The organism is Gemella sp. zg-570 (assembly GCF_018866345.1).
GTDB lineage: Bacteria > Bacillota > Bacilli > Staphylococcales > Gemellaceae > Gemelliphila.
In genome coordinates this window covers 1,012,570-1,070,240 of record NZ_CP076443.1, presented here as the reverse complement: position 1 = coordinate 1,070,240, position 57,671 = coordinate 1,012,570, and the positions used below count along the sequence as shown (strand labels likewise).

The following is a 57,671-nucleotide window of genomic DNA, read 5'->3' as shown; positions in this document are numbered from 1 at the left end:
AAAATAAGCAAAAAACTAATGAAAAAATTATTTTCATTAGTTTTTATTGCTTAAAATATTATTTTGTCAATTTGCTTAATTTCTTTTTTTAAATTATATTATACTTGTAATAAAAAATAATATAATTTAAGGAGAAAATATTATGTTAAATCAAGTTATGTTAATAGGAAGATTAGTTAAAAAACCAGAATTAAGAGAAAGTGAATCAGGGCTTAGTTATCTTAAATCTACAATAGCAGTGCAATCTCAATACAAAAATAAAGATGGTGAATATGAAGTAGAATTTTTAGAATTTACAGCCTTTGGGAAAGTAGCTAAAAATACTGCAACTTATTGTGATAAGGGAAGTATGATAAATATCATAGGTTCTTTAACTAATAATGTGTATAAGGACAAAAAAGGAATGAATCACTATCAAATTTCAATTATTGCAAACAAGGTAAATTTTTTAAGTAAGGGTAATAAAAAAGAAGAAATAAAAGATACAGAAGATATTTTTACTTTGGGTCAATAAGTTAATCGACTTGGCTATCTTGGTCAAGTCGTTTTTAATATTTGTAAATAGAGAAAATATATTTTTTATGTTAAAATATACTAGTTATTCTGAAAAATAAATTATGAGGTAAAATTTTGAAAAATAGTATTTATGTAAAAGGAATAGAAGTGTATGCTTATCATGGAGTTTTTAAAGAAGAAAATACTTTGGGGCAAAAATTTATTTTTGATATTGTCTGTGATTTAGATTATAAAAAAGCTATGATAGATGATTTATTAGAATACAGTGTCAGTTATGCTGATATAGTGAACACTCTTACTAGTGTTGCAGTTTCTAATAGGTATAATTTATTAGAAAAATTATCCTATGAAATAATAAAAAAAATATTTTTAGATTATGCTTTAATAAATAATATAAAATTGACTGTAAATAAACCTAATGCACCCATAGACAAAAAATTTAATTCTTGTGGGGCATATATTGAAATGAGTAGAGAAGAATTTGAGGTCTTATAATGATTATCTTGGGAATAGGGAGTAGTATAGAACCTAAAGAATTTTATTTAAAAAAAGCACTTGAAGAATTAGGTAATCATAATAATATAAAAATCAAGGCAGTTAGTAAAATTTATAAAACATCAGCTTGGGGTGGTGTTGCTAAAAATACATTTTTAAATAATTGTGTAGAAATTGATTTTACTGCTAGCCCTGATGAATTACTTGAGATAATAAAAGAAATTGAAAGTAAATTAGGAAGAGTTAGAAAGGAATATTTGGGAGATAGAACAATAGATATAGATATATTATTATTTAATGATATTAAACTAAGTAATGATGTCTTGAAAATACCTCATCCTTTTATAAAAAAAAGAAATTTTGTTTTATTGCCAATGTTAGATATTTGTGGTGATATATTAATTGAAAATAAAAAAATATCTTATTGGTTAGAGCAAATAAAAGATAATATAGAAATATATAGATGAAAGAGGATATAAAATGTTTAAGATAAGAGATATAGTAATTCCTAATAAGGTTGTTTTGGCACCAATGGCTGGAGTTTGTAATTCTGCGTTTAGGTTGACGGCTAAGGAGTTTGGAGCAGGTTTAGTATGTGCAGAAATGGTTAGTGATAAGGCTATATTATTTAATAATCGGAAAACAATGAATATGCTATATATTGACCCGAGAGAAAAACCTCTGAGTTTGCAAATATTTGGTGGAGAAGCAGAAACTCTTGTAGATGCTGCAAAATATGTTGACAAAAATACTCAAGCAGATATTATAGACATAAATATGGGTTGTCCAGTACCAAAAATAACAAAAAGTGATTCGGGTAGCAAGTTATTACTAGACCCTAATAAAATTTATGATGTTGTGTCAAGAGTGGTAGAGGCAGTAGAAAAACCAGTTACCGTTAAAATGAGAATAGGTTGGGACGATGACCACATATATTTATTAGAAAATGCTTTGAAATGTCAAGATGCTGGAGCTTCAGCAATAGCTATTCACGGTAGAACAAAAGTACAAATGTATAGTGGTTTTGCAGATTGGGACTATGTAAAATTAGCTAAGAAAAAATTAAAAATTCCAGTTATAGGTAATGGAGATATTATCACACCTGAAATGGCTAAACAAAGACTAGAAGAAACAGGTTGTGATGCAGTTATGATAGGAAGGGCAGCACTAGGAAATCCTTGGATGTTATACCGTACTGTAAAATATTTAGAAACTGGAGAATTGACACCTGAACCATCAGCCGAAGAAAAAATAGATGTTTGCTTATTACATTTGAGAAGACTTATGGAAATTAAACCTGAAAAAGTTGCAGTTCATGAAATGAGAAAACACGCAGCCTATTATATGAAGGGAATAAAAGGAGGAGCTAAAATCAAATCCCGTCTTAATGAACTGAATACTTATGAAGAAATGGAAAATTTATTCAAAGAATATTTAGACCATGTTAATTCAGAAGTAAATAGAAAAAAGACTATAATAATTTAAAAAATATAATAATCGGTTACAATGCTTGTAAAATAATGATTTAATCTGAAAAATATAGCAAAAAATATTAGTTTATGGTAAAATAAATAATAGATAAAAAATATTATTTAAGAGGAAACTTAATATGATAAAAAGAAAAGTAAAAGTAATTGCAACTTTGGGTCAAAGTACAGACGAAAAATTAGAAAATATTTTAAAAAATAAATTAGCGGATGCAGTTTTAATAGATAATTATTATGGCTCAAGAGAAGAAAATTCTGCTAGAATAAAAAAAGTTAAGGAACTTAGTAAAGAAAATAATATAGCGATAATTTATGATTTAGACCACATATATGCTGAAAATAAATATAAATTAATTAAAATAGATTTGGATAATGTATATTATGCTATTAATGAAGATGTAGATTTTGTGGCTACTCCTTTTATCAGTGATATTGATGAAATAATAAATATCCGAAATATTTTTAAACAAAGAAATTCTAATATAGGTCTTATTGTAAAAATAGATTCAAAAAATGCTTATGAAAATATTGATGATATTTTAGAAAATTGCGATGCAATAATGATTAATCGTGATGAGTTGGGAATGGATTTACCACTACAAGACTTGCCAATAATTCAAAAAGAAATAATAAGAAAAGCAAATTTTGCAGGCAAGGAAGTTATTTTAACAACACAGATGTTACAGTCTATGGTATATAATCCTAGACCGACTAGGGCAGAAGTTTCCGATGTTGCTAATGCAACCATAGATGGAGTAGATGCAATATTATTAATTGAAGAAACTGCTACTGGCTATTATCCAGAAAAATCTTTAGAAACTTTAAATAGAATAGTGTGCCATATAGATAAAAGCTATGGAAATGAAAAAGAAAGTGAACTATACAAAATAGCAGATATGGAATTATCTCACGCTATGTGCCTTACTTCAAAATATTTAATCGAACAAACAAATACAAGAAATATAGTAACATATACAAAATCGGGTAAAACTGCAAGATTTATAGCTAAGTATAGACCTAAAGCTACAATATTAGCCATAGTTCCTGATAATAAATCTGCTAAAAAATTATCATTAACTTGGGGAGTTTATACTGATATTGAAGATAAAAAATTAACGATGGAAGAAATGATAGAAAAAGCACCTGTTTTCTCTAAAAATAATAATCTTTCTAGTGAGGGAGATTATGTATTAGTAACACTAGGAGGAGATTCAAAACAAGGTAATTTTTCTCCTACTGACTTTTTAACAATAAAAGAAGTAAAATAAATATGGTTCAATAAAAAAACACTAGCCATGAGCTGAACTGACACCTAGCATTTTAGTTTTTCGATAAAATAATGTCTATCTGAATGATTAGGATGCTCTTTGTGATAGTCGTTTTATGACTTACAATCATATTAATTAGTTTATTTACCATTTCAACGGTTAATTCTGAAACTTGTGCATATTTTGAAATTTTTGCCATAAACTTGGATATATTCAAACTATTTTCTCATTGTTTGGAGTTAAGTCAGAAATTAAGATTTGAGGTCTCCTGTAACCATGAGTTAAGCCGATAAATCTAGACAAGGTGTTCCATAGTATGTCGTGTGATAGGTGAATCTACAAAGTCTCATTTTACGGAATTAAAAGAATTTTCTTCGTCAACATGATTCAAAAACTGATTGGAATGATTTTTTACTCAAAAAGTAATTTGCGTATATGTCCTTTTGACGCTATTTCTATATGATATAATAAAAGAGAGGTATAAACTATGTTAGATTTAGAAATTAAAAAAATTGATATTAAAAATTTCGGTTGCTACAAAAACTATAAACAGCATGATCGATCAGGTATAGGAAATGATTTTAAAGCTGAAAGAGTAAATATTTTTTTTGGAAGAAACTATTCTGGAAAAACTACCTATTCGAAAATTTTTCAAAGCATTGAACTCAAGCAACTTCCAGAAAAGTACGAAGACATAGATTTTGAAATCAAATTAGCTAATCATACAGTTATCAAATCAAATGAAATAAAAACTCACACATTACCTATAACCTGCAAAGTTTTTAATCAGCGATTTATTGATGACAATATTTATCTTCATAATGATAATAAATTAAATAGTTTCCAAATTTCTATAGGTAGAGATACTAATAAAACATTAAAGGAAATTGAATATATAACATTAAATGAGATTAAACCTAGAGAAGATAAATTATCAGAGATTGTGTTGGATATAGAAAAAAAATCAAAGGAACTTAAGAGTGAGGAAGAAAGTTTAAATTCGAAATTAAGTAAGACTGCTTCAAAAATAAAAAATCAAAAAAATCCATCAGTTGTAATTGCTAAAAGATACGATATACGGAATATAAAGGAGGAGTTCGAAAAACATTCATCTCGTTTTCCTATTTTTCCATCGCCAGAAGATACAGCAGCTGTTATTGAGCTAGAGAAGAAAATTGAACAAGCAAAAACAAGAATTCTTGAAGAAAATATAAGTAAACCGAAAAAGATAGATTTAGTTAATTTTGATGCAACTTTTAATTTCACATTATTTTTAGAAAATACGAAGAAACTATTATCTAAAGTTGTCTCCGTAAGTAATATTTTAGATGAATATAAAAATAATCCAGATAAAATAAATTGGATTAAAGATGGTGTAGATATTCATGGGGAAAATCCAGAAAAATGTGTTTTTTGCGGTAATAGTATTGATAGTGGTTTTATTGAAAAACTAAAGTTGGCTTTTTCTGATGAGTTAAGCTCTTTAGAAAATGAATTATCACTGCAAAACGGTAGGGTAAACTCAGAAATCCTAAGGTTGGATTCCCTAAGGTTGGATTCTTTTCCATATATTAATAAGGATGATTATTTTAAGGATTCCACATCCAGTATTCAAAATATAAACAAAGATATTAGAAATATTATTAAAAATAGAAAAGAAATTCTGAAAACACTTGAATCAAAAATTTCGGAAAAACAACGGAATATTTTTTCAAAAATTGAAATTGATAATTTAAAATGGAATGAATTTTCTGAAATTCAAGTTGATATCGATTCGTTATACGATAGCACTATTAAACAGATAGAGACTTTTGAGAAGAGAAAAATAGAAAGCATAGATTTTCTTCGCAGATATTATATTGCAAAAGAATTTTCCATATCTGAATTTACCAGACTATCTCAAAAAATTATCCAACTTCAAGAAGATATAAAAACAAAAACTGATGAACAGGAAAGCTTAAAGAGAGAGAAAGAAGGATTCGAGAATGATATTTTAGAACGTGAAAGTAGTTTAAAATCAGAATCTGAAGCAGTAAGACGCATCAATATGATACTTCAAAATTCATTAGCACATTCAGAAATTTCTTTAAAATCTGTTGATGATGAGGAGGGTGTATACTTCGAAGTTTCTCGTAATGAAGAAAGAGCGTATAATTTAAGCGAAGGTGAAAAATCGTTAATTGCTTTTGCTTACTATATCGCAAGGCTAGAAAGTTTGTCGGATGAAGAAAAATCGAAAACTATATTATTTATAGATGATCCGATTTCTAGTCTGGATGAAAATAATATTTTCTATATATACAATCTTATCTTTAGACTTCTTGAGAAAAAAGAATTTTTACAGTATTTTCTCTCTACTCATAATTTGGATTTTTTGAAATATACTAATAGATTTTCTGCTAAAAAAGACTATTATCTAATAGAAAAAATAAAAGAAGCTGAGACCGCACCGTCAAGAAGTTTCATCAAAAAATTGCCTAAACATTTATCTAATAAAGTAACAGAATTCGTATTTCTCTTCGAACAGATTTATAAAGTTGCGATGGAGAATGAGGATGAAGGCAATTATGGAGTTTTTTATAATTTCCCTAATAACGCTAGGAAATTCATTGAAATTCTCTTATATTTTAAATTCCCTAATTATAAAATGGAAAATGATAAGAAAATTCTTAAATATTTCGGAAAAGAAAATTCTCCTTTTATACAGCGCATAAATAATGAATATTCTCATGGGGAAGATAGGTTTGATAGAACTCGTAATCCAATTAATACAAGTGAATTTAAACATGATGCTAGAATAATATTAGGTGTTTTATACCGAAAAGACAAAATACAATTCAAATCATTTCTCAAAAATAGTGATTTGACTGAACCGGGTTTTCTTGAAAAATATAAAAAAAAATTAAAATAAGGATACTCTATTTAAGAGAGATCCTTATTTTTATAATGCTGAGTCTAAGACTGTCATTAACTAGTGTTTTTATTTATAAAATTCATATTAAAAATATTAAATTTAATTTTTATTCATAAGGGAATAATTCTGGATGTGGTCCTACTCTTAAACCAGCATCTAAGGAATTTAATTTCATTAAATCATCTTCACCAATTTTAAAATTAGTACTTTCTATATTTTCTATGATATGTTTAGGATTTGATGATTTTGGTATTGGGTGATATCCTCGATCTAGGTGCCAATTCAAGATTACTTGAGTTGGAGTAACATTATGTTTTTTTGCTATATCAAGAATAATTTTGTTATCATAATACTGACCACGAGCAGTTGGAGACCAAGCCTGCAATTTAATATTTTCATTTTTTAGATATCTTGCCAATTCATTTTGAGCAAGCATGGGATGAGCTTCCACTTGATTTAGATAGGGTTTAATATTGCAGTGATTTTTTAAGGCTTCTAAGTGTCTAATTTCAAAATTAGCAACCCCAATTTCTTTTACCAACCTATCTTCTTTTAATTTTTCTAATGCCTTATAGCCAGTAATAAAATTATCTGGGTGAGGCCAATGTATTAAAAGCAAATCAATTTTTTCTCTTAAATTATTATAACTTTTTTCAAATGAACGCATTACTCCGTCATAAGTTAAATCGCTCGGCCATACTTTTGTAGTAATAAAAAAATCATTTTTATTAAAATTTTCAGTAGCCTTACCAATAATTTCTTCATTGCCGTAAAATGAAGCCGTATCAATTATTTTATAACCATTTTTTAAGGCGAATTGAATAACTTCAATTCCTTTTTCTTCATCTGTAATTTTATATGTTCCAAAGCCTATTTGTCCTAAATTCATGTATTTCTCCTAGTAAATAATTTTTCTTGGTTTTTTTAATTTATTAAATTTATCTTCAGCTATAGTTTTGTATATTTCTTCTCCACGTTTTTCATAGAGCAACCATGCCCAAGTATACCAAAGTAAATCTTCAAATTTTAAGAAAATATCTAATTTTTCAAAATCACAAATTTCATCTCCAAAGTAAGATTGTAAAAATGTTACAGTTTCTTGATAGTTTAAATCATTTTCAGATATGAAACTAGCAATATCAAAATAATAATCATTTTGTCCAGCATATTCAAAGTCAATCAAATATATTTTGCTTTTAGTAAAAAGAAAATTGCCTTCTACCAAGTCGTTATGACACAACCTATCTGGTGTATATAATTCTTTAAATTCTTCTACTAGGGGCAGGTATTTTTCTATATCAATTTCAAAATTTTCTACCTGATACAAATATTTTTCAAATGTTTCTACTGGATTGAATTTATTATTTGCCTGAAATTTATTTTTGTGTAAACTTTTTAAAATTTTTGAAATTTCTACTATGCTAGACAAATTTTTATTAGATATAAATGTTTTAGCATTTTTTTGAAATTGTGTTATTAACAAATTACTATCATAGTATACAGGTTCTAAAAAGTAGTCTTCATTTTTTAAAATATCAAGAGCTTCTTTTTCATTTTCCTTATTATTTATAAAAAGAGTATCCTTTGGAATACGACAAAAATAAGAATTTTCATTTGTTTCTACAATATAATTTTTATTTGTTATTCCATAGCTGGTTTCTATGGTGTTGATAATTTTATCGTTTAAAATATTTTCAATCTTTTTTTCGATTTTCATATAAATCACCTACCTTAAATTAATTATATAATACAATTTTAATATTGTAAATGTAAAAGGTTACAGAAAATGTAATTATTATAATTTTAAATAATAGAACAATTTTTAAATAATAGAACAATATATTAATAACAAGGATATAAGCAGGCAATAAATTGAAAAAATATGTGAAATATGATACAATTTATGAGTAAAATTTGTATATATTTATACATTCTTATTATGTATTTAGTTTTATATTCAAAATTAATTGCATATCTATTATTTATATTTTAAATATCTTTTAAGGAGAATATATGAAAAAAGTTTTTATAGATGGCGAGTATATAACATTGACACAATTTCTTAAGATAGAAGATTTTATAAATTCCGGAGGGGAAGCAAAGTTCTTTCTAGCAAACGAGCAAGTTTTCCTAAATAATGAATTAGAAAATCGCAGAGGAAAGAAATTATATAGTGGTGATGTTGTTAAAATTAATGATAAAGAGTTTTTAATAGAATAAAAATATGAAAATTAAAAATTTAAGTTTATTATATTTTAGAAATTATTCTAGTTTATATTTGGATTTTCATCCTTCGCTTAATATTTTAGTTGGAGATAATTCAAATGGAAAAACAAATATAATAGAATCTATTTTTTTTATGTCCTTAGGTAAAAGTTTTAGAACTAAAAGAGATTTTGAATGCATAAAATTTGGAGAAGAAGCCGCCTGCATTTCTTGTGTCATAGAAAAAGAAGGTCAAGAAAAAGATATGATGCTTGCCATGAATAATAAGGGCAAGAATGCCAAAATTTCTGGTATAAGAAAAAATAAACTCACAGATTTTGTAGGAGAACTCAATACAGTTTTATTTTATCCAGATGATTTACAACTTGTAAAAGGAGCTCCTTCTATAAGAAGAGATTTTATTGATAGGGAATTTTACCAATTTTCAAAAATTTATTATAAGTATTCTATTATGTACAAACATCTGCTAAAACAGAGAAATACCTTTTTAAAAGACATGAGAAAAAATAGAAATGATGAAATGTCTAAAATTTATTTAGAATCATTGACCTTACAACTATCTAAATTAGCCTTGTATATTACTACTGAAAGGTATAAATTTGTAGAAAATATAGCTATACTAGCAAGAAATAACATGAATATAATAACAGACGGATTAGAAAATCTTAATATAATTTACAAGTCATCTATATTAGAAAATTTAGGTTTAGAATACAAGGATATTTTTAATATAGATGAAAAAATATTATGTGAAAGTATTATGAAAAAGGTAGATGAAGATATAAATAATGGCAATACAAAAGTAGGTATTCATCACGATGATTTGCTATTTACAATAAATGACCTTGATGCTAAACAATATGCTTCTCAAGGGCAACAAAGAAGTATTGTATTATCTTTAAAACTTGCTGAAATAAATTTCTTAAAAAATCAAACAGGAAATTACCCTATATTACTATTAGATGATGTTTTAAGTGAACTTGATAAAAAAAGGCAAAAAAAATTATTAGAAAGTATAGACAGCAAAATACAAACATTTATAACAACTCCATCAATAAATGATATAAAAGAAGATTTGTTAGATAATGCAAAAATATTTTATATAAAAGATGGTAAAATAGAGAATAATTAGTATTTAGAGAGGAATAATAATGACAGAAAATATAAAAAATCAAGAATACAATGCAGACCAAATTCAAGTTTTAGAAGGCTTAGAAGCCGTTAGGGTAAGACCGGGTATGTATGTAGGTTCTACTTCCTCAAGAGGTTTACATCATCTTGTATGGGAAATAGTTGATAACTCTATTGACGAGGCCTTAGCTGGATATTGCGACCATATTACTGTTGCTATCGAAAAAGATAATTGGATAAGAGTAGAAGATAATGGACGGGGGATACCGGTTGACATTCAAGAACAAACAGGCAAACCAGCCCTAGAAGTAATTTTAACAGTCTTGCACGCTGGAGGTAAATTTGGTGGAGGAGGATACAAGGTATCTGGTGGTCTTCACGGAGTAGGGGCTAGTGTGGTTAATGCTTTGTCAACTCACTTAGAAGCCTATGTTCATAAAAACGGTAAGATTCATGCCATGAAATTTGAAAGAGGAGATGTTGTTCAAGATATAAGCGTAATAGGTGATACTGATAAAACAGGAACAACTATAAGATTTAAGGCTGACGCTGAAATTTTTCAAGAAACAACAGTGTATGAATATGATATATTAAGAGGTCGTATTCGTGAATTAGCATTTTTAAATAAGGGTATAACTATAAATTTAATAGACGAAAGATTAGAAGAAGAAAGAAAAGAAACTTTTTACTATGAGGGAGGTATTCTTGAATATGTAGAAATGCTTAATGAAAATAAAGATGCCTTACATGAAGCTATCTATGTACATTCTTCATTAGAAGGAAAAGAATTAGAAATATCTATGCAATACAATTCAGGCTACTCAAGCACAGTATTAAGCTATGCAAATAATATAAATACTCATGAGGGAGGAACTCATGAATCTGGATTTAAAACTGCCTTGACAAGAATAATTAATTCTTACGGTAAAAAAAATAATTTAATAAAAGACAAGGAAGCACTAACTGGAGATGACGTACGTGAAGGTTTAGTTGCCATAATATCAGTTAAACATCCTAATCCTCAATTTGAAGGACAAACTAAAACAAAACTTGGTAACTCAGAAATGAGTACAATAACTAATAGATTATTTTCAGAAGAATTTGACAGATTTTTATTAGAAAATCCTAAAATTGCAAAAATAATAATTGAAAAAGGATTACAGGCTTCACATGCTAGAATAGCAGCTAAAAAAGCTCGAGAATCTACCAGACGTAAAAATGCTTTAGAATTTACTAATTTACCTGGTAAACTTGCTGATTGTTCTAGCAAAGACGCTAGTGAATGTGAATTATTCTTAGTAGAAGGGGATTCGGCAGGAGGTAGTGCAAAATTAGGAAGAGATAGTAAATTCCAAGCTATTCTACCATTGCGAGGAAAAATTCTAAATGTAGAAAAAGTAAGAATTGATAAGGTTCTAGCTTCTGATGAAATCAGGTCATTAATAACAGCTGCTGGGATGGGTATAGGCGAAGGCATGAATGTAGATAAATTACGTTATCACAAAATTGTAATAATGACCGACGCTGATGTAGACGGAAGTCATATCAGAACACTTTTACTAACTTTCTTCTTTAGATACATGAAAGATTTAATTGACGCAGGACATATATACATAGCAAGACCACCATTATTCGGATTAAAAGTTGGTAAAAAAGTTTATTATTCATTCAATGATGAAGAATTGCAACGTGATATAGCAGAATATGCTGGAGATAAAAAATATTCTGTTCAACGTTATAAAGGACTTGGAGAGATGAATGCTTCAGAACTTTGGGGAACAACAATGGATCCAGAAAGTAGACGTATGTACAAAGTAAGTATTGATGATGCTATGCTAGCTGATGCTGCATTTGATACTCTTATGGGTGAAAAAGTTGAACCTAGACGTAAATTTATTGAAGATAACGCCCTAAATGTTGTTAATTTAGATATTTAGTAGGTATGAAAGGATAAAAATGGAAGATAAAAATATTACTTTAAGAAATATAACTACTGAAATTGAAAATTCATTTTTAGATTATTCAATGAGTGTTATAGTATCACGAGCCTTGCCTGATGTAAGAGATGGTTTAAAACCAGTTCATAGACGTGTACTTTACGCATTTAACGAACTAGGATTAACACACGATAAACCATTTAGAAAATCAGCCACAGTTGTCGGGGAAGTTATGGGAAAATATCACCCTCACGGAGATTCTGCAACATACGGAACAATAGTTCGTTTAGCACAAGATTTTAATAGTAGATATCCAATGGTTGCAGGTCAAGGGAACTTTGGGTCTATTGACGGAGATAGTGCAGCAGCAATGCGTTATACCGAAGCAAAATTAAGTAAAATTGCAGCTGAAATGGTTCGAGATATAAATAAAGAAACTGTTGACTACCAAGATAACTATGACGGTTCAACAAAAGAACCAAAAGTTTTACCAGCTAGAATACCAAATTTACTTGTAAATGGTGGTTCTGGTATTGCTGTGGGTATGGCAACTAATATACCTCCTCATCATTTAGGGGAAGTTATTGACGGTGTTATTGCCTTGGCAGATAATTCAGAAATATCAATACCAGAATTAATGACTAAAATTAAGGGACCAGATTTTCCAACAAGAGCTTTAATTTTAGGGGAATCAGGGATTTCTAAGGCTTATCACACTGGACGTGGTTCAATAATAATGCGTGGTAAAACTAAAATTGAACAAATGAAAAATGGTAAAGAAAGAATTATAATTTCTGAGATACCTTATCAAGTAAATAAGGCAAAACTTGTAGAAAAAATTGCAGAGTTAGCACGTGATAAAAAAATAGAAGGAATTACAGATTTACGAGATGAAAGTAATTTAAAAGAGGGAATTAGAATAGTAATTGAACTTAGAAGAGATTCTAATAGTAATGTTATCTTGAATAATTTATTCAAACTAACTCCTTTGCAGTCATCTTTTGGTGTTAATATGGTTGCGCTTGTCAATGGAAAACCTAAAACTTTAAATTTAAAAGAAGTTTTATATCATTATTTAGAACACCAAAAAGAAGTTATTGTTCGTAGAACTAGATACGACTTAAAAAAAGCACAAGACAGAGCCCATATATTAGAAGGTTTGAGAATAGCATTAGATAATATTGATAGAATAATCGAATTAATTAGAGCATCTAAAACAACTGAAGAAGCTAGAAATGAACTTATGGTAAACTTTAATTTATCTGAATTGCAAGCACAAGCAATACTAGATATGAGATTGCAACGTTTAACAGGCTTGGAACGTTACAAAATAGAAGATGAGTACAATAAACTTATTGAATTAATTAAAGATTTAATAGATGTATTAAATAATGATGATAGAGTTCTTCAAATAATAAAAGATGAACTTTTAGAAATTAAAGAAAAATATAAAGACGCACGTCGTAGTATCATAGTAGAAGGTCAAATAGATGAAATAGAAAATGAAGATTTAATAGAGAGAGAACAAATAGTAATAACTCTATCATATAATCAATACATTAAACGTTTAGCAGCAAGTACATATAAATCTCAAGGTAGAGGTGGACGTGGCATAAATGGAATGACTACAAATGATGAAGATAATGTTGAATATATGCTAACTTGTTCAACTCATGACCATATACTATTCTTTACAGACAGAGGAAAAGTCTACACACTGAAAGGTTATGAAATTAATCAGATGAGTAGACAAGCAAAAGGAATACCTATAATAAATCTATTAGAAATAGATAAAGATGAAAAAGTAAATTCAATAATAGCTATTTCTGATTTACAGGAGTCAGATACTAATTTAGTATTTGTTACTAAATACGGAATTATAAAAAAATCAAATCTTGCAGATTACGCAAGTATAATGAAAAAAGGCAAAATAGCCTTAAAATTAGATGAAAATGATACCTTAATAGAAGTTCAGAAAGTTACTAAAAATGATGATATTATGATAGTAACGGCTGGAGGTCAAGCTATAAGAATTAATGAAGATAAGGTTCGACAAATGGGTAGAGTTAGTCGAGGTGTTAAAGGGATAACATTAGCTCTTGATGATTATGTAGTAGGTATGCAAATAATAAATAAGGCTAAAAAAATATTAACTGTAACAGAAAATGGTATAGGTAAAATCTCTAAAGAAAATGAATTTAGAGTTACTAACCGTGGAGGAAAAGGAATAAAGGTAGCAAAAATTTCTAAAAAAACAGGAAAAATAGTTTCTGTTAAATCAATTTCAGGAACAGAAGATTTAATGATAATGACAGACCAAGGAATTATTATAAGAATTGACATTTCTGTATTGAATACACTAGGAAGAACTGCAACAGGAGTAAAATTAATAAATCTTGTTGACGGTCAAAAAGTTGCTACGGTTACTTTAGCAGAAAAAGAAGAAATACTGGAAGAAAATTAATAAAAAGGAGTTAGTCTTTTGATTAACTCCTCTAGTATTAAATATTTATATATGAGGTGAGTGTGTTGGCTATTAAAAAATTAGAAAGTAGTAATAACAAAGATATTATTAATGAAGAAATAGAAATACTAACAGAATTATTAGATTCTGCTACTAAGAAAATTGCCACAGAAGAAACTCTAAATAAAATAAAAGAAATAAAAATATTAGCAGACATATCATATTATAAAGATTTAAAGAAAAAAGTTGAGTTGCTAAATAATGAAGAAATAGAAATAGTTGCTAGATATTTTTCTTTATTACCACTACTAATAAATATTTCTGAAGATGTTGATTTGGCTTATGAAATAAATTATAAAAATAATACTGACGAATTATATTTAGGGAAATTATCAAAAACGATAGAAGATGTTTCTAAACTAGATAATTGTAAAGAAATATTAGAAAAAGTTAATATAGTACCAGTTTTAACCGCTCATCCTACACAAGTTCAGCGTAAGAGTATGCTCGATTTGAATAATAAAATTCATAATTTATTAAGAAAACACAGAGATGTAAAATTAGGTTTAATAAATAAAGAAAAATGGTACAAAGAATTAAAAAGATATATAGAAATAATTGTACAAACAGATATTATTCGTGAAAAAAAATTAAAAGTACCCAATGAAATAAGTAATGTAATGCAATATTACAATACTTCATTATTGCAAGCTATTACGAGTTTATCAATAAAATACAAAAAATTAGCAGAAGAAAAGAATATAAATTTAGAAAATGTATCTCCTATTACAATGGGCATGTGGATAGGAGGAGATAGAGATGGAAATCCTTATGTAACAGCAGAAACTCTTGAAACTGCTGCTAGATTACAATTTGAAGTTGTAATTAGTTACTACAAAGAAAAAATATTTGATTTATACAGAGCCTACTCTATGTCAACTAATTTAATGGCTACAACAGAAGAACTAGAATTATTAGCAAAAAATTCATCTGACAATTCGGAATTTAGGGAAAAAGAACCTTACAGAAAAGCCCTGTATCAAATAAGTATTAAATTAGAAAATACACAAGCAATTCTATTTGAAGATGATGAACTAAGTAATAAAAATACTAAAGATTATTACAAAAATTCATCAGAATTGAAAAATGAATTACTTGTTGTAAAAAATTCTTTGATAATTAATGGCGGAAAAACTTTAGTAGAAGGTGATTTAGAAGAATTATTACAAGCAATAGATGTCTTTGGTTTTCACTTAGCTAGTATAGATATGCGTCAAGATTCAAGTGTACATGAAGAGTGTATTGCCGAGTTATTAAAATCAGCTAATATTGAATTAGATTATTCTTCACTTTCAGAAGAAGAAAAATGTAAAATATTGCTAAGACAAATAAAAGAAGACCCTAGATTATTATCAGCTACAAATATTGCAAAATCAGAAATACTAAAAAAAGAGTTGGAAATTTTTAAAAAAGCTAGAATTTTAAAAGATAAACTTGGAGATGATATAATTAAACAAAGTATAATATCTCATACAACAAGTGTGTCAGACTTGTTAGAGTTGTCAGTTTTACTTAAAGAAGTAGGGCTTGTAGAAAAAGAATTTTCTAGGATTCAAATAGTTCCTCTTTTTGAAACAATAGAAGACTTGAGAAATTCTGTTCAAGTTATGACCGATTATCTTAGTATAGATGTTGTTAAAGTTTGGGTAGAAGATAATAATACCTATCAAGAAATTATGCTAGGTTATTCTGATAGTAATAAAGATGGAGGATATTTATCTTCTGGTTGGACCTTGTATAAGGCTCAAAAGCAACTTTCTTCACTAGGTAAAAAATTTAATATTAATATAACATTTTTCCATGGTAGAGGAGGAACAGTAGGTCGTGGTGGTGGCCCTAGCTATGAATCTATATTATCCCAACCACTTGGAAGTTTAAATAATAAAATTAGAATAACAGAACAAGGAGAAGTTATAGGTACTAAGTACGGCAACAAAGATTCTGCTTATTACAATTTAGAAACTCTTATCTCTGCAACTATTGATAGAATTACAGGTAGTTTAGAAATATATAATACAAAAAAAATATATGAAGATGTAATGAATGAAGTAGTGTCAGATAGTTATAAATTATATAGAGATTTAGTTTTTGATAATAAGAATTTTTATGATTATTTTTTTGATGCAACACCGATTAAAGAAATTTCTAGTTTAAATATAGGATCAAGACCTGCCGCTAGAAAAATAATTACAGAAATAAGTGGTTTAAGAGCAATACCTTGGGTATTTTCTTGGTCGCAAAATAGGGTAATGCTCCCAGGTTGGTACGGAGTAGGTTCTTCTTTTGCAAATTATATAAAAAAAGATAAAAACAATTTATCAATTTTACAAAAAATGTATTTGGAATGGCCGTTTTTTAAATCATTACTATCAAATGTTGATATGGTACTTGCAAAAACAGATATGACCATAGCCAAAGAATATGCAAAATTATCTGGTAAAGATGATACGATAAAAGTATTTGAGATTATTCATAATGAATGGAAGATTACAAAAGATGTGATTTTAGCTATTCAAAATCATAAGGAATTATTAGAAGATAATGATTATTTACGTTACAGTTTAAAAAATAGATTGCCTTACTTTAATACCTTAAATTATATACAAATAGAATTAATTAAAAGAAATAGATTTAATAATATAAATTCTTATAAAAAATCTATACATACAACTATAAATGGAATAGCAACAGGATTAAGAAATTCTGGATAAAATAAAACTTGTACAATATAATCGTTGATATATTGTAGATACACAAAAATAATTTAATATAAAAAAATAGAAAGTATATCAACAAAAAATAACAAAAAAATTATTTACAGTTGGATACTTACAAAAAAGTAAAAAAGGAAAGATATTTTTATCTTTCCTTTTTGTTTTATTATCTATCACCATTAAAAATAGAATTTTTAACAATAACATAATCTACTTTTTGAAGAGAAGCTAAATTTTTTCCACCAGCATAAGAAATTGAAGATTGTAAATCTTGTTGCATTTCTATTAAGGTAGCAAATAAATCTCCCTTGTGTGAAGTTAGAATTTTTTTACCTTCAACATTTTTTCTTTCGCCTTTTTGGAATTCAGAAGCACTTCCGAAATATTCTTTAAATTTTTCACCATTAATTTCTATTGTTTCACCTGGACTTTGTTCATGACCAGCAAATAGAGAACCTATCATAACGAATGCTGCACCAAATCTAATAGATTTTGCAATATCTCCATGATTTCTTATTCCACCATCTGCAATTATAGGTTTACTTGTAGCTTTTTGACACCAACGAAGTGCAGCTAGTTGCCAACCTCCAGTACCAAATCCTGTTTTTAATTTTGTTATACAAACTTTTCCTGGTCCTATACCAACTTTTGTCGCATCTGCCCCAGCATTTTCTAATTCACGAACAGCTTCTGGTGTTCCAACATTTCCTGCTATTACAAATGAAGTTGGTAAATGTTCTTTTATAAATTTAATCATTTCAATTACTTTATTTGAGTGCCCATGTGCTATATCTATTGTAATGTATTCAGGAATTAAATTGTTTTCTTTAAGTTCTAATACAAAATCAAATTCTACTGGTTTGATACCAATACTTATAGATGAATATAATCCTAGTTCATTCATTCTTTTTACAAAATTTAATCTTCTTTCTGGATTAAATCTGTGCATTATGTAAAAATAACCCTTGCTTGCTAATTCTTCAGCAAGTTTTTCATCTATAATAGTCTGCATATTTGCAGGGACTACTGGTAATTTAAAAGTTCTATTTCCTAATTTAATTTCTGTATTACATTCAGACCTACTTTCAACTATACATTTGTTCGGAATTAATTGTACATCCTCATAGTCAAAAATTCTCATATCATTAATCATGGTCGTCCTCCAAAGTTTTGAATTTTGGTTATTTAAACCATAAATATATTACATTAATTTTAAAATTTTGTAAAGGAATTTTATAAAAAATAAAAATATTCGTCTTTAAAATAAATTTTTATGTTTTTTGAATTTTAAATAAAACAAAAATCGAATTTTTAGTTTATATTAATATTCGTTTTTAATATTCCTTGCCAGCTTCTAATAATAAATCTGATTTATTGTGGTATTCTAAGGAAGTAGAAATTATTATTTTTATGGCTTGAACAAGTTTTTCAATTTCTATATATGGTGTTTGGTCATCGTGTACTTGTTCTTTGATATATGGAATATGAATAAATCCTGTTTTGAAATTATATTTTGTGTTAGATAAATATAGGGATTGATACATTATATGATTACAAACAAATGTTCCAGCACTGTTAGAAATTTCAGTAGGAATATTATTTTTTATTAATTCAGAGTATATAGCCTTTATAGGTAAGGTAGAAAAGTAGGCAGTTGAACCATTTTCTTGAATGATTTTATCAAGTGGTCGATTACCCTCATTATCTGCTATTCTTGCGTCATCAATATTTATTGCAACACGTTCTACAGCTATTTTTTTTCTGTCTTTACCACCAGCTTGACCAACACAAATTACTATATCTGGTTTGTGTGAATCTATTTCTTTTTTTAGCATTTCTGCACTCTTGTTAAATACTGTTGGAATTATTTTTTTAATTAGCAAAATATCATTTAATTTATCAGGCAATCTATACACTATTTCTGCAGATGAATTAAGTTTATCATTGCCAAATGCTTCAAAACCAGTTATTAGAACTTTCATTATTATATTCTCCTAAAAATATATTTTATTTGATTATAAATTAATATAATCTGCACGTCAACTGGGTTAATTTTAAAATTATAAAACTAAATTTTGTTTGAAAATTAAAATTTTAAGTGTTAATATAAAATGAGTAGGTGAGAATATATCAAGAGAAGAAAAATTTAAAAGTATTATTACTAATATTGATAATTCAGAATATCATACAATAGTTTCAATATTTGGAAATGTTGGTAAAGCTATTTGTATAATACTACTTGTATTACAAATGGGGAGGTCAGGTTCTACATTTCTATTTAAATGACTTCACAATTTTTCCAAACCCTGTATCCTAAAATTCCATTTACTTATGCTGTGTCGCTTATGAGAGAAGCGGTAGGCGGAGTATATTATCCTTCGGCTACAGGGGATATACTATATTTATTATTTTATTTTGTAATATTTTTACTTGCAGGATTGGGTGTAAATATATTCAAAGATTTAGTTAATAAACCGAGCAAAAATAAAGAAAAATATCCACTATTTTTATAAATAAAATATTTTACAAAACATTTTACATTGCAATTTCTTTTTCAATTTGTTATAATGTTATTTGCTAGGTGGGGAGTTAGCGGTGCCCTGTACTTGCAATCCGCTTTAGCAAGGCTGAATACCAAGATTCGGGTAGTTTGCGTGATGACGAGTTTAGCACGTGGTGTTGAGATTGAGGCATCTTATGACGTAATAATTATGAACCATGTCAGGTCAGGAATGAAGCAGCATTAAGTAATTTTTTACGGGTGTGAGTATTTGTCAAGGTTGAGCTGGCGACTAAACTAACGGTTGTGTTAGCTATTCAACTCTTGGTTGCATATTTGTTTTTATTTTAACCGACTAAGTCATTAGTCGGTTTATTTTTATAAAGGAGTTTAAAGATGTACGAGGGTAAAAATACAAAAGAACAAATAATAATTTTTATAAAATTATTATTTCCAGTATTAATTTATCAGATGATATCATACTCATCTAATATGATAGGAACATTTATGGCTGGACATTATAGTTCAAAAGATTTGGCTGGTATTAGTATGGGAGTTAATATTTGGAATCCTATTTTCTCAGTTATTTCTACCTTGGTAGTTGCTATTGTTCCCATAGTTTCTCATTTAGTTGGCAAAGGTAGAGAAAGTGAAATACCTACTAAGCTTAGACAGTTTATATACATAGCCTTAATAATTTCAACTGTAATAGCAGTAATCTTAAATTTATTTTCAGAAGTTTTGGTTGATAAGTTGGGTATCTCTTCTGAAATTTCAGGAATTACTAAAAATTTTTTAAAATATCAAAGTTATGGTTTAATACCAATAACTCTTTATGTAACATTGAGGTCTTTTATTGATAGTTTGGGACTGACTAGAATTTCTATGATTATGATGTTTATATATGTTCCAGTAAATATTTTACTTAGCTATGCCTTGATATTTGGTAAGTTTGGTTTTTATGAATTTGGTGGAGTAGGTATTGCCATCTCGGTAAACATCACCTACATATTTTCTTTGTTCTTGGCAATTTTTATAATATTAAATCATCCTAAAATAAAAAAATATAATATTTTTAAAATAGAGAAAATAAAATTTAAACATTGGCCAGAAATATTTAAGTTAGGACTACCCATGTCGCTTGCAGTTTTACTTGAAACTTTTATGTTTTCAGCCTTATCAATCATGATAAGTATTTTTGATACTTATACCATTGCTGCCCACCAAAGTTCTCTTAACTTTGCAGGTTTTTTATATTCTTTACCCATGAGTATTTCTAGTGCTTTAACCATAGTTGTATCCTATCACTTAGGAGCTAAAAATTATAAGCTAGCAAATAAATATGTAAATATTGGAACTTTAGTTTCGATAATATTTTCTGTAATAACGGCAGTGCTAATATTAATATTTAGGTCTAAAATACCATATCTATACGGAAGTGATGAAAGTTTTGTAATAATTGCAAAAGACTTATTAATATTTGTTGTAGGATTTGTAATTTTTGATTCTTTTTCAGCTTCCTTAGTTGGAGTTTTACGAGCTTATAAAAAAGTTTTACCTACTTGTTTTTCGCAGATAGTAGGATTTTATATTTTCGCTCTACCTCTAGCTTACTATTTAGTTTATATAAAAAAAATTGGAGTTTCAGGTTTATGGATATCGTGGGTTTTAGGATTAGGTATTTATTCAATATTAATGACAAGCTACTACGTTAAATTTTTAAGAAATAAATATACAAGATAATTTAATAATTTTTTGGAGTGATTTATAATGAAATTAAATTTTAAAAATGGAAAAATTTTACCTGTTTTAGTTTTTGTTGGAATTTATCTATTGTCCTTAATAGTTCTTCCTTATTCTAGTGTAAAATATTTTAAAATAAATAATACTGAAATGATTTATAATTTAATGCTACTATATAATTTTTTAGCAGCAGTTATAATTATATTTTTTACAAGTAAATATAAAATTAATTCTATTGAAAAAGAGGGAAGTAAATATAATATACTAATGTCAATATTTTTTTCAATACTTGGTTTCTTAGCCATGTATTTGCTACAAATATGTATAGGTATTTTATTACAGATATTTTCAAAAATTTTTGGTTTTGAAGTTGCTAGTCAAAACACAGCAGATATCGTAAAAATAATAAAAAAAATACCAATATTTTCAATTTATGTATTGATTTTAGCACCTATTTTAGAAGAATTAGTATTTAGAAAAATTATATTTGGTTATCTTTATGATATTTTATATAGCAAATACGAATGGATAAGATTTTTATTTGCAGCGGTATTATCTGGTATACTTTTTGCTATTCCACACGATGGATTTTCACCAGTCATGTTATTATATATAGCACTATCTATATTATTTTGTTTTTTATATAAAATTACTGGTAGAATATCTGTTTCGATAATAGCTCATTCTTTAATGAATTTAGTTGTTGTTTTAGCCCAGATATACCTTATTAAGTAGGTGATAAAATGAAAGCAAAAAATTGGTTGGCAATTAATTATTTTTTACAATATGCAGTTCAAGGAGTATTTTTTCAATATTGGTTAGTTTACTTAACAGGAGTGAAAAAACTTTCTATTTTAGAAGCAAGTGGTATTTTTTCTATGGTCTATCTAGCTAGATTTTTAGGAGGAGTATTTTTCGCATCATATTTAATAAGAGTATTTGGAATGAAAAAATCATATAGGATAATATCAATAGGCGGATTTTTAGCTACTCTTATGTACGGTTTTACAGATAGTAAATTAAGTTTAATAGTAGTTACATTTCTTATAGGAATAACATTTTTCACCCTAACGCCACTTACAGAAACAACAGCGTCAATATTTTTAAAAGAAGCGGGTATTGATTATGGTAAAGTTAGAGTTTTTGGTTCTTTTTCTTTTATGTTAATAGGTATTTCTGTCGGGGCAGTATTATATTACATTAATAATGATTTTATATATTATGCTATGGTATTTCTTGTAGGACTTTATTGTGTTTTTATATGTTCAAAAATGCCTAAATTAGTAGATACAATAAAAGTTTACGGCAATGAAAATAAAGAAAAAAATCTTTTTCTTGGATGAAAAATGACTATAATGCAATACTTATTATTTTAGTTTATTTCTTGCTACAATTAAGTCATTCAGCCTACAATAATTACAGCGTACTTTATATAGAAAGTCTTAATATTTCTAAGAAATGGCTTACGGGTTTAGTGGTAAATATATCTGTAATTTCAGAAATTATTTTTTTTATTTTTTCTAGTAAACTTGTTCGCAAAGTTGAAGCTAAAAATTTATTATTATTTTCTTGTTTTATTGCAAGTTTAAGATGGTTCTTACTCGGTATTTTTCAAAATGTATATATTTTTGCACTAACACAAGTTACTCACGCAATAACTTTTGCACTTGCACAACTAGCTTTTGTTTTAATATTAAATAGTAAATTTTCAGTTGATAAAACTCTGGATATGCAAAGCCTATATAGTTCTATTTGTTTTCAATTATCGGCTTTTATAGGAATGTATGTCGTAGGTTCTATTTGGGATACTAGCACACAGCTAGTATTTTATGTATCTTCGTTTATAGCTTTAATGGCATTAATAATTTCTTTTAAAATAAAATTTGAATAAATAAAAAGTAGTAGGTAAAAAAATATCTGCTACTTTATTATTTTATCAAAATCATTTTTCAATGAAGAAGTTATCAAAATAATTTTATTAGTTACAGGATGATTAAATTCTAATTTTAATGCACCCAGGTACATATTTTTAAATTTATAAAAATCTTTTGAATAAAGTTTATCTCCAACAATGCTAGAATTTAGATGTGCTAGATGAACTCTTATTTGATGAGTTCTTCCTGTTTCTAATGAAATACAAACTTTATAAAAATCTTTATTTAATTTTTCACATGAAAGAATATTAGTTATAGCTTGTTTACCTTGACTTACCACTGCCATTTTATTTTTTTCTATTCTATCCCTACCTATATTTGTCATAATTTGTTGAGGTTTTATATATTTTTTTATAATAGCCGAGTAAAATCTTTTTATATATTTTTTCTCCAGCATATAATCTAGTTTTGATTTAATTAAGGGGCTTTTAGCAAAAATTACAAGCCCGCAAGTATCGGTATCTAATCTGTGTATTGGTTCTAAATAAATATAGTCTTTTATTAAATAGTTGAGCAGTGTATTATCTTCTACTTCTTTATCGTTAGGATGAGTTTTTATTCCGAAGGGTTTAGAAACAACTAGTAAAAAATCATCTTCATATTCTTTTGTAATTTTTATTTCATCATTAATTTTATATTTTGATTTAGCTAAAATAATATTTATTTTTATTACATCATTTTTTTTGACAGTCTCTTCTAATTTAACGATTTTTCCATTTAATGTTACTGCTTCTTTTTCCATATTAATTTTATGAATATTTTTTTTCGACAGCATTAAAAAATTTTGTAAAAATAATCTTACACTCTTGTAATCTTCCTTAGCAACAAATTTCATTTTAAATTCCATTCTAATTTTAATATTATAAATTTAATTTTAACATTAATAATTTTTTTTGTAAAATTGAAAAATAAGTATTGTCAAAAAAGGTCAGAGGTTGTATAATAATTTTAAAGTCAAAAAAGGTCAAAATAAAAATTATAAATTTGTTAAGGAGGTTTCTATGATTAATATTGATAAAATGACACTTGCTGTAAAAGAAATTCTAGCTAAAACACAAGAAAAAGCCTTAGAAATAAAAAGTCAAAATATAACATCAGATATGTTAATATTGTCAGCTCTTAAGTCAAAAAATTTATTTTCAGATATTTTAAACAGAATAAATATTGATAGTAAAAGTTTAAAATATGAATTAGAACAAGAATTATTAAAAATAAATGATGTTGTTGGAGAAAATATAAATTATGGGGCTTATATGTCAAATGATTTAATAGCTTTATTAAATGAAGCAGACAAGTATAGAGAAAAAAATAAGGATGAATTTCTTTCTGCTGAGCATTTACTTTTAGGGGCATATATTAAGAATGCTATTTTTAAAAAATATTTAGATAAGGTATCTAGCTTAAAAGATTTAATAATTTTAATTGAAAAAATTAGAGGAGGTAAAAAGGTAATGAATGATAATCCAGAAATCACTTATGAAGTTTTAGAAAAATACGGTCGTGATTTAGTTGAAGAAGTAAAAACAGGTAAGATAGACCCGGTGATTGGTAGAGATGATGAAATTAGAAATTTAATTAGAATACTATCGAGAAAAACAAAAAACAATCCAGTTTTAATAGGAGAACCAGGTGTCGGAAAGACGGCTATTGTTGAAGCATTAGCACAGAGAATTGTAAGAGGTGATGTTCCAGAATCACTAAAAAATAAAACTGTTTTTGAATTAGACTTACCTAGTTTGGTTGCTGGTGCAAAATATCGTGGAGAATTTGAAGAAAGATTAAAAGCAGTTTTAGAAGAAATTAAGGAACATAATGGCAATATAATTTTATTTATTGATGAAATTCACATGCTAGTAGGTGCTGGTAAAACAGACGGAGCCATGGATGCTGGGAATATTTTAAAACCTATGCTAGCCAGAGGAGAGTTACGTTGTATAGGTGCAACCACACTTAATGAATATAGAAATTATATAGAAAAAGATTCAGCCCTAGAAAGACGTTTCCAAAAGATTTTAGTAAAAGAACCAAATGTTGATGATACAATTTCTATTTTAAGAGGTTTAAAAGAAAGATTCGAAATATATCATAATGTAAAAATTTCAGATAGGGCAATAGTTTCAGCAAGTAAATTATCTAATAGGTACATAACGGATAGATTTTTACCAGACAAGGCGATTGATTTAATAGACCAAGCATGTGCGACTATTAAAACAGAAAATTCTTCTAACCCTGTTGAATTAGATAGTATTAACAGAAAAGTAATGCTCTTAGAAATAGAAGAAAAAGCCCTATCCCAAGAAAATGATGAAATTTCTAAAAAACGTATTTTAGGAGTAAAAGAAGAACTAGCAGAACTAAGAGAAAAACAAAAAAAATTACAACTACAAGTTGACAAAGAAAAAGAAAAACTTGAAGCTCTTAGTAAGATTAGGTATGAAATTGACAAGGTTAAACTAGAATTAGAAAGGGCAGAAAATTCTTATAATCTTGAAAAAGCCTCAGAATTAAAATATGCAACCTTACCTAAATTAGAAAATGAATTATCAAATTTAGAAAAAGAATTAGACTTAAATGAAAATAAACTTTTAAAACAAGAAGTTACAGAAGAAGATATTTCTTACATAATAAGTCAGATGACTGGCATCCCCCTATCTAAGTTAATAGAAACAGAAAAAGAAAGACTTTTAAACTTAGAAGCAACTTTACACGAAAGAGTATTAGGTCAAGATGATGCGGTAGCTAGTGTAACAAATGCAATTCTTAGGTCAAGAGCAGGAATTTCAGACCCGAATAGACCCATAGGTTCATTTTTATTCTTAGGACCTACTGGCGTAGGAAAAACAGAATTAGCAAAATCCTTAGCCTTAAATTTATTTGATGATGAAAAAAATATTGTCAGAATAGATATGAGCGAATACATGGAAAAACATTCTGTAAGTAGATTAATTGGAGCTCCTCCTGGTTATGTGGGTTATGAAGAGGGCGGTCAACTAACTGAAATTGTCAGAAGAAATCCCTACTCTATAATATTATTAGATGAAGTAGAAAAAGCACATACAGATGTATTTAATATTTTACTTCAATTATTGGATGAGGGCAGTCTTACAGATTCTAAAGGAGTAAAAGTTGATTTTAAAAATACTATAATAATTATGACCTCTAACATAGGTTCACTAGAATTATTAGAAAATCATTCAGAAGAAAAAATTTCAGAATTGACTAAAGAAATAATAAAAAATAAATTATACACTTATTTCAAACCAGAAATTTTAAATAGGATAGATGATATAATAATATTCAATCCTCTAACAGAAAATAATGTAAAAGATATAACGAGAAAATTATTAAAAGATTTGGCAGGACGTTTATATAATCAAAATATTAATTTATATTATGACGATAATATTTTAACGTGGGTTGCAAAATCATCTTATGATAAAAATTTTGGAGCAAGACCAATAAAAAGATTTATACAAGCAAATATAGAAAACATCTTAGCAAAAGAAATAATAAAAAAATTTGATAATAAAAAAATTGATATTAAAATAACATTCACGAATAAATTAGAAGTATATATTGATAAAAACACAGATTAATTTCTGTGTTTTTATTATTTTCTTTTTAAAAGTAATATTCCGTGATATAATTTTATTAAACTTATAAAGGAGTAGTGCAATGTCTAATATTAAAATTAGAATGGCAAAAGTTTCTGATTCTCAAGAATTAGTAAATATATATAAATATTATGTAGAAGAAACAAATATAACTTTTGAGTATGACCTGCCTAGTGTTGATGAATTTTCTAATAGAATAAAAAAAATTTTAGAAAAATATCCCTACCTAGTTGCCCAAAAAAATGGCAAGATAGTTGGCTACACTTATGCAAATTCTTTTAAAGAACGTGTTGCTTATGATTGGAGTGTAGAATTATCAATTTATGTTGATGTCAATGAAAAAGGGCAAGGTATAGGGCAAATGCTGTATAATAAATTACTAGAAATTCTTAGAAAACAAAATATTGTAAATGTATTATCTTGCATTACTTACCCCAACGAAAGTATCATTATTTTTCATGAAAAAAATAATTTTAAAAAAGTTGCTCATTTTAAAAAAGTTGGTTACAAATTTGGAGCTTGGCATGATGTTGTTTGGTATGAAAATTCAATACTAAATTATAAGGATAAGCCTGAAAAAGTAAAATGGATTAATGAAATAAAGGAGTTTATATAATGATGATAGAGCAAATACTAAATACTTATTATGCAGATTATGAAAATAAACCTTTTATTTCTAGTGATAGAGATTTTGATACTTGGTTTAAAGAAGTAAGTGTGTCTAAATCAAAGTTAGTTCCTAAAAGGAATATGCAGTTTACAAAAGAAAATTTACTAGCTGGAGATATTATATTACTTTGGAGAATAAATTTTGGAACTTTCACGACTGAAAGTATAAAGACTGGTTATTATCCTAAATATTTTGAATATAGCTATGGCATAGATGCACCTAGTAATTTAAAAAAATTATTAGAAGATGGATATGTACTTATCAATACTTTGTTAAATTCTTTAGAACATAATAAAATGGATAATTTAAAAGTAGCTTTAAAATCTAAAAATATTAAGGGCATATCAAAACTTAATAAGAAAGAATTACATAGTTTAATTAAAAATAATTTTTCTGAAGAAGAACTAGAACAATTTATATCAGTTAGACTATATAGTTTAACTGATAAAGGAATATTAGCATTAAAAAATAATCAAGAAATAGTAGATAGGCACCCTAAAAAGAAATTTTAAAAAGAAGGTGAATATATGAAAGTAGCTGTTATAGCAGGAACACCCATAGATACAGAATTTGGAGAAAATATTTTAAAAGAAGCTGGCTATAAGGACATAATTGGAATAGCTGTATCAAATAATCCGGTAGAGCAAACAATATTTCAAGCTGCAAGTGATGAATATAAAGAACTACATATAAACAAAATTTTATTGTCGCTAAAAAATAAGTCTTGCAGTAATTTATTTGTATATTGTAATTCTCTTAGTGGGGCTGTTGACTTTAAAAAATTGGCAAAGAAAAATGCTATTAATGTAGTTACGCCTCTAAACGTTTATGAAGATATGGCAAATAAATTTAACAAGGTTGCGGTATTAGCAGCCAATGCTCAAGGACTTGCTGGAATTGAAAAAGTTATGATGACTAAAAATCCTAATCTTGTATTTATAGGCTTTACTTTTTTAGAAATGGTAAAATCAATAGAAAAGAAAGAAGATATTTCTAAAATAGCAAGGGACTTTAAGTTTAAAGAATTGACTGAATTAATAGAATTATACAAGGTAGAAAAAATAATATTAGGTTGTACACATTTCCCTTACATAGAAAAAGAATTAGCAAAGTATACAAATATTGATATACTCAATCCTGCTAAATATATGTTGACCAAGTTAAAAGAAAGGTAGAAAAATATGAAAGATATAAAATGCCCCAACTGTGGAGAAAGTTTTAATATAGATGATAATAAGTATGAAAATATTGTAACCCAAATAAAAAATAAAGAATTTACTGAAGAATTAAATTCTCGTATTAAGCAAGCAGAACAACACTACAAAAAAGATATTGAACTATTAGAAGAAAAAGCCAATAATAAAATAGAAAAAATCTTGACAGAAAAAGAAGCGGATATCCTATCTTTAAAAGCAGTAATTGAAAGTCATGAAAAAGATAAAGAATTAGAAATTATAAACGCACAAAAATCACTAGAAGAAAAAATTAGAGAACAAGAGAAAAAAATATTAGAGTTAGAGGCTAAGAATAAAGAATTATTTAATGAAAAAGAAGCAGAAATTAAAAAATTAATTGAAAGTAGCGATATGAAAATAGCTTTAGAAGTAAATAAGGCTATCTTAGATAAGGATAAAGAACTATCAGAATATAAAAATAAATTAGAATTGCAAGATATACAAAATGAATTATCTAAAAAATCATTACAAGAAAAATTTGATATAGAATTAAGACAAAAAGATGAAGCAATAGCATTTTATAAAGATTTTAAGGCAAAACAATCTACAAAAATGCTGGGAGAAAGTTTAGAGCAACATTGTGAAATAGAATTTAACAAGTTGCGTATGACGGCTTTTCCAAATGCTGTATTTGAAAAAGACAATGATGCAAAAACAGGCAGCAAGGGTGATTATATTTATCGTGAATTTGACAAATTAGGAATTGAAATAATTTCTATTATGTTTGAGATGAAAAATGAAAATGACCAGACTGCCACTAAGAAAAAAAATGAACATTTTTTAAAAGAATTAGACAAGGATAGAAATGAAAAAAAATGTGAGTATGCTGTCCTAGTTTCTATGCTGGAATCAGATAATGAACTCTATAATAACGGAATAGTTGACGTATCTTATCAGTATCCTAAAATGTATGTGGTTAGACCACAATTTTTTATTCCGATAATTACACTTTTAAGAAATGCGGCACTTAATTCTTTAGAATACAAAAGAGATGCAGCTATAATGAGAGAACAAAATATAGATATAGCAAATTTTGAAGAAGATTTAGAAAAATTCAAGTTATCATTTTCTAGAAATTATCAATTAGCTAGCAAAAAATTTAAAACTGCAATAGATGAAATAGATAAGACTATAAGTCATTTGCAAAAAACAAAAGAAGCCTTGCTATCTTCAGACAATAATCTAAGAATAGCTAACAATAAGGCTGAAGAAATTACAATAAAAAAATTAGTAAGAAAAAATCCAACAATGAAAGAAAAATTTGATAATTTGAATAAAAGCAAAAAATAGGTGATAATATGCGTAAAAGAAATAATCTTACCATGGGTATAATATGTATTTTGATTTCTGCGTTAGGTTTTGCTCTAATGTCATTTTTTGTTAAGTTATCTGGAGATTTGCCAGTTACACAAAAAGCATTTTTTAGAAATTTAATAGCGGTCTTAATAGCATTTCTTCCCATAATAAAAAAACATAATAGCATAGTATATCCCAAAGGAAAAAAGTCTTGGTTAGTTCTTTTTTTAAGAGCAAGTACAGGGACAATAGGTTTGTTATGTAATTTTTATGCAGTATCACATTTACATTTAGCTGACGCTTCTGTAATACAAAGGCTATCACCTTTTGTGATTATAATCTTATCGTATTTTATTTTTAAAGAAAATGTAAGTTTATTACAAATGACAACTATAAGTTTAGCTTTTATAGGTGTAGTACTCGTAATAAAACCCAGTTTTGAAAATTTTATGTCTTTAGGAGCCTTGGCAGGACTTGGAACAGCATTTTTCTCAGGTTTTGCCTACACTTGCGTTAGGTATCTAGGTAAAAAAAATATATCAGCTGAATTTATTATCTTATTTTTTTCTGTTTTTTCTTGTTTAGCTACTTTTCCTTTTATGCTGGTAAATTTTAAGGAAATGAGTTATTATCAAATTATGATTTTATTATTTGTAGGAATTACAGGAGCTATCGGTCAATTTGGAGTTACTTATGCCTACAAGTATTCTTCAGCAAATAAAATTTCAATATTTGACTACACACAAATAATATTTTCAGGAACTTTAGGATTTATATTTTTCAATGAGATACCAGATTTTTTAAGTTTATTAGGTTATTTAATTATAATAGCAATGGGTTTTATATTAACATTCTATAAAAGGTAATTACAGGAGAGAAGATTATGAAAAAATATTTACTTGCAATGCCACTACTGATTTTTATTATTCTACTATTTTTTACTGGAGAAACTATAAATGATAGTAATACGGAAATTAAATTTAATAGGGATAATATTATAGGAGTAAAACAACCCTATCCATTTCTACAAAGAGAAGAAGATGTAAATTTAGATTTGAAAGAATATGCTAATGAAAATACAAAAGCTAAGTATATCGCAGATAATTTGTATCGTTTACCACTAACTTATAGAAAAATGTTAGCAAATAATAAAGACGTTACAGATTATATATACGGTTATTTAAATGGCAGTAGAGTTCCTTATAGTCAAGGAGAAACGGTAGGACTTGGAAGAAATTATCCCCTATACATACAGTGGGATAGAAGATGGGGTTATAATAAATTAGGAGAAACTGATATTTCAATAGGGGGTTGTGGACCAACTGTTGTTGCCATGTTACTATCAGGAGAACTTAAGGATATGTCCATAACTCCTGATGTTATTTCTGAAATAGAAGACAAGGCAGGATATTTCACACCGGACGGAACTAGCTGGGGATTTTTTAAATATATAGCAAGATACTATAAAATGAATTATGCAGAAATACCAGTAAATAAAAATTCTATCGACAAGACTTTAAAACAAAATAAACCAATTATAGCTTCAGTAAAACCAGGAAAATTTACTACTGTAGGTCATATAATTCTTATAGTTGGTATTGATAAAGATGGTAACTATATTATAAATGACCCTAATTCTTTGGGTAGAACTTTAAAACCTTGGAGCTACGACGAATTAAAAGTAGAATTAAGAGCCTTATGGTCAATAAGTAAATAGTAGTTTGTATGAAAATCTTTTACTATTTTTTTATTTATGATATAATTATAGAATAAGGAGAGAAATATATGTTATATAAAATTTCTGATAATGTATATTATAGTAAGCATAGATTTACTTATTTAGAACCAGCCATAGGTTATGTAAAAGGTGATAAATACTCAATAATGATAGATGCAGGTAATAGTAAAGAGCAGATAGAAAGATTTTATGAAGATTTAAAATCTAATAACTTGCCACTTCCTATCTATACAGTATTAACTCATCATCACTGGGACCACAGTTTTGGTGCAACCTATATCAATAACACTATAATATCTTCTAAAAAAACAAAAAGCTATCTTGAAGAGATGAGTAAATGGAATTGGGATTACAAGAGTATAGATTACAGAGTAGAACAAAATTTAGAAACAGAATTTAGTGCTAATGTAATGAAAAAAGTATATGCTAATAAAAAAATACAAATAAAAATTCCTGACATAGCAAAAATTAGTGATTTTACTATCAACTTGGGAGATAATGTTGTTTATTTTTATGCAAATGATAACTCTCATTCTGATGATGCATTATTAATTTATGTAAAAAAAGATAGGGTATTATTTTTGGGAGATAGCCATTCTAAAAGTTATAAAACTAAGCCGATGTCCTTTGATAAAATAAAATTATTTAATTATATAGAATTTATTAGTCAATTAGACTTTGAATATGCAGTTCCAGGACATGGAAATCTTTATACAAAAAATAAATTAATAGAGGAGTTAGAAAAAGAATACAATAATATAATTTAAAGGAGGTGTAAGAATGTATATTGCTAGTGATAAATTATATTTAATAGACTTAGTGCTTTTGCTACTAATGTTTTTAAGTTTTTGCCAACAGATGTTTTCTAAAAAATTTAACATGTATGGTATTTTATCAGCATTATCTTTAGCAGCATATATAGCTATTCATACAGTTCAATCTGGAATAAATATATTTGTTTTAGTTCTATTTATTGCTTCTATTTTGCTTATAATAGCAGAGTTATTTGTTCCTGGTGGTATATTGGGAGTATTTGGAACTATAACATTAATTTATTCTATAATTGAAGTTAATAATGAATCCTATACAATTACTTTTATAATTATAATTTCATTTATAGTGTCTAGTATTTGGTGTTTTATTAATATTTATTTGTTTAAAAATAAATTTTTATTCTTAAATAAACTTGTTTTAAATGAAAAAATTACAACAGATGCAGGCTATGTTGCAAAGGAAAGCGACCTAACTTTAATAAATAAAGAATTAATTGCTTTTACAGATTTAAGACCATCAGGGATAGCAATATTTGAAAATGAAAAATATGATGTTGTAACGGAAGGTGAGTTTGTAGAAAAAGGAAATAAATTAATTGTAATTAAAGTTGAAGGTATGCGAATAATAGTTAGAAAAAAATAAAAGGAGATGATTAATATGATGCCAGAGGCAATTTTCACAGGTGTAATAGTTATTGTTTGTATAATAATTATTTCGGTATTTTTTACATTTTTCCCATTGGGATTATGGATTAGTGCAATAGCGGCTGGGGTAAAGGTAAGTATTTTTACTCTTGTTGGTATGAGATTGCGTAGGGTTGTTCCGAGTAGAGTTATAAATCCTATGATAAAAGCTCATAAGGCTGGTTTAGAAGTAACTATAAATCAACTTGAAAGTCATTATTTGGCTGGTGGTAATGTTGATAGAGTTATTAACGCCTTAATTGCAGCTCACAGAGCTAACATAGTAAGTTTATCATTTGAACGTTGTGCAGCCATAGACTTAGCAGGTAGAGATGTACTTCAAGCAGTTCAAATGAGTGTTAATCCAAAAGTTATAGAAACCCCATATATAGCTGGGGTAGCTATTAACGGTATAGAAGTAAAGGCTAAAGCACGTATAACTGTTCGTGCTAATATAGAAAGATTAGTCGGTGGTGCTGGAGAAGATACGGTTATAGCTCGTGTTGGGGAAGGTATCGTTTCTACTATCGGTTCATCAGGTTCTCACACAGTAGTGCTAGAAAATCCTGATAGAATTTCTAAAACAATTTTAGAAAAAGGTTTAGATGCAGGAACAGCTTTTGAAATATTATCTATTGATATTCTTGATGTTGATATTGGTCAAAATATAGGTGCAAATCTACAAACTGAACAAGCCATAGCTGACAAAAATATAGCTCAAGCAAAAGCAGAACAAAGAAGAGCAATGGCAGTAGCCCAAGAACAAGAAATGAAAGCTCGTATTCAAGAAATGCGTGCAAAAGTAGTTGAAGCAGAAGCTGAACTTCCTTTAGCAATGGCTAAAGCATTCCGTGAAGGTAATTTAGGAGTTATGGACTACATGAATTATAAAAACTTAGAAGCTGATACAGGAATGAGAGATTCAATAAAGAAAATGTCACAAGAAGGGATGCAAGAAAATAAATAGGAGGTAAGTATGAATTTTTTAATTTTATCTATACCTATAATATTAATAATCTTGTCTTTAATAGTTGTCTTTGTTTTATCTACGGATAGTAACAAACATCTTAAAAATTTAGATACAAATAATAAATTAAAATTAGAAAGATTAAGAGAACTAGCCTTGGAAGAAGTTAATAAAATAAAAAATATCAATACGAATAAAAAAACTTCTTTAGTAGAAAAAAATAATGAATATCAAAAAAATATACTTAATAAACTAAATGTAGAAAAAGAAAATAGATTAGGAAACTATAGTATTGACACTATAAATAAAAATAAGGTATCAAATGTAACTAGTAATAAAAATTCAAAAAAAATAATTTTTACAAAAAAAAATATAGTCAGAGGAATTATTGCTAGAGAGTATTTCCTTAGAGTAAATAAATAGGAGAAAATCAATGTCTGTCTGGGTAATATTATTTCTTGTATTTGGAATATTACAATTTATAACTGAAAATTATAAAAAAAATAAATATACAAAAAATAAAAAAATAAAAAATAAAATAAAAAAACAATATAACAAAGTAGATAAGCCAAAAGAATTATTGAATTTTAGTAAAGCAACAAATTCAAAAAAACGCAGACAAATTATCGACCGAGAGAATGAAATATTTGCTCCAGAATTTGTAATTTCTAAAGAAAGTCTAGTTCAAGATTTTATTTTCTCAGAAATATTAGATAAGCCAAAATCTAAAAAATAACAACTGTATAAAAGGAGTGGTAAAATATGTATAAAATATTTAACTATATAAGTTATTTTATTTGTTCATTTGTGCCACTTTTTTTATTATTGATTTTGTATTTTTTATTTATAAATAATAAATTACTATTATTTATATTTACTATTTTGTTTTTACACGGCATTTGCTATTTAATGTATATGATATCTTCAAAACCAAATAATATTATTACTTTTCTTCCTACAGAAATAAAAACAACTAAAAAATTTGATTTGAGTTATATATGGTTAATTTTTATTTTTACTTGTATAATAATAGTTGATTTTAAATATTATAATTTTTTTATTGTTGTTTTTGCAGTGCTTTTAATTTTATATAGGATTAAGTTTTTATTTATATCATATACACTTTTATTGTTAGGTTACAAGGTCTACAATATGAGAGGATATCTTGTGTATTCTAAAAAAACAAAAAAAGATATGGAATTACATTTAAAAAAATATAAGTATTTACAAGTTAAAGAAATAACAGATAATATAATTATTGACAAGGATACATATTTATTAAATAAGTATTTTTGTACATAATAAAATTGTTAAGGAGAATAATTTGAGAGTTGTCGATATAATTGATAAAAAGAAAAAAGGAATAAGTCTTACTAATAAGGAAATAGATTTTTTATTAGATTCTTACTTTAATGAAGAAATAGCAGATTATCAAATGAGTGCATTTTTAATGGCAGTATATTTTAAGGGTATGAGTGATGAAGAATTAGCATACTTCACTTTAAAAATGAGAAATTCAGGAGATATAATAACTTTTGAAAATATTAATAAATTTCTTGTGGACAAGCATTCTACTGGTGGAGTGGGAGATAAAGTAACTATTGTATTATCTCCTATTTTAGCAGCACTTGGTATGGCAACCACTAAACTTTCAGGTAAGGGATTAAGTCATACTGGGGGTACTATTGATAAATTTTCTGCCATAGAAGATTTTAAATTTTCAAGCACTAAAGAAGAGTTGGTAGAAATTGCCAATAAAACTGGAATAGGTTTAATGGGATACAGTGATAGCATAGTTCCACTCGATAAAAAAATATATGCTTTAAGAGATGTAACATCTACTGTTGACAGCATACCTCTGATAGCAAGCAGTATTATGAGTAAAAAACTTGCTATTGAATCTGACATAATAATTTTAGATGTTAAAGTTGGCGATGGTGCTTTTATGAAAACTGTTGAAGACGCCAAAAAATTATCAAATACCATGGTGGTCATAGGAAATAGTTTGGGTAGAAAAACTATCGCCATGATAACTAATATGGAAGAGCCTTTAGGTTATGCAGTGGGTAATTCAAATGAATTATTAGAAGCTATAGAAGCACTAAAGGGCAATTGGCCAAATGATTTAAAAGAAGTTGTCTACGAAATAATTTTTCAAGTTTTAAAATATAAAAAAGAAGTTAAAACAAAAATAGAATCTGATAAAATTATTGATGAGTTAATTAATAGCGGCAAAGCCTTAGAAGTATTTAGAAAATTTTTATATCACAGTGGAGTTAGAAAAAACATTATAGATGACTATAAAAATTTACCTGTGGCAAAATATAAATTTGAAATATTATCTAACAAATCAGGATACATTCACAAGATAAAAGCAGAAAATATAGGTAAGGTAGCTATGATAATTGGAGCTGGTCGTGAAAAAAAAGAAGATAATATTGATTACTCTGTTGGAATTTTGCTACATAAAAAAGTTGGAGATTATGTAAATGAGGGAGAAATTCTAGCAGAAATATGTTATAATGATAAATTGAAATTAGATACTAGTAAATCTTTAGTTATGGATTCATATATTATAGACAACAAAGAAAAGAAAAATCTAAAAACTATTATAGATATAATTGAATAAGGAGCAAATATGAACTTAAATAAATATATAGACCACACATTGTTAAAAGCTAACGCATCAGAAAAAGAAATTTCTAAACTTTGTAAGGAAGCTAAGGAAAATAATTTTTTTAGTGTATGTGTAAATGGAAGTTTTGTTGAGCAATGTGTTAAAGAATTAAGGGATAGTGATGTTAAGGTTGCCGCAGTTGTCGGTTTTCCTTTAGGAGCTATGACTACTCAAGCAAAAGTTTTTGAAGCAAGAGAATTGGTAAATTTAGGTGCTAGCGAAATTGATACGGTAATAAACATATCTAAATTAAAAGATAAAAATTTTGAATATGTTGAAGAAGAAATCAAGTTAATAAAAGAAGCTATTGGCAAAAATATTCTAAAAGTAATTATTGAAACTTGTTATCTTACTGATGAAGAAAAAGTAATAGCCTGTGAATTAGCATTAAAAGCAAATGCAGATTTTGTTAAAACTTCTACTGGTTTTGGTATTGGAGGAGCAACTTATGAAGATGTAAAATTGATGAAATCTGTTGTAAAAAATAATGCCAAAGTTAAAGCAAGTGGTGGAGTTAGGGATAAAATAATAGCAGAAAAATATATAGAACTTGGTGCAGAAAGATTAGGTACAAGTTCTAGTGTAGATATAATTAATAATAAATTAAGTAAAAGCTACTAATTTATATTTTAACGAAATATATTTTATATTTCGTTTCTTTTTATTTTAAAATCAAATTTATAAAATAAATTAGTGGGGAGGGGTAGATTATGGATAATAAAAATCCTCTTGGATATAAATCTGTTGGAAAATTATTAAAATCTATGGCAATTCCAGCAATAATTGCTAACGTAACAAATGCTTTATACACTATTGTTGATCAAATTTTTATCGGTCAAGGTGTAGGATATTTAGCAAATGCTGCTACTAATATCTCATTTCCAATTACAACTATATGTTTATCAATAGGAGTTATGGTTGGAATAGGAACGGCTGCAAATTTTAATTTATATTTAGGAAAAGAAGACCGAAATAGTGCTGAAAAAGTTGTAGGTACTTCTGCATTACTTATAATAATTTTAGGAATATTAATTGCATTTTTGGTGAGAATATTTTTAGAACCCTTGATGATTATATTTGGAGCTACACCTGAAATTCTTCCTTATGCTATGGAATTTACAAAAATCACAACTTTGGGAATACCTTTTTATTTATTTGCACTAGGTACAAATCCCTTGGTAAGAGCAGATAGAAGCCCTAAGTATTCAATGTTTGCAGTTATGGCTGGAGCAATTATAAATTTAATATTAAATCCCATATTTATATTTGTCTTTAAGTGGGGGCTTGCTGGTAGTGCTTGGGCAACAGTAATATCACAAATTATTTCTGCAATAATATTAGTTTTATACTATAAAAACTTTAAGAGTATAAAAATAAAAAAAGAAAATTTCAAAATAAAATTTTCTATTGTAAAATCTATTTTATCATTAGGCAGTGCATCTTTTATTTTTCAAATTTCTACGACAATAGTTCAGATTACTACCAATAATGTTTTAAAAATATATGGTTCAGAATCAATATATGGTAGTGATACAACCATAGCAATAGCAGGAATAGTAACTAAAATAAATACGATATTTATAGCCATAGTGCTAGGTATCGTTCAAGGTTCTCAACCCATAGTAAGTTTTAATTATGGAGCAAAAAATTATTTAAGAGTAAGAAGTGTTTTTAAACTAGTTATAAAATATTCTTTTGCTATTTCATTATTTTTATTTTTAATTTTTCAAATTTTTCCAAAAGAGATAATTTCTATTTTTGGTCAAGGAAGTGAACTTTATTTTGAATATGGTATTCTTTATTTAAGATATTATACATTTTTTATTTTTATTAACTGTATACAAATTGCTTCGACAACATTTTTCCCTTCAATAGGAAAATCTAAAAAAGGTGCAGCGATATCTCTTAGTAAACAATTATTAGTTTTATTTCCCTTATTAATAATATTACCTAAATTTTTTGGAGTTAAAGGAGTTGCTTACGCAGTACCTATTTCTGATTTAATAGCTTTTGCAATAGCAACCACAGTAATTTATTTTGAATTTAAAAATATGCCTAAAGTAGATAAGATTTAGAGTAATAACTCTTATTATTAATAGTGCTAGCTTTTATAGTGCAATAAAAATGGTAAAAAAAATTTTTTTATTGTATAATTAGTGTTGATTTTAAAAGAATGGAGAAATTAATATGTTATCTAAATCGTTTGAACAGTTTAAGTTTAAAGATTTTGTCAATAAATCAATAATAGACTTACGATTTAAAAATCCTACAAAAATACAAGAAAGAGTATTCTCCCCTGTTTTGAAGAATAAGAATGTGGTTGCTATGTCGCAAACAGGTAGTGGGAAAAGTCATTCATTCTTACTTCCTATTTTTAGTAAATTAGATTGTGATAAACAAAAAACTCAAGCTATAATAATGGCACCTACAAGAGAGTTGTCAAGACAGTTATTTGATATGGCAAATCATATTGCACCTTTTTCAGAAAAAGAAATTAAAATATCCTTATTTATAGGTGGACAAGACTTATCAAGAGATATAGAAAAAGTATCCAACACGCCACATGTAATAATAGGAACACCAACAAGAATATTAGAATTAGATAAATCTTCATCCCTATCGATAAAAGAAGTACAAACTATTGTAGTTGATGAATGCGATATGATGATTGACCTAGGTTTTATGGAAGATATTGATAAAATTGCAAATAGGTCATCAGATAATTGCCAATTTCTAGTTTTTTCTGCCACGATACCAGATAAAATGGTGCATTTCTTAAAAAAATATGTAAAAAACGCTCAACATATTGAAGTAAAAAAATCAATAGAGGGTAAAATAAGTTATTTGCTTGTTAATACTAAAAGTTCTAATAGAATGGAAAAATTATTAGAAATTACCAATACAATAAACCCCTACATTGCCATAATTTTTGCTAACAAAAAAACAGAAGTTGAAGAGGTTAGTGGATATTTAATTTCTAAGGGTATAAATGTTGGAGTTTTGCATGGAGATTTAACTCCTAGAGAAAGAAAGCAAATGCAAAAAAGAATTAATAATCTTAATTTTACTTATATAGTTGCCAGTGATTTAATAAGTAGAGGTATAGATATAGAAGGAGTAAGTCATGTTATTAATTATAATATTCCGAATGATTTGGACTTTTTTGCTCATAGAGCTGGAAGAACTGGTAGAGCTGGTTTAAGCGGAGAATGTATCACTATTTTTGAAAATAAAGATGAAGAAAAACTAAGAAAATTAGAAAATCGTGGAATAGTTTTTGAACATAAAGATATAAAAGATAATGAGTTTATCGAAGTAAAAGATAGAAATAAACGAGATAATAGGGAAAAAATTATCGCAGACCATAATTTAACTAAAAAAGTAAAATCTAGAGTTAAAGCCAATAACAAAGTTAAACCAGGATATAAGAAAAAATATAAGTATAAAATTGATAAACTTAAGCAAAAAGAAAGAAGAAAGTTTGCTAAAAGAAAAAATCAAAAAAACAGAAATAAATAATTATATTTAATATTGTAGGTGATTTTATGTTAAATGTTGATGAAAAAGTTTCTAAATTAATGTTAATACTAAAAAATAATGGCTATAAATATACAGAAAAAAGAAAGGCTATGATAGATTTATTAGTTAGAGAAGATAGATATCTTAATGCAAAGTACGTTTCTGAAAATTTAAGTAAGGAGTTTCCAGGGCTAAGTTTTGATACTATATATAGAAATCTTAGCACTTACGTTGATTTGGGTATATTGGAATTTACGGAGATAAAAGGAGAACGTTTTTTCAAACTTGCTTGTATAAACATAAAACATCACCATCATCACCATATTTGTTTAAAATGTGGCAAGGCAAAAACAATTCACACAGATATTTGTAAAGAGCTAAATATTCCAGAATTATCTGGATATAGAATAGATGGTCATAAATTTGAAATATATGGAATTTGTCCAAATTGTTTGAAAGAAGAAAAATAATGTTAGATGGAATACTACCAATATACAAGGAACGTGGTATGACAAGCCATGATGTTGTATTTAAACTTAGAAAAATTTTAAAAATAAAAAAGATAGGACATGCTGGAACTTTAGACCCTGATGTAGACGGAGTTTTGTTGGTATTATTAGGAAATAGTACAAAGGTTAGTGATTATGCCATGAACTTAGGAAAAAGTTACCGGGCAGAAATTTGCTTGGGTATAAGTACAATTACTCAGGATATTAGTGGTCAAATTTTATCTGAAAAAGTAGTAGAAAAAGTAGATATTTCTGACATAAAATATGCTTGCAGTAAATTAATTGGAAAAATAATTCAGAAACCACCTATCTATTCAGCAGTTAAGGTTAATGGAAAAAAATTATATGAATATGCTAGAGAAGGTAAATTTGACGTCCAAATACCTGAAAGAGAAATTGAAATTTACAGCATAAATTTACTAGAATATACTTGCTATTATGAAAATGAAAAATTTTATTTTACTATTGATGTAAGTTGTGGGAAAGGAACATATATAAGAACAATAGCTACACAGCTGGGAGATATATTAAATTTACCTAGTTGTATGAGTAAACTAACCAGAACTTCTAGCGGAGATATTAAGATTTCAGATTGTTTTAGCATATCTTATGTAGAAGAAAATAGAGATAATATTTCAAAAAAATTACTATCTAAAGAATATGCTTTATCATCTTATCAATTTGTAGAACTACCTAAATTTAGAGCTAAGCAAGTAATTAACGGCTTAAGATTTAGAAAAAATCAATTTCCTGATATAGATTTTTCTTCTGAAGTAGTTTTCACATATAATAATGAAGCCATAGCAGTATATTATTTAAAAGAATTAACTGATGAATTACTATCTGTAAAAACTACATTTCCTAAAAATATTGAGTAATAATGAGGTAATAATATGAAAATTTTTAGAATCTCAGATTTAAGTCAAATAATAAGTGATTCTAATTTTAGAGTTGTTGCATTAGGATTTTTTGACGGTATTCATATAGCCCACCAAGAAATTATTAAAAATACGGTAGACTTAGCCAAAGAAGAAAATAAAATTTCAAGTCTAATAACGTTTACTAATAGTCCAAAGAATTTTTTTACAAAAGAAGAAACAAAGTTACTAATTCCTAATAATTTAAAAATAAGTATACTAGAAAATTTAGGAATAGAAGAGTTATATTTCTTAGATTTTAATGAAAGTTTACGACTTATTAGCAAAGAAAAATTTATCGATAGTGTTTTAAAAAAAATTAATGTTACTAACGTCTTTTGTGGAGAAGATTATAGATTTGGCTATAAAGGAGAAGGAAGACCTAATTTTATTTCTGAATATACTGATAACAAAATAAAAGTTTTAGCAACTAAAACATTAAAATCATTTGATAAAAAAATATCTTCTACCTTATTGCGTAACTATATTTTAAATGGTAAAGTTGAGTTATATAAAAAATTAACCAATAGATTTTATCAAATATCTGGAATAATTGTTAAAGGTAGACAGTTGGGAAGAACTATAAATTTTCCAACAGCAAACTTATCAACAAATGATGATTTTTTAATTCCACAAAAATATGGTGTTTACATCACCATTGTTGAAGTTAGAGGAGAATTTTACAAGGGAATAACTAATATAGGAAATAATCCTACTGTTTCAGATAATGGTAAAGTTTTTGTAGAAACACATATTTTAGATTTTGATAAAGAAATTTATGGAGAGAATTTTACTATATATTTTTATAAGTATATAAGACCAGAACAAAAATTTAATAGCATAAATGAATTAAAAGAACAGTTACAATTAGATAAGTCAAAAGCCGAGAAAATTTTTATAGATTTTAAAAATTTCGCAAATTACAATAGTAAGTTAGCCACCTCAGGCAAGTCATAAGGACATACATAATTAAATAATTTACGTGGATAACGATTTATCCATTGTTCAACAGCCGTTACTTCGTTAGGAGTAACGGTTGTTGTGCCTTTTGGGAACCATCGTCTAATCAATCGATTTGCATTTTCGTTACTACCTCGTTCATAAGAAGAAAACGGATGTGCGTAATAAATAGGACAAGTGATGGCTTCGTCTAGTCTTAAAAATTCAGAACCATTATCAGCTGTTAAAGAGCGAATTAAATAGTCTTGTTGAATAGACGTCAAAGCGGTATTCACACTTTGGGCCGTTTTATCAGGAATAAGACGAATGATTTCATAGCGTGTTTTTCTGTCTGTTAATGTCAATAACTGTTGTCCACGTTTCTTGTTTAAAATGACTAAATCAATTTCAAAATGCCCAATTTCTTTTCGTTCGTTAATCTCTTGTGGTCGCTGTTCAATAGAGAGGGCATTCGTTTTTCTTGGTGGTCGTTTTTCATTTGATTTTATTGGTTTAGTTTTTCTAGGGTAAATCAGATGTTTACGTGAAATACCTGCTATCCATCCTTTATATATCCATGTGTAAATTGTCGTAAAAGACGGCATATCTGGTAATTGACTAATCATTTCAGGGGAATATTTATCCATAATTTTTTCTCTGATTACATTTTCTTTTTCTACAGTCCACGTATCCGTTCTACCTACGGCTAAACGTAAATGATTATAATCATTCTGTGCTTTTTGAGCAGAGTATTCTTTAGTGCCACCATGAAAAGATAAATCAATCAGTCCGCGTTTAATTTCGTTATTAATAGTTTGGTGATTTTTGCCTAATAATCTAGCGATTTCTCGGTTACTTTTTCCTTCTTTTTTCCATTTTTCAATTAAATAACGCTCTTTTTCTGTAATGTGTTTGCCTTTTGTGTTATAATGTTCTTGCATCTCTTGGTATCCTTTTTTTGTAGTTACTAAAAGTATATCCTATGAGATGCTTTTTTTTGTATCACTGGCTAACTTAATTATATAATTTACTATTTTAAAAATTTAATCATATAGTCTTGAAAAAAAAATATATATATTGTAAAATTAATGTAGTTCCTTTTTCTTGGTGTAGAAAAACTCCAATTTTATACTCAGATTAAGGATTAAATATATGTATGGAGGTGCCTAACATGGCAGCAATTAGTCAAGAAAGAAAAAATGAAATTATCTCAAAATATCGTACTCACGAATCAGATACAGGTTCACCAGAAGTACAAATAGCAGTTTTAACAGCTGAAATTGAAGCATTAACTGCTCACTTAAATACTCATAAAAAAGACCATGCGGGGCGTCGTGGATTACTAAAAAAAGTTTTCCGTCGTCGTCACTTATTGGACTATCTAATTAAAAAAGATATTCAAAGATATCGTGAATTAATCAAATCTTTAGGATTAAGAAGATAGTTATATTTGCGGAGGGTTTTATAAAATCCTCTGCATATTTTTTTAAAAAACTATTGACAAATTTTTATTCAGAATATATAATATTTAGGTATTTATTTTTATGTCTCGATAGCTCAGCAGGATAGAGCAACGGCCTTCTAAGCCGTCGGTCGGGGGTTCGAATCCCTTTCGGGACGTCAGCATTAAGGTTTAGTTTAAGACTAAACCTTTTTTATTTTGTAATTTTTTAATATTTAAAAGTAATTTCATATAAAATATTGTAAAATTCTTGATTTTTATTATTTAATACTATATAATTATTAAGGTTGAGTTTAAATCAACTAAAATAAAACACACGATATTAGATTTAGTTATTTGGTGCATGATTTGTCTATAACTAACACGAAGATATCGGAGGAAAAAACCAAGGAGGAGAATAACTATGCCAGTTATTTCAATGAAACAATTATTAGAAGCAGGAGTGCATTTTGGACATCAAACAAGAAGGTGGAATCCTAAAATGGCTAAATATATATTTACAGAAAGAAATGGTATATATATCATTGACTTGCAAAAAACTGTAAAAAAAGTAGATGAGGCTTATGAATTTGTTAAATCAATAGCAGATCAAGGTGGTAAAATGCTATTTGTAGGAACAAAAAAACAAGCACAGGATGCTATTAAAGAAGAAGCTGAGAGAACAGGTCAATACTACATAAATAACCGTTGGTTAGGAGGAACACTTACTAACTACAAAACAATTAAAGGACGTATTGACAGAATTTCTGAAATTGAAAAAATGGAAGAAGATGGAGTTTTTGAAGTTCTTCCTAAAAAAGAAGTTTTAGAACTTAGAAAAGAATATGACAGATTGAACAAGTTTCTTGGTGGCATCAGAGAAATGAGAAATATGCCTGATGCTATGTTTGTAGTCGACCCTAAAAAAGAACACAATGCAATAGCAGAAGCTAAAAAATTAGGAATACCTGTGGTTGGTATAGTTGATACTAACTGTGATCCTGATGATGTAGATTATGTTATACCTGCAAACGATGATGCAATTCGTGCAGTTAAATTATTAACAGCGAAAATGGCAGATGCATTTGTTGTATATAACGAAGGAAATATCGAAGAAACTTCAACTGAAGAAGTATAATTAGAAGAAGTAGCTACTGAAGAATAATAAATAAATATAAATAATAAAATATACGGAGGCAATTATTATGGCTATAACAGCTGCTCAAGTAAAAGAATTAAGAGAACGCACTGGTGCTGGTATGATGGATTGTAAAAAAGCATTAGTAGAAACTAATGGAGATATGGACGCGGCCATTGATTATTTAAGAGAAAATGGTATTGCTAAAGCTGCTAAAAAAGCAGATCGTATCGCAGCAGAGGGTATTACTTACCTGGCGACTGAAGGAAATAAAGCTTTGGTATTAGAAATTAATTCTGAAACTGATTTTGTTGCTAAAAATGAAAAATTTGTTGATTTAGTAAAAGTTGTTGCTGATGCTTTATTAACCAACGAACCAAAATCTTTAGAAGAAGCAATGACCGTATCTACTGAAGAAGGAACTATTGAAACAAGAATAAATAATGGAATTGCAACAATTGGTGAAAAATTATCATTAAGAAGATTTGAAATAGTAAATAAAACAGACAAAGATGCTTTTGGAACATACTCTCACATGGGAGGAAGAATAGGAGTGCTTACTCTTTTAGAGGATACAACAGATGAAGAAGCAGCTAAAGATGTTGCTATGCACATTGCTGCATTAAATCCAAAATATTTAGATGAAAGCCAAGTATCACAAGAAGAATTAGAACACGAGAAAAAAATACTTTCTGAGCAAGCACTTAATGAAGGAAAACCAGCAGCAATAGTTGAAAAAATGGTTGTAGGTCGATTAAATAAATACTTAGAAGAAATATGTGTTACTAAACAAAAATTTGTTAAAGATGATAGTTTAACAGTAGAAAAATTTGTAGCTTCTAAAGGTGGAAAACTTACTAAATTTGTAAGATATGAAGTAGGTGAAGGTATCGAGAAAAAAGAAGATAACTTTGCTGAAGAAGTAATGAGCCAAGTTAGAGGAAACTAATATAAAAAAGCATACACAATTTTAGTGTGTGCTTTTTTAAAAAATTAGAAACTAATAAGGAGATACATAATGGAACAAGCTTATAAAAGAGTACTTTTGAAACTTAGTGGTGAAGCTTTAGCAGGAGGTAAGGGTTTTGGTATTGACCCTGAAGTTGTTAATAAATTAACAAATCAAATTTCTAAAGTTGTTAAGCAAGGTGTTGAAGTAGCAATAGTAGTTGGCGGCGGAAATATTTGGAGAGGTAAAATAGGAGAAGAATTAGGAATGGAAAGAGCAACAGCTGATTCAATGGGTATGTTGGCTACTGTAATGAATTCTCTGGCTCTTCAAGATTCTCTTGAACAAAAGGGGGTTGATACTAGAGTTCTAACTTCTGTTGAAATGAAGGCTATGGCAGAACCATATATTAGAAGACGAGCTATTAGACATTTAGAAAAAGGGCGTGTAGCTATTTTTGCCGCAGGGATAGGAAATCCATTTTTCTCTACGGATACAACAGCCGCCCTTAGAGCTAAAGAAATAGATGCAGATGTGATATTAATGGGTAAAAATGCAGTAGATGGAGTTTATTCAGCTGACCCTAAATTAGTTAAAGATGCTAAAAAATTTGATGATTTAACTCATATTGACGTAATTAGTAAAGGTTTAGCGGTTATGGATTCTACAGCGATATCATTCTGTATGGATAACAATCTTCCTATAATAGTTTTCTCTATCGATGAAGATAATAATATTGTAAAAGTAATTAACGGAGAAAAAATGGGAACATCAATAACAGGATAAAAGGAGAATATTATGCCAGAAAAAATAATTTCTAATTTAGAAGAAAAAATGACTAAAGCTATTTCTAATTTAAGAAGAGAACTAGCTTCTATAAGAGCAGGAAAAGCAAATGCTTCAGTTTTAGATAAAATATCTGTTGAATATTATGGAGTTCAAACACCGATAAATCAAGTATCAGGAATATCTGTTCCAGAACCAAAAATGCTTGTAATTTCTCCATACGAGAAAAGTTTGTTAAAAGAAATTGAAAGAGCAATTCAATCTTCAGACTTAGGATTAAATCCTTCAAATGATGGTACAGTTATAAGAATAGTTTTTCCATCTTTAACAGAAGAACGCAGAAAAGAATTAGCTAAACAAGTATCTAAAGAAGCAGAAAATTCTAAAGTTGCAGTTCGTAACATAAGACGTGAAGCAATGGATGCTATTAAAAAATTAGAGAAATCTTCTCAAATAACAGAAGATGACTTAAAATCATACTCTGATGATATTCAAAAATTTACAGATAAATTTATACAAGAAATAGACAAAGTTGCTAGAGAAAAACAAGACGAATTAATGAGTGTATAAATATGGAGATGACAGAAATTATATCTAAAATAAATTATATAAATTCTATAAAAAAAGAACGTGCACTTTCCTCAGAAGAACAAGAAGAACTAAATAAATATAGAAAAATGTATTTAAATAATTTTAAAAGAAATATAAAAAATATTTTAGATAATACTAAGTTTGTTGATGAAAATGGCAAAGAAATTAAACTTAATAAAAAGAAAGGAAATAATAAATGATGACTACAGGAATGGTAATATTAGTTGCTACTGTGTGCTTTTTAATAGGAGCAGTAGCTGGATTTTTCCTTGCTCGTAAAAATTTCATGAGTTATATGGAAAAAAATCCTCCAATAAACGAAGAAATGTTAGTTAGTATGATGTCACAAATGGGGCAAAAACCATCTACTAAAAAAATAAATCAAATGATGAGCAATATGCAAAAGGCTCAAAAACAAGCAATTAAAGGTAAAAAATAATAGCAAATATATGCACATCATATTTTGATGTGCATATTATTTTAGTAGTTTAAGGAGGTTGTAATGAAAGAAAAAATAATAAAATATAATTCTGAAGTTAGTGAAAGAATAGATAAATTTTTAATAACAGAAATAAGTGAATTATCAAGAACAAACATTCAAAATTTAATAAATCAAAATAATATTTTAGTAAATAATAATGTTATAAAACCTAACTATAAATTAAAAAATGATGATTTAATTACAATAAAATTTAATGAATCTGAAGAATTAGATGTAGTTAAACAAAATATACCAATTCAAATAGTTTATGAGGATGATGATTTGTTAATAGTTAATAAAGATAAGGGAATGGTTGTTCATCCTTCGGCTGGACACAAGGACGGAACCTTAGTTAATGCCCTTATGTATCATTGTAAAAATTTATCTAGTATAAACGGAATAATAAGACCAGGTATTGTTCACAGAATTGATAAAGACACGTCAGGTTTATTAATAGTGGCAAAAAATGATAAGTCACATATTAAATTATCTGAAATGATTGCTAATAAAGAGATAAAAAGAAGATACTATGCTCTTGTTCATGGTAATATAAAGCATGATTATGGGACTATTGATGCACCTATAGCTAGAAATCCTAAAGAAAGAAAAGAAATGGCAATTATTGATGGTGGCAAACCATCGACAACTAATTTTACAGTGGTTAAAAGATATGAAAAATATAGTCTTATTGAGTGTGAACTTGAAACTGGGAGAACTCATCAAATAAGAGTTCATATGAAATATATTAATTCCCCATTGGCGGGAGATAAGATATATGGACCTAGAAGAACTTTAGAAACTAAGGGGCAAATGCTCCACTCTAAAAGTTTAGAATTTGTTCATCCTATCAGTAATAAAAAAATAGAAATTAATACAGAATTACCTCAATATTTCAAAGATGTATTAAAAAAATTAGAGTAATAAATCAAGATAATTATTTTTAATAAAATAGTTTATTTTTTATTATATTTATAGTATTATAGTATATAAGTACATAGTATTAATAAGGAGGAAAATTTATGGTATTAGTACCAGCAAAAGACATGCTTATAAAAGCAAGAAAAGAAGGTTACGCAGTAGGGCATTTTAATATCAATAATTTGGAATGGACAAAAGCTATTTTAGAAGTTGCTGAGGAAGCTAAAAGTCCTGTGATTTTAGGAGTTAGTGAAGGTGCAGCTAAATACATGACAGGGTTTAAAACAGTGGCAGACATGGTAAAAGCAATGGTTGAAAGTATGGGCATTACTGTGCCAGTTGCACTGCATTTGGACCACGGTTCTTATGAAGGAACTAAAAAAGCTATTGAAGCTGGATTTTCTTCAGTAATGTTTGATGGTTCTCACTATCCGTTTGAAGAAAATATTGAAAAATCTAAAGAAATGATAGAGTTAGCTCACTCAAAAGGTTTATCAATAGAATGTGAAGTGGGTTCTATTGGTGGTGAAGAAGATGGAGTTATTGGTTCTGGTGAATTAGCAGACCCTAATGAATGTAAAACTATGGCTGATCTAGGAATAGATTTCTTAGCGGCTGGCATCGGAAATATTCATGGGAAATATCCTGAAAATTGGGCAGGACTTAGTTTTGAAACTTTAGAAAAAATTTCTGAAGTTACTGGAGGAATACCTTTAGTTTTACATGGTGGTTCTGGTATACCTACAGACCAAATAAAAAGAGCTATTTCTCTTGGTGTGTCTAAAGTTAATGTTAATACAGAATGCCAATTAGCTTTTGCCGCAGCAACAAGAGAATATATAGAAGCAGGAAATGATGTAAAAGGTTTTGACCCTAGAAAATTATTAAATCCTGGTTTCAATGCTATTAAAGCTATGGTTCATACAAAAATTGATATTTTTGGTTCAAGAAATAAAGCATAAAAGTTAAATAAAAAATACAGAACTTGTAATTAGTTCTGTATTTTTTGCTTTTTGTCAATAGATGTGGATAAAAAATATTTTTTGATTAAACATTAGCAAATAAATATTTTTATTAATTCATATAGTCTAGTGGGGTGATATTATCCATTCCAATCATTGCGTCAATATTATTTATATTATCAGGTGTTAAGATATAATCAATTTCAGATAAATTATCTTGGCAATCTTCTTTTTTTACAAAAAATTCTTTTAGGTAGGTATCTCTTTTTACAATATTATTTTCTTCTGATGCTTTGTAAAAAACATCTTTTTCCCCACAAAAGATAAGTTTAGTTTTAGCTCTGGTTATGGCAGTATAAATCAGATTTTTATTAAACATAAAATTGTAGCTGTCTACCAGAGGTATTATTACATAATCAAATTCAGAACCTTGGGATTTATGTATAGATGATGCATAGCTAAGGCATATTTGATTTAAGTCTTGTTTTTCATATGTAACATAATTTCCATCATATTCAATAACAATTTTGAACTTGTTATCTTCTTTATAAATATCATATACTACTCCAATATCTCCGTTGAATATATTGTCTTCGGGTCTATTGACGAGTTGCATTATTCTATCGTCAATTTTATATATATTTTCTCCGTATTCAATAAGAGTATCATTATTATTAAATTCATCTTGAATTAATTTATTTATAATATTTATACCGTAATTTGTTTTGTAGATAGGAGCAAGAATTTGGATATTATTTCTTGATGTAATATTTAATAAATTTGAATATATATTTTTTATTGTATCTAAAATTTTATTTTTTTTGGTAATTATAAATTCTTTGTCTTCAAATTCTTCTGTTATATCTAAATTTATATTATTTTTTATGGCGTAGGATAATTTTATAATACTAGAATTTTCAGCTTGCCTAAATATTTTATTTAATTTTACAGTTGGTATAGAATCTGAATTTATTAAGTCATTTAAAATATTTCCTGGTGCAATAGAAGGTAGTTGGTCGTTATCACCAACTAAAATTATAAGGGCATCTTTTTTTATGATTTTTAATAGATTGTGCATTAAAAATATATCAATCATACTCGCTTCATCAATTATTATTAATTTAGAATCTATTTTTTTATCGCTGGCAAATTCATTTATTTTTTCATCTTCAGTAGTCCAACCGATTGCTTTGTGTATAGTAGATGCAAATAAGCCAGTAGTTTCTGACATTCTTTTAGCTGCCTTACCAGTGGGTGCTAAGAGTGATATTATTTTTTTTTCTTCATCAAGTATGTCATTATAAGAATAGTTGTGAATTTTTTGAAATAATTTTATTATCCCTAATATAATTGTAGTTTTTCCCGTTCCAGGTCCCCCAGTTATTATAGAAAAATTTTTATTTATTGAGTTTTTTATGGCTGCTATTTGTTCAATATCGTATTCAATTTTTAGTTCTTTTTCTATATCATCTATATATTTTTCTAGTAGGCTATCGCTTATTTTTTTTTCTTCATTATCTTTTATTCTTTGGGATATATTATTATATATAAATGATTCTGAATAAAATATTTCTGGTAAGAATATTAGATTATCATATTCTATTATTTTGTTTATTTCTAAGCAATAGTCTAATACTTCCAAAATTTTTTCTTTGTTAATGGGGGTATTTCTAGCCTTGTATAAGGTGTTAAATGTTAGATATAGTAAGTTATTTTTTTTTATATAGGTATTTCCAGTGCTAAAGCAATAATTGTATAATGTGTATATAAAGGCTGAACTTATTCTATTTCTATCATCAAAATCTATCCCGACTTTTTCTGCTATTTTATCAACTGTGTAAAAATTTATACCTTGCATTGTGTCTATCAATTCATAAGGATTATTTTTTATAATATCTAAAGTTTTATTTTTATAAAAATTATATATTTTTGTTATTAAATTATTACTAATATTATATTCATTTAGTTTTAAAATTATATTTTGACTTTGTTGATTACTAATTATATTGTTATAAATTATTTCTTTTCTTTTTTCACTTATCTCTTTAATTTTGTATAATTCATTTTTATCATTGTATATTTTTTCTAGGCAGTCTAAACCTAATTTTTCCACAATAATTTCAGCAGTTTTTTTTCCTATGCCATGAAATTCTGCCCCCGATAAATAAGTAATTATGGCTTCTTTATTTTTTTGAATAATTTGTTCTATTGTTATTGCAGAAAATTGCTTGCCATATTTTTTGTGTTCTACAAAATTTCCTTTAAATGAATATAGTTCTTCATCTTTTAAGTCTATATCTTTAAATGTTCCAACTACAATAACATAGTCAGAATCTATATCTTCATAATCTTCATTTAGAAAAATTGATAATATGTAATAATTATTTTCTTTATTATGAAAAATAATTTTACTTAAATAACCTTCAATAGTTAGCATAATAACCCCTTAAATTATAATTAATTTTATGGTATAACAATATAAAAAAAATGTCTACTTAAAAAATAAATTATGTTACATTTTCTTTAAAATATTTGTAATTAAATGCAAGTTTTATATGAATATGATATAATAAGTCAAATAAGGAGATAGCTTATGATAAGTGTTGAAGAAATTTATAATAAAATAAAAAATTTAGCAGATGAAAAGTTAGCAGAAAATTGGGATAATGTTGGTATATTACTAGGAGATAAGCAACAAGAAGTTAAAAATATTTTAGTTTGTTTAGATGTTACTACAGATGTCGTAGAAGAAGCGATAAGTAATAATATAGATTTAATAATATCTCATCATCCCCTAATATTTAAAGCCATAAAAAAACTTCAATTTGATGATTTTAAGAGTAATATAATTAAAAATTTAATAAAAAATGATATTTCTGTAATATCAGCTCATACAAATCTTGATTCAGCAGAATTTGGTTTAAATCAATATTTAGCAAATATTCTAAATTTGAAAAATATTGATGTTTTATTTAAGAATGATAATTTTTCAAATGCAGGACTGGGTAGAGTGGGTTGTTTAGAAAAAGAAATGGACTTGAAAACTTTTATAAGTTTTGTAAAAAGTAAATTTAATTTAGATTATGTAAAATTAATTTCAAATGATAGCCAAGATAAGAAAATTAATAAAGTGGCTATTCTTGGTGGCAGTGGGGGGAGTTTTATTTATACTTTACCTGATGTAGATATATATCTTACTGGTGATGTTAGCTACCACGAGGCTCAAGACAGCTTAGAAATGGGAAAAACTGTTTTAGATATAGGGCATTTTTCAGAAATTTTTTGTAAAGACTTATTAAAAAATTATCTGTTAAAAATATATACTTCAGATGAATTGAATATAAATTTATCTAAGGTAGAGGAAAACCCATTTAAAATTATTTAACTATAAGGCTGTAAATTTATTTATTGTAGACAATATTAATTTAAGAAAGGATATTTATGACTGCAGATAAAATATATTTAGAACTTTGTAAAAATATATTAAATAAGGGTGAGTATAAGGAAGATAGAACAGGAGTAGGGACAAAAAGTATTTTTGGCTACCAAATGAGATTTGATTTGGATAAGGGGTTTCCCCTACTAACTACCAAAAAAATAAATTTTAATTTAATCTGGTCAGAATTACTTTGGTTTATAAAGGGTGATACTAATATAAAATTTTTATTAGAAAACAACAATAATATTTGGAACGAGTGGGCTTTTAAAAATTGGGTTGAAAGTGTAGAATACAAGGGCGAAAACATGGACAACTTTGGTATCAGAGTCTTAGAAGATGAAAATTTTAAAATAGTTTACGAAAAAGAAATGGCTAATTTTAAAAATAAAATCTTAACAGATGAAGAATTTGCTAAAAAGTATGGCGATTTAGGAAATGTCTATGGCAAGCAGTGGAGAAATTTTGCAGGAATAGACCAATTAAGAAATGTAATAGAGCAAATAAAAAATAATCCAGCATCAAGGAGAATAATATTATCTGCCTGGAATCCTTCGGAAATAGATACAATGGCTCTACCACCTTGCCACACCATGTTTCAATTTTATGTGAGTAACAACAAATTAAGTTGCCAGCTTTATCAAAGAAGTGGTGATGTATTTTTAGGAGTACCTTTTAATATTGCTTCTTATTCTCTATTAACCATATTAATAGCTAAGGAATGTGGTTTAGAAGTTGGAGAATTTATACATACATTAGGAGATGCCCATATTTATAAAAATCATTTCGAGCAAGTAAAAATTCAATTAGATAGAAAACCTTTTGCCCTACCTACTTTAAATATAAAAGATTTTTCTAGTATATTTGACTTAACGATAGATGACGTTAAATTAGAAAATTATGAAAGTCATCCATTTATTAAAGCGCCAATTGCAGTTTAGGAGATAAAAATGATATCACTTATAGTAGCTTATGACAAGAATAGGTGTATAGGAAATAACAATACTATACCATGGAAAATGAAGTCTGATATGCTTAGAGTTAAAAATTTAACGACTAACCAAACTATACTAATGGGAAGAAAAACATTTGAAAGTATAGGAAAAGCATTGCCAAATAGAATTAATAGAGTTTTGACAAGGTCTACTAATTATTCAAAGGATAATATAGAAGTATATTCTGATAAAAATAAGGCTATTGAAAAATTGACTACAGAAAAGATATTTATTTTTGGAGGCAGTATAATATATAAAGAATATATTGATAGGGTAGAAGAAATGTACATAACAGAAATTGATGCTGAAGTGTCAGGAGATAGTTATTTTCCAGCTATAAATTTAGAAGAATGGGAACTTATAGAAGAAGAAAGTTTTGCTAAAGATGAAGATAATGAATATAATTATAAATTTTTGCATTATAAAAGATTGGAAGTGAAATAGTTTAATAAAATTAAAATAGTAGTTGATTCAACGGCAGATTTAACGCAAGAGGAAATATTGAAGTATGATTTAGAAGTAATACCCTTAACTGTAAACATTGACGGTATAGAATATGAAGATATTTCTAATGAAGATTATATTATAAAAATGTGAACAGCTGATAATTTTTCTACTAGCCAGCCGGCCATAGGAAAGATAATGAATGTTTATGAAAAAGTAGCTAAAGAAGGTTATGATATTATTTCAATTCACTTATCTGATGCTATAAGTGGAACGTTTAATACAGCTACCTTAGCAGCATCTGAATTTTCTAATGTTACTACAATTAATTCAAAAACTACATCTAGGGGCATGGTATATTTAATCAAAGAATGTTTTGAACAAATATCACAAGGAAAAACTTTAAAAGAAATAATAGAAATACTAAATAATAAAACTTCTAAGATACTTACCTATGTTACTATAGATAATCTTAATAACTTAGTTAATTGAGGAAGATTAAAGAAAACATCAGGATTAATCGGAAATTTATTAAATATAAAAATTCTAACTAAGTTAGAGGGAAAAGAATTAGTAGCTGTGGATAAGGTAAGGTGCAAGAAAAAATTAATTAATGCCCTTATTGAAAAATTAATTGCAGATTCTGAAAATAAAATTAAAAATATACATTTAGCCCACGCCTTATCTGATGAATATTTAGCTCTTATCAAAGAAGCAGTGTTAAACAGATTAAACTATAATATTGACGATAAAAATATTGTGGTTACTTCTCCTATTATTTCGACACATACAGGAGAAGGAGCAGTAGGAATTTTAGTTGAATTAGAATAAGAATAAGGAGGTCTTAATATGACAAATTTTGAAAAAACAGATATTTTTCAAACAGAAGAATACAGAAGAGAATATGTAAGAATAATTTTAACAGATGTAGTAGAAGCTATATCTAGTAAGGGGTATGACCCGGTAAATCAGATTATGGGTTATGTAAAAACAAATAATCCAGTTTATATACCTAGAGATAAAGGTGCCAGAGAAAAAATTTCTAGACTTAGCACAGATGAAATATTAGAATATTTACTACATTTTTTTATTAAGGAGATTTAATGTCATACAGTAGAATAATGGGTTTAGATTACGGCAGTAAAACCATTGGTGTTGCTATAAGCGACCCCCTAAAAATTACAGCTCAAGGAATAGAAACTTTACAAATTAATGAAGCAATAAATGATTTTAAAATTAAAAGAATAAAAGAGTTTGTAAAAGAATATAGTGTAGTTGAAATTGTAGTAGGCTTGCCTAAAAATATGGATAATAGCCTTGGCTTTAGGGCAGAAGCTACTTTGAATTTTGTAGAAATACTTAAAAATAAAATTAAAAATGTTGAAGTTATATTGCAAGATGAAAGATTATCAACTATGAGTGCTGAAAGAGTATTATTAGAAGCGGATGTTTCCAGAAAAAAAAGAAAAAAAGTAATTGATAAAATGGCAGCAGTATTTATATTACAAACTTATTTAGACAAATTAAGATAGGAGAAAAAGACAATGAATGAAAAAGATTTAGATAAATTAAATGTAGGAATGGACGAAGAAGTATATACATTAAGAGATGAAGAAGGAACAGAAAAGCAATATAGAAAAATATTAGAATTTACTAATCCTACTAATAATAATTTATATTATATATTTGCAGAAGAAGAAAAAATAGACGATGAAGAACTACAAATTTTCCCAATGGTCTGCATAGAAGAAGCAGACGGCATTAGATTTGAACCAGTTGAAACAGATGAAGAGTATGATATGATTTCAGAAGTTTTAGATATATTATATTTTGATGAAGAAAGTGAATAATGTATGAAAGAAGAAAAAATTAGAAGAAGAGAAGAGTTAAGAAAAAAAAATAAAAAAAAATCATTGAATATTATCACCCTAACTTTTATTAGTTTAATGTTTTTAATAATGCTTGCACTTTCTTATATATATTTTTTAACGACACCAGTTGATAAAGATATAAGTGAAAAAGTGAAAATAGAAGTAAAAGAAAATTATGGCAGTACAGCTATTGCTGATGTTCTTTATAAAAATAATCTAATAAGAAGTACAGCAATGTTTAAATTTTATTCAAGAATTAACTCAAATGGAGAATTTTATGTAGGAAATTTTGAAGTTAGTAAAAATATGAATTTATCTGAGATACTAGAAGTTTTAACTTCTAAAGAAAATGCAAAATCTTCTGCTAATTTAACTATAGTAGAGGGAGATAATATTTTAAAGATAGCAGCTAAGGTAGAAAAAGTTACAGATATTTCTAAAGATGAATTTATTAATAAGGTAAATGATAGTAATTTTATTAATAAATTAAAACAAGAATTTCCTGAATTAATAACTTCAGAATTAGATAATAAAGATCTTAAGTATAAATTAGAGGGCTACTTGTATCCAGCTAGTTATGATATAGATAGTACAAATAAAAATAATGCTGAAATTTTAATAAAAAGTATGGTTAAGGCAACACAAGATAGGGTAGTTCCCCTTTACAATCAAAATAGTAAGGTATGGAATATTAGAGGCGTTAATAAAAATATTACTATTCATGAATATATT

General features: G+C 27.2%; 60 protein-coding genes, 1 tRNA gene, 1 other RNA gene and 1 pseudogene (1 of these 63 running past the window's edge). 55 read left to right on the top strand and 8 right to left on the bottom strand.

Annotation, left to right across the window (positions count from 1 at the left end; all coding sequences use genetic code 11):
* Positions 1–142: 142 nt before the first annotated feature.
* The 5 genes from KMP11_RS05400 to KMP11_RS05380 all read left to right on the top strand — a co-directional run bounded on the left by KMP11_RS05400 (position 143) and on the right by KMP11_RS05380 (position 3,766).
* The gene (locus KMP11_RS05400) at positions 143–514 is read left to right on the top strand and encodes a single-stranded DNA-binding protein (protein WP_216279652.1); all 372 of its coding nucleotides are present in this window, start codon (positions 143–145) and stop codon (positions 512–514) included.
* Between the two features lie 116 nt (positions 515–630).
* Entirely contained in the window at positions 631–1,011 is a 381-nt protein-coding gene (gene folB, locus KMP11_RS05395) for a dihydroneopterin aldolase (protein WP_215755756.1), read from the top strand.
* On the top strand, positions 1,011–1,478 hold the full coding sequence (gene folK, locus KMP11_RS05390) for a 2-amino-4-hydroxy-6-hydroxymethyldihydropteridine diphosphokinase (RefSeq protein WP_215755757.1): 468 nt from the start codon (positions 1,011–1,013) through the stop codon (positions 1,476–1,478). The genes folB and folK overlap by 1 nt, the downstream gene beginning before the upstream one ends.
* Positions 1,479–1,491: 13 nt before the next feature.
* On the top strand, positions 1,492–2,496 hold the full coding sequence (gene dusB, locus KMP11_RS05385; protein WP_216279651.1) for a tRNA dihydrouridine synthase DusB: 1,005 nt from the start codon (positions 1,492–1,494) through the stop codon (positions 2,494–2,496).
* Between the two features lie 124 nt (positions 2,497–2,620).
* Complete coding sequence (locus KMP11_RS05380; RefSeq protein ID WP_252344640.1) at positions 2,621–3,766, top strand: pyruvate kinase; 1,146 nt, start codon at positions 2,621–2,623, stop codon at positions 3,764–3,766.
* 52 nt (positions 3,767–3,818) lie between these two features.
* On the opposite strand, the gene KMP11_RS05375 is transcribed toward KMP11_RS05380, so the two are convergent.
* A complete protein-coding gene (locus KMP11_RS05375; protein WP_215755759.1) occupies positions 3,819–3,983 on the bottom strand; it encodes a DUF4368 domain-containing protein in 165 nt (54 codons plus the stop codon).
* A gap of 270 nt (positions 3,984–4,253) precedes the next feature.
* Between KMP11_RS05375 and KMP11_RS05370 the strand changes: the two genes are divergently transcribed.
* Positions 4,254–6,677: an AAA family ATPase gene (locus tag KMP11_RS05370; protein WP_215755760.1), complete on the top strand. Its 2,424-nt coding sequence runs from the start codon at positions 4,254–4,256 to the stop codon at positions 6,675–6,677.
* Between the two features lie 109 nt (positions 6,678–6,786).
* On the opposite strand, the gene KMP11_RS05365 is transcribed toward KMP11_RS05370, so the two are convergent.
* A complete protein-coding gene (locus tag KMP11_RS05365) occupies positions 6,787–7,569 on the bottom strand; it encodes an aldo/keto reductase (protein WP_215755761.1) in 783 nt (260 codons plus the stop codon).
* A gap of 9 nt (positions 7,570–7,578) precedes the next feature.
* On the bottom strand, positions 7,579–8,397 hold the full coding sequence (locus KMP11_RS05360) for a choline kinase family protein (protein WP_215755762.1): 819 nt from the start codon (positions 8,395–8,397) through the stop codon (positions 7,579–7,581).
* A gap of 296 nt (positions 8,398–8,693) precedes the next feature.
* On the opposite strand from KMP11_RS05360, the gene yaaA reads away from it, so the two are divergent.
* From yaaA to ppc, 5 genes are all read left to right on the top strand, one after another.
* The gene (gene yaaA, locus KMP11_RS05355) at positions 8,694–8,900 is read left to right on the top strand and encodes a S4 domain-containing protein YaaA (RefSeq protein ID WP_215755763.1); all 207 of its coding nucleotides are present in this window, start codon (positions 8,694–8,696) and stop codon (positions 8,898–8,900) included.
* A gap of 4 nt (positions 8,901–8,904) precedes the next feature.
* A complete protein-coding gene (gene recF / locus KMP11_RS05350) occupies positions 8,905–10,038 on the top strand; it encodes a DNA replication/repair protein RecF (RefSeq protein WP_215755764.1) in 1,134 nt (377 codons plus the stop codon).
* Between the two features lie 19 nt (positions 10,039–10,057).
* On the top strand, positions 10,058–11,974 hold the full coding sequence (gene gyrB, locus KMP11_RS05345; RefSeq protein WP_215755765.1) for a DNA topoisomerase (ATP-hydrolyzing) subunit B: 1,917 nt from the start codon (positions 10,058–10,060) through the stop codon (positions 11,972–11,974).
* Positions 11,975–11,993: 19 nt separating this feature from the next.
* Positions 11,994–14,438, top strand: coding sequence for a DNA gyrase subunit A (gene gyrA / locus KMP11_RS05340; protein WP_215755766.1), 2,445 nt, complete (start codon positions 11,994–11,996; stop codon positions 14,436–14,438).
* Between the two features lie 65 nt (positions 14,439–14,503).
* Complete coding sequence (ppc, locus tag KMP11_RS05335) at positions 14,504–17,209, top strand: phosphoenolpyruvate carboxylase (protein ID WP_216279650.1); 2,706 nt, start codon at positions 14,504–14,506, stop codon at positions 17,207–17,209.
* Positions 17,210–17,378: 169 nt separating this feature from the next.
* Here the strand turns inward: ppc and guaC are convergent, their stop codons facing one another.
* Entirely contained in the window at positions 17,379–18,353 is a 975-nt protein-coding gene (guaC, locus tag KMP11_RS05330; RefSeq protein WP_371741374.1) for a GMP reductase, read from the bottom strand.
* 193 nt (positions 18,354–18,546) lie between these two features.
* Positions 18,547–19,194 carry a pyroglutamyl-peptidase I gene (gene pcp / locus KMP11_RS05325; protein WP_216279648.1) on the bottom strand — a complete coding sequence of 216 codons (648 nt, stop codon included), beginning with the start codon at positions 19,192–19,194 and terminating at the stop codon, positions 18,547–18,549.
* A gap of 300 nt (positions 19,195–19,494) precedes the next feature.
* Here pcp and KMP11_RS07685 point away from each other — a divergent pair, with 300 nt between their 5' ends.
* From KMP11_RS07685 to KMP11_RS07675, 6 genes are all read left to right on the top strand, one after another.
* Positions 19,495–19,725: an ABC-2 transporter permease gene (locus tag KMP11_RS07685; RefSeq protein ID WP_252344641.1), complete on the top strand. Its 231-nt coding sequence runs from the start codon at positions 19,495–19,497 to the stop codon at positions 19,723–19,725.
* Positions 19,726–19,784: 59 nt separating this feature from the next.
* Positions 19,785–20,048: signal recognition particle sRNA large type (gene ffs, locus KMP11_RS05315), an RNA gene on the top strand.
* 60 nt (positions 20,049–20,108) lie between these two features.
* On the top strand, positions 20,109–21,455 hold the full coding sequence (locus tag KMP11_RS05310; protein WP_215755770.1) for an MATE family efflux transporter: 1,347 nt from the start codon (positions 20,109–20,111) through the stop codon (positions 21,453–21,455).
* 27 nt (positions 21,456–21,482) lie between these two features.
* Positions 21,483–22,190, top strand: a complete 708-nt coding sequence (locus KMP11_RS05305; RefSeq protein ID WP_215755771.1) for a CPBP family intramembrane glutamic endopeptidase — start codon at positions 21,483–21,485, stop codon at positions 22,188–22,190.
* An 8-nt stretch (positions 22,191–22,198) separates the two neighbouring features.
* Entirely contained in the window at positions 22,199–22,798 is a 600-nt protein-coding gene (locus tag KMP11_RS07680) for an MFS transporter (protein ID WP_252344642.1), read from the top strand.
* Positions 22,795–23,346, top strand: coding sequence for an MFS transporter (locus tag KMP11_RS07675; protein ID WP_252344643.1), 552 nt, complete (start codon positions 22,795–22,797; stop codon positions 23,344–23,346). Before KMP11_RS07680 ends, KMP11_RS07675 begins: the two co-directional genes overlap by 4 nt.
* A 29-nt stretch (positions 23,347–23,375) precedes the next feature.
* On the opposite strand, the gene KMP11_RS05295 is transcribed toward KMP11_RS07675, so the two are convergent.
* Positions 23,376–24,224, bottom strand: coding sequence for an RluA family pseudouridine synthase (locus KMP11_RS05295; RefSeq protein WP_215755772.1), 849 nt, complete (start codon positions 24,222–24,224; stop codon positions 23,376–23,378).
* Between the two features lie 169 nt (positions 24,225–24,393).
* Between KMP11_RS05295 and KMP11_RS05290 the strand changes: the two genes are divergently transcribed.
* From KMP11_RS05290 to KMP11_RS05195, 20 genes are all read left to right on the top strand, one after another.
* A complete protein-coding gene (locus KMP11_RS05290) occupies positions 24,394–26,985 on the top strand; it encodes an ATP-dependent Clp protease ATP-binding subunit (RefSeq protein WP_305798416.1) in 2,592 nt (863 codons plus the stop codon).
* Positions 26,986–27,064: 79 nt separating this feature from the next.
* Positions 27,065–27,619: a GNAT family N-acetyltransferase gene (locus KMP11_RS05285; protein WP_216279646.1), complete on the top strand. Its 555-nt coding sequence runs from the start codon at positions 27,065–27,067 to the stop codon at positions 27,617–27,619.
* Positions 27,619–28,185 carry a hypothetical protein gene (locus KMP11_RS05280; protein WP_215755774.1) on the top strand — a complete coding sequence of 189 codons (567 nt, stop codon included), beginning with the start codon at positions 27,619–27,621 and terminating at the stop codon, positions 28,183–28,185. Before KMP11_RS05285 ends, KMP11_RS05280 begins: the two co-directional genes overlap by 1 nt.
* 15 nt (positions 28,186–28,200) lie before the next feature.
* Positions 28,201–28,848 (top strand): aspartate/glutamate racemase family protein, encoded by a 648-nt coding sequence (locus KMP11_RS05275; protein WP_215755775.1) that lies wholly within the window; start codon positions 28,201–28,203, stop codon positions 28,846–28,848.
* A 6-nt stretch (positions 28,849–28,854) separates the two neighbouring features.
* Positions 28,855–30,198 (top strand): DUF2130 domain-containing protein, encoded by a 1,344-nt coding sequence (locus KMP11_RS05270; RefSeq protein ID WP_215755776.1) that lies wholly within the window; start codon positions 28,855–28,857, stop codon positions 30,196–30,198.
* 8 nt (positions 30,199–30,206) lie between these two features.
* Entirely contained in the window at positions 30,207–31,070 is an 864-nt protein-coding gene (locus tag KMP11_RS05265) for a DMT family transporter (RefSeq protein WP_252344644.1), read from the top strand.
* A 17-nt stretch (positions 31,071–31,087) separates the two neighbouring features.
* On the top strand, positions 31,088–31,921 hold the full coding sequence (locus tag KMP11_RS05260; RefSeq protein WP_216279645.1) for a C39 family peptidase: 834 nt from the start codon (positions 31,088–31,090) through the stop codon (positions 31,919–31,921).
* A 68-nt stretch (positions 31,922–31,989) separates the two neighbouring features.
* The gene (locus tag KMP11_RS05255; protein WP_215755778.1) at positions 31,990–32,709 is read left to right on the top strand and encodes an MBL fold metallo-hydrolase; all 720 of its coding nucleotides are present in this window, start codon (positions 31,990–31,992) and stop codon (positions 32,707–32,709) included.
* Between the two features lie 13 nt (positions 32,710–32,722).
* Positions 32,723–33,358, top strand: coding sequence for an NfeD family protein (locus KMP11_RS05250; RefSeq protein WP_215755779.1), 636 nt, complete (start codon positions 32,723–32,725; stop codon positions 33,356–33,358).
* 18 nt (positions 33,359–33,376) lie between these two features.
* Entirely contained in the window at positions 33,377–34,366 is a 990-nt protein-coding gene (gene floA / locus KMP11_RS05245; protein ID WP_215755819.1) for a flotillin-like protein FloA, read from the top strand.
* A gap of 9 nt (positions 34,367–34,375) precedes the next feature.
* Positions 34,376–34,789, top strand: a complete 414-nt coding sequence (locus tag KMP11_RS05240) for a hypothetical protein (RefSeq protein ID WP_215755780.1) — start codon at positions 34,376–34,378, stop codon at positions 34,787–34,789.
* A 10-nt stretch (positions 34,790–34,799) separates the two neighbouring features.
* Positions 34,800–35,102: a hypothetical protein gene (locus KMP11_RS05235; protein ID WP_215755781.1), complete on the top strand. Its 303-nt coding sequence runs from the start codon at positions 34,800–34,802 to the stop codon at positions 35,100–35,102.
* Between the two features lie 179 nt (positions 35,103–35,281).
* Positions 35,282–35,668: a hypothetical protein gene (locus KMP11_RS05230; protein ID WP_215755782.1), complete on the top strand. Its 387-nt coding sequence runs from the start codon at positions 35,282–35,284 to the stop codon at positions 35,666–35,668.
* Positions 35,669–35,690: 22 nt separating this feature from the next.
* Positions 35,691–36,995 carry a thymidine phosphorylase gene (locus tag KMP11_RS05225; protein ID WP_215755783.1) on the top strand — a complete coding sequence of 435 codons (1,305 nt, stop codon included), beginning with the start codon at positions 35,691–35,693 and terminating at the stop codon, positions 36,993–36,995.
* A 9-nt stretch (positions 36,996–37,004) separates the two neighbouring features.
* Complete coding sequence (deoC, locus tag KMP11_RS05220; RefSeq protein ID WP_215755784.1) at positions 37,005–37,664, top strand: deoxyribose-phosphate aldolase; 660 nt, start codon at positions 37,005–37,007, stop codon at positions 37,662–37,664.
* An 89-nt stretch (positions 37,665–37,753) separates the two neighbouring features.
* Positions 37,754–39,118, top strand: a complete 1,365-nt coding sequence (locus KMP11_RS05215; protein ID WP_215755785.1) for an MATE family efflux transporter — start codon at positions 37,754–37,756, stop codon at positions 39,116–39,118.
* 112 nt (positions 39,119–39,230) lie between these two features.
* Positions 39,231–40,562, top strand: coding sequence for a DEAD/DEAH box helicase (locus KMP11_RS05210; protein ID WP_216279644.1), 1,332 nt, complete (start codon positions 39,231–39,233; stop codon positions 40,560–40,562).
* Positions 40,563–40,588: 26 nt separating this feature from the next.
* On the top strand, positions 40,589–41,032 hold the full coding sequence (locus KMP11_RS05205) for a Fur family transcriptional regulator (RefSeq protein WP_216279643.1): 444 nt from the start codon (positions 40,589–40,591) through the stop codon (positions 41,030–41,032).
* Positions 41,011–41,949 (top strand): tRNA pseudouridine(55) synthase TruB, encoded by a 939-nt coding sequence (gene truB, locus KMP11_RS05200; RefSeq protein WP_253195942.1) that lies wholly within the window; start codon positions 41,011–41,013, stop codon positions 41,947–41,949. The genes KMP11_RS05205 and truB overlap by 22 nt, the downstream gene beginning before the upstream one ends.
* A gap of 15 nt (positions 41,950–41,964) precedes the next feature.
* Positions 41,965–42,945 (top strand): bifunctional riboflavin kinase/FAD synthetase, encoded by a 981-nt coding sequence (locus KMP11_RS05195; protein ID WP_216279642.1) that lies wholly within the window; start codon positions 41,965–41,967, stop codon positions 42,943–42,945.
* Here the strand turns inward: KMP11_RS05195 and KMP11_RS05190 are convergent.
* Entirely contained in the window at positions 42,909–43,868 is a 960-nt protein-coding gene (locus KMP11_RS05190; protein ID WP_216279571.1) for an IS30 family transposase, read from the bottom strand. The two genes, KMP11_RS05195 and KMP11_RS05190, sit on opposite strands and share 37 nt — an antisense overlap.
* Positions 43,869–44,098: 230 nt before the next feature.
* On the opposite strand from KMP11_RS05190, the gene rpsO reads away from it, so the two are divergent.
* From rpsO to fba, 10 genes are all read left to right on the top strand, one after another.
* On the top strand, positions 44,099–44,371 hold the full coding sequence (rpsO, locus tag KMP11_RS05185) for a 30S ribosomal protein S15 (RefSeq protein ID WP_215755790.1): 273 nt from the start codon (positions 44,099–44,101) through the stop codon (positions 44,369–44,371).
* Positions 44,372–44,473: 102 nt separating this feature from the next.
* Positions 44,474–44,547: transfer RNA gene (locus KMP11_RS05180), tRNA-Arg, on the top strand.
* A gap of 245 nt (positions 44,548–44,792) precedes the next feature.
* A complete protein-coding gene (rpsB, locus tag KMP11_RS05175; RefSeq protein WP_216279641.1) occupies positions 44,793–45,506 on the top strand; it encodes a 30S ribosomal protein S2 in 714 nt (237 codons plus the stop codon).
* Between the two features lie 67 nt (positions 45,507–45,573).
* Positions 45,574–46,455 (top strand): translation elongation factor Ts, encoded by an 882-nt coding sequence (gene tsf, locus KMP11_RS05170; protein ID WP_216279640.1) that lies wholly within the window; start codon positions 45,574–45,576, stop codon positions 46,453–46,455.
* Between the two features lie 69 nt (positions 46,456–46,524).
* Positions 46,525–47,241, top strand: coding sequence for a UMP kinase (pyrH, locus tag KMP11_RS05165; RefSeq protein ID WP_215755793.1), 717 nt, complete (start codon positions 46,525–46,527; stop codon positions 47,239–47,241).
* A 12-nt stretch (positions 47,242–47,253) separates the two neighbouring features.
* On the top strand, positions 47,254–47,811 hold the full coding sequence (frr, locus tag KMP11_RS05160) for a ribosome recycling factor (protein WP_216279639.1): 558 nt from the start codon (positions 47,254–47,256) through the stop codon (positions 47,809–47,811).
* 2 nt (positions 47,812–47,813) lie between these two features.
* Positions 47,814–48,032: a DUF896 domain-containing protein gene (locus KMP11_RS05155; RefSeq protein WP_215755795.1), complete on the top strand. Its 219-nt coding sequence runs from the start codon at positions 47,814–47,816 to the stop codon at positions 48,030–48,032.
* Positions 48,032–48,271 (top strand): YneF family protein, encoded by a 240-nt coding sequence (locus KMP11_RS05150; RefSeq protein WP_371741373.1) that lies wholly within the window; start codon positions 48,032–48,034, stop codon positions 48,269–48,271. Before KMP11_RS05155 ends, KMP11_RS05150 begins: the two co-directional genes overlap by 1 nt.
* A gap of 63 nt (positions 48,272–48,334) precedes the next feature.
* Positions 48,335–49,234, top strand: coding sequence for an RluA family pseudouridine synthase (locus KMP11_RS05145; RefSeq protein WP_216279638.1), 900 nt, complete (start codon positions 48,335–48,337; stop codon positions 49,232–49,234).
* 98 nt (positions 49,235–49,332) lie between these two features.
* On the top strand, positions 49,333–50,193 hold the full coding sequence (gene fba / locus KMP11_RS05140) for a class II fructose-1,6-bisphosphate aldolase (RefSeq protein ID WP_216279637.1): 861 nt from the start codon (positions 49,333–49,335) through the stop codon (positions 50,191–50,193).
* Positions 50,194–50,305: 112 nt separating this feature from the next.
* Here the strand turns inward: fba and KMP11_RS05135 are convergent, their stop codons facing one another.
* Positions 50,306–52,630: an SF1B family DNA helicase RecD2 gene (locus KMP11_RS05135; RefSeq protein ID WP_216279636.1), complete on the bottom strand. Its 2,325-nt coding sequence runs from the start codon at positions 52,628–52,630 to the stop codon at positions 50,306–50,308.
* Between the two features lie 156 nt (positions 52,631–52,786).
* Between KMP11_RS05135 and KMP11_RS05130 the strand changes: the two genes are divergently transcribed.
* The 8 genes and pseudogenes from KMP11_RS05130 to mltG all read left to right on the top strand — a co-directional run.
* Positions 52,787–53,578 carry a Nif3-like dinuclear metal center hexameric protein gene (locus KMP11_RS05130; protein ID WP_216279635.1) on the top strand — a complete coding sequence of 264 codons (792 nt, stop codon included), beginning with the start codon at positions 52,787–52,789 and terminating at the stop codon, positions 53,576–53,578.
* Between the two features lie 56 nt (positions 53,579–53,634).
* The gene (locus tag KMP11_RS05125) at positions 53,635–54,570 is read left to right on the top strand and encodes a thymidylate synthase (protein ID WP_216279634.1); all 936 of its coding nucleotides are present in this window, start codon (positions 53,635–53,637) and stop codon (positions 54,568–54,570) included.
* 9 nt (positions 54,571–54,579) lie between these two features.
* Complete coding sequence (locus KMP11_RS05120; protein WP_215755802.1) at positions 54,580–55,068, top strand: dihydrofolate reductase; 489 nt, start codon at positions 54,580–54,582, stop codon at positions 55,066–55,068.
* 9 nt (positions 55,069–55,077) lie between these two features.
* Positions 55,078–55,899: pseudogene (locus KMP11_RS05115) on the top strand (DegV family protein).
* A gap of 18 nt (positions 55,900–55,917) precedes the next feature.
* Positions 55,918–56,172 (top strand): IreB family regulatory phosphoprotein, encoded by a 255-nt coding sequence (locus tag KMP11_RS05110; protein WP_215755803.1) that lies wholly within the window; start codon positions 55,918–55,920, stop codon positions 56,170–56,172.
* Positions 56,172–56,600 carry a Holliday junction resolvase RuvX gene (gene ruvX / locus KMP11_RS05105; RefSeq protein WP_215755804.1) on the top strand — a complete coding sequence of 143 codons (429 nt, stop codon included), beginning with the start codon at positions 56,172–56,174 and terminating at the stop codon, positions 56,598–56,600. Before KMP11_RS05110 ends, ruvX begins: the two co-directional genes overlap by 1 nt.
* A gap of 12 nt (positions 56,601–56,612) precedes the next feature.
* Positions 56,613–56,918 carry a DUF1292 domain-containing protein gene (locus tag KMP11_RS05100; RefSeq protein WP_215755805.1) on the top strand — a complete coding sequence of 102 codons (306 nt, stop codon included), beginning with the start codon at positions 56,613–56,615 and terminating at the stop codon, positions 56,916–56,918.
* A 3-nt stretch (positions 56,919–56,921) separates the two neighbouring features.
* A protein-coding gene (gene mltG / locus KMP11_RS05095; RefSeq protein ID WP_216279633.1) for an endolytic transglycosylase MltG crosses the window boundary here: on the top strand, positions 56,922–57,671 show its 5' portion. Its footprint extends 390 nt past the window's final position; the window shows 750 of its 1,140 coding nt (coding positions 1–750); its start codon is at positions 56,922–56,924; its stop codon lies beyond the right edge, outside the window.

Bases quoted from the DNA above. Each gene is read 5' to 3' on its own strand.
- KMP11_RS05400 (WP_216279652.1), top strand. From the start codon at position 143: ATGTTAAATCAAGTTATGTTAATAGGAAGATTAGTTAAAAAACCAGAA.
- folK (WP_215755757.1), top strand. From the start codon at position 1,011: ATGATTATCTTGGGAATAGGGAGTAGTATAGAACCTAAAGAATTTTAT.
- dusB (WP_216279651.1), top strand. From the start codon at position 1,492: ATGTTTAAGATAAGAGATATAGTAATTCCTAATAAGGTTGTTTTGGCA.
- KMP11_RS05380 (WP_252344640.1), top strand. From the start codon at position 2,621: ATGATAAAAAGAAAAGTAAAAGTAATTGCAACTTTGGGTCAAAGTACA.
- KMP11_RS05370 (WP_215755760.1), top strand. From the start codon at position 4,254: ATGTTAGATTTAGAAATTAAAAAAATTGATATTAAAAATTTCGGTTGC.
- KMP11_RS05365 (WP_215755761.1), bottom strand. From the start codon at position 7,569: ATGAATTTAGGACAAATAGGCTTTGGAACATATAAAATTACAGATGAA.
- KMP11_RS05360 (WP_215755762.1), bottom strand. From the start codon at position 8,397: ATGAAAATCGAAAAAAAGATTGAAAATATTTTAAACGATAAAATTATC.
- yaaA (WP_215755763.1), top strand. From the start codon at position 8,694: ATGAAAAAAGTTTTTATAGATGGCGAGTATATAACATTGACACAATTT.
- recF (WP_215755764.1), top strand. From the start codon at position 8,905: ATGAAAATTAAAAATTTAAGTTTATTATATTTTAGAAATTATTCTAGT.
- gyrB (WP_215755765.1), top strand. From the start codon at position 10,058: ATGACAGAAAATATAAAAAATCAAGAATACAATGCAGACCAAATTCAA.
- gyrA (WP_215755766.1), top strand. From the start codon at position 11,994: ATGGAAGATAAAAATATTACTTTAAGAAATATAACTACTGAAATTGAA.
- guaC (WP_371741374.1), bottom strand. From the start codon at position 18,353: ATGAGAATTTTTGACTATGAGGATGTACAATTAATTCCGAACAAATGT.
- pcp (WP_216279648.1), bottom strand. From the start codon at position 19,194: ATGAAAGTTCTAATAACTGGTTTTGAAGCATTTGGCAATGATAAACTT.
- KMP11_RS07685 (WP_252344641.1), top strand. From the start codon at position 19,495: ATGACTTCACAATTTTTCCAAACCCTGTATCCTAAAATTCCATTTACT.
- KMP11_RS05310 (WP_215755770.1), top strand. From the start codon at position 20,109: ATGTACGAGGGTAAAAATACAAAAGAACAAATAATAATTTTTATAAAA.
- KMP11_RS05305 (WP_215755771.1), top strand. From the start codon at position 21,483: ATGAAATTAAATTTTAAAAATGGAAAAATTTTACCTGTTTTAGTTTTT.
- KMP11_RS07680 (WP_252344642.1), top strand. From the start codon at position 22,199: ATGAAAGCAAAAAATTGGTTGGCAATTAATTATTTTTTACAATATGCA.
- KMP11_RS07675 (WP_252344643.1), top strand. From the start codon at position 22,795: ATGAAAAATGACTATAATGCAATACTTATTATTTTAGTTTATTTCTTG.
- KMP11_RS05295 (WP_215755772.1), bottom strand. From the start codon at position 24,224: ATGAAATTTGTTGCTAAGGAAGATTACAAGAGTGTAAGATTATTTTTA.
- KMP11_RS05285 (WP_216279646.1), top strand. From the start codon at position 27,065: ATGTCTAATATTAAAATTAGAATGGCAAAAGTTTCTGATTCTCAAGAA.
- KMP11_RS05280 (WP_215755774.1), top strand. From the start codon at position 27,619: ATGATGATAGAGCAAATACTAAATACTTATTATGCAGATTATGAAAAT.
- KMP11_RS05275 (WP_215755775.1), top strand. From the start codon at position 28,201: ATGAAAGTAGCTGTTATAGCAGGAACACCCATAGATACAGAATTTGGA.
- KMP11_RS05270 (WP_215755776.1), top strand. From the start codon at position 28,855: ATGAAAGATATAAAATGCCCCAACTGTGGAGAAAGTTTTAATATAGAT.
- KMP11_RS05265 (WP_252344644.1), top strand. From the start codon at position 30,207: ATGCGTAAAAGAAATAATCTTACCATGGGTATAATATGTATTTTGATT.
- KMP11_RS05260 (WP_216279645.1), top strand. From the start codon at position 31,088: ATGAAAAAATATTTACTTGCAATGCCACTACTGATTTTTATTATTCTA.
- KMP11_RS05255 (WP_215755778.1), top strand. From the start codon at position 31,990: ATGTTATATAAAATTTCTGATAATGTATATTATAGTAAGCATAGATTT.
- KMP11_RS05250 (WP_215755779.1), top strand. From the start codon at position 32,723: ATGTATATTGCTAGTGATAAATTATATTTAATAGACTTAGTGCTTTTG.
- floA (WP_215755819.1), top strand. From the start codon at position 33,377: ATGCCAGAGGCAATTTTCACAGGTGTAATAGTTATTGTTTGTATAATA.
- KMP11_RS05240 (WP_215755780.1), top strand. From the start codon at position 34,376: ATGAATTTTTTAATTTTATCTATACCTATAATATTAATAATCTTGTCT.
- KMP11_RS05235 (WP_215755781.1), top strand. From the start codon at position 34,800: ATGTCTGTCTGGGTAATATTATTTCTTGTATTTGGAATATTACAATTT.
- KMP11_RS05230 (WP_215755782.1), top strand. From the start codon at position 35,282: ATGATATCTTCAAAACCAAATAATATTATTACTTTTCTTCCTACAGAA.
- deoC (WP_215755784.1), top strand. From the start codon at position 37,005: ATGAACTTAAATAAATATATAGACCACACATTGTTAAAAGCTAACGCA.
- KMP11_RS05215 (WP_215755785.1), top strand. From the start codon at position 37,754: ATGGATAATAAAAATCCTCTTGGATATAAATCTGTTGGAAAATTATTA.
- KMP11_RS05210 (WP_216279644.1), top strand. From the start codon at position 39,231: ATGTTATCTAAATCGTTTGAACAGTTTAAGTTTAAAGATTTTGTCAAT.
- KMP11_RS05205 (WP_216279643.1), top strand. From the start codon at position 40,589: ATGTTAAATGTTGATGAAAAAGTTTCTAAATTAATGTTAATACTAAAA.
- KMP11_RS05195 (WP_216279642.1), top strand. From the start codon at position 41,965: ATGAAAATTTTTAGAATCTCAGATTTAAGTCAAATAATAAGTGATTCT.
- KMP11_RS05190 (WP_216279571.1), bottom strand. From the start codon at position 43,868: ATGCAAGAACATTATAACACAAAAGGCAAACACATTACAGAAAAAGAG.
- rpsO (WP_215755790.1), top strand. From the start codon at position 44,099: ATGGCAGCAATTAGTCAAGAAAGAAAAAATGAAATTATCTCAAAATAT.
- rpsB (WP_216279641.1), top strand. From the start codon at position 44,793: ATGCCAGTTATTTCAATGAAACAATTATTAGAAGCAGGAGTGCATTTT.
- tsf (WP_216279640.1), top strand. From the start codon at position 45,574: ATGGCTATAACAGCTGCTCAAGTAAAAGAATTAAGAGAACGCACTGGT.
- pyrH (WP_215755793.1), top strand. From the start codon at position 46,525: ATGGAACAAGCTTATAAAAGAGTACTTTTGAAACTTAGTGGTGAAGCT.
- frr (WP_216279639.1), top strand. From the start codon at position 47,254: ATGCCAGAAAAAATAATTTCTAATTTAGAAGAAAAAATGACTAAAGCT.
- KMP11_RS05155 (WP_215755795.1), top strand. From the start codon at position 47,814: ATGGAGATGACAGAAATTATATCTAAAATAAATTATATAAATTCTATA.
- KMP11_RS05150 (WP_371741373.1), top strand. From the start codon at position 48,032: ATGACTACAGGAATGGTAATATTAGTTGCTACTGTGTGCTTTTTAATA.
- KMP11_RS05145 (WP_216279638.1), top strand. From the start codon at position 48,335: ATGAAAGAAAAAATAATAAAATATAATTCTGAAGTTAGTGAAAGAATA.
- fba (WP_216279637.1), top strand. From the start codon at position 49,333: ATGGTATTAGTACCAGCAAAAGACATGCTTATAAAAGCAAGAAAAGAA.
- KMP11_RS05135 (WP_216279636.1), bottom strand. From the start codon at position 52,630: ATGCTAACTATTGAAGGTTATTTAAGTAAAATTATTTTTCATAATAAA.
- KMP11_RS05130 (WP_216279635.1), top strand. From the start codon at position 52,787: ATGATAAGTGTTGAAGAAATTTATAATAAAATAAAAAATTTAGCAGAT.
- KMP11_RS05125 (WP_216279634.1), top strand. From the start codon at position 53,635: ATGACTGCAGATAAAATATATTTAGAACTTTGTAAAAATATATTAAAT.
- KMP11_RS05120 (WP_215755802.1), top strand. From the start codon at position 54,580: ATGATATCACTTATAGTAGCTTATGACAAGAATAGGTGTATAGGAAAT.
- KMP11_RS05110 (WP_215755803.1), top strand. From the start codon at position 55,918: ATGACAAATTTTGAAAAAACAGATATTTTTCAAACAGAAGAATACAGA.
- ruvX (WP_215755804.1), top strand. From the start codon at position 56,172: ATGTCATACAGTAGAATAATGGGTTTAGATTACGGCAGTAAAACCATT.
- KMP11_RS05100 (WP_215755805.1), top strand. From the start codon at position 56,613: ATGAATGAAAAAGATTTAGATAAATTAAATGTAGGAATGGACGAAGAA.